Origin of the sequence: Modicisalibacter sp. MOD 31.J, assembly GCF_020147985.1 — a bacterium.
Lineage (GTDB): Bacteria > Pseudomonadota > Gammaproteobacteria > Pseudomonadales > Halomonadaceae > Modicisalibacter > Modicisalibacter coralii.
Window position 1 is genome coordinate 226,374 of sequence record NZ_JAGXFF010000001.1, and the last position, 56,846, is coordinate 283,219.

Annotated in this window: 51 protein-coding genes, 1 tRNA gene and 2 pseudogenes (2 of these 54 cut by a window edge); 28 read left to right on the forward strand and 26 right to left on the reverse strand. The window is 61.8% G+C overall.

From position 1 onward, the window contains the following. The 8 genes from KGR00_RS01025 to KGR00_RS01060 all read right to left on the reverse strand — a co-directional run. Positions 1-317: the 5' end (the start) of a cellulose binding domain-containing protein gene (locus KGR00_RS01025; RefSeq protein WP_224418040.1), read on the reverse strand. It extends 2,755 nt beyond the left edge of the window; 317 of the gene's 3,072 nt are visible here — the first part of the coding sequence; the start codon lies at positions 315-317; its stop codon lies beyond the left edge, outside the window. Between the two features lie 491 nt (positions 318-808). Beyond that, on the reverse strand, positions 809-2,809 hold the full coding sequence (fhuB, locus tag KGR00_RS01030) for a Fe(3+)-hydroxamate ABC transporter permease FhuB (RefSeq protein ID WP_224424100.1): 2,001 nt from the start codon (positions 2,807-2,809) through the stop codon (positions 809-811). Further along, positions 2,806-3,642: an iron-siderophore ABC transporter substrate-binding protein gene (locus tag KGR00_RS01035; RefSeq protein ID WP_224418037.1), complete on the reverse strand. Its 837-nt coding sequence runs from the start codon at positions 3,640-3,642 to the stop codon at positions 2,806-2,808. The genes fhuB and KGR00_RS01035 overlap by 4 nt, the downstream gene beginning before the upstream one ends. Before the next feature lie 113 nt (positions 3,643-3,755). After that, positions 3,756-4,523 (reverse strand): ATP-binding cassette domain-containing protein, encoded by a 768-nt coding sequence (locus KGR00_RS01040; RefSeq protein WP_129140283.1) that lies wholly within the window; start codon positions 4,521-4,523, stop codon positions 3,756-3,758. Positions 4,524-4,658: 135 nt separating this feature from the next. After that, on the reverse strand, positions 4,659-6,767 hold the full coding sequence (locus KGR00_RS01045; RefSeq protein ID WP_224418036.1) for a TonB-dependent siderophore receptor: 2,109 nt from the start codon (positions 6,765-6,767) through the stop codon (positions 4,659-4,661). A 184-nt stretch (positions 6,768-6,951) separates the two neighbouring features. Then, on the reverse strand, positions 6,952-7,938 hold the full coding sequence (locus KGR00_RS01050) for a helix-turn-helix transcriptional regulator (RefSeq protein WP_224418035.1): 987 nt from the start codon (positions 7,936-7,938) through the stop codon (positions 6,952-6,954). 154 nt (positions 7,939-8,092) lie between these two features. Beyond that, positions 8,093-8,824: a 4'-phosphopantetheinyl transferase superfamily protein gene (locus KGR00_RS01055; RefSeq protein ID WP_224418034.1), complete on the reverse strand. Its 732-nt coding sequence runs from the start codon at positions 8,822-8,824 to the stop codon at positions 8,093-8,095. Between the two features lie 9 nt (positions 8,825-8,833). Continuing rightward, positions 8,834-9,457, reverse strand: coding sequence for a hypothetical protein (locus tag KGR00_RS01060; protein WP_224418033.1), 624 nt, complete (start codon positions 9,455-9,457; stop codon positions 8,834-8,836). Positions 9,458-9,550: 93 nt separating this feature from the next. On the opposite strand from KGR00_RS01060, the gene KGR00_RS01065 reads away from it, so the two are divergent. The 10 genes and pseudogenes from KGR00_RS01065 (at position 9,551) to KGR00_RS01110 (ending at position 18,582) form a co-directional block, all read left to right on the forward strand. Next, positions 9,551-9,626: transfer RNA gene (locus KGR00_RS01065), tRNA-Ile, on the forward strand. 384 nt (positions 9,627-10,010) lie between these two features. Continuing rightward, positions 10,011-10,208: a hypothetical protein gene (locus KGR00_RS01070; RefSeq protein WP_224424101.1), complete on the forward strand. Its 198-nt coding sequence runs from the start codon at positions 10,011-10,013 to the stop codon at positions 10,206-10,208. Between the two features lie 125 nt (positions 10,209-10,333). Next, entirely contained in the window at positions 10,334-10,588 is a 255-nt protein-coding gene (locus KGR00_RS01075; protein WP_224424102.1) for a hypothetical protein, read from the forward strand. Positions 10,589-10,691: 103 nt separating this feature from the next. Further along, positions 10,692-11,468 (forward strand): type IV toxin-antitoxin system AbiEi family antitoxin domain-containing protein, encoded by a 777-nt coding sequence (locus KGR00_RS01080; RefSeq protein ID WP_224418030.1) that lies wholly within the window; start codon positions 10,692-10,694, stop codon positions 11,466-11,468. After that, a pseudogene (locus KGR00_RS01085) lies at positions 11,458-12,377 on the forward strand (nucleotidyl transferase AbiEii/AbiGii toxin family protein). The gene KGR00_RS01080 and the pseudogene KGR00_RS01085 overlap by 11 nt, the downstream one beginning before the upstream one ends. A 147-nt stretch (positions 12,378-12,524) precedes the next feature. Further along, entirely contained in the window at positions 12,525-12,776 is a 252-nt protein-coding gene (locus KGR00_RS01090) for a hypothetical protein (RefSeq protein WP_224418029.1), read from the forward strand. Between the two features lie 57 nt (positions 12,777-12,833). Continuing rightward, positions 12,834-13,994, forward strand: a pseudogene (locus tag KGR00_RS01095) (IS3 family transposase). A 294-nt stretch (positions 13,995-14,288) separates the two neighbouring features. Continuing rightward, the gene (locus KGR00_RS01100) at positions 14,289-15,407 is read left to right on the forward strand and encodes an AAA family ATPase (RefSeq protein ID WP_224418028.1); all 1,119 of its coding nucleotides are present in this window, start codon (positions 14,289-14,291) and stop codon (positions 15,405-15,407) included. Continuing rightward, positions 15,400-17,610: a S8 family peptidase gene (locus tag KGR00_RS01105; protein WP_224418027.1), complete on the forward strand. Its 2,211-nt coding sequence runs from the start codon at positions 15,400-15,402 to the stop codon at positions 17,608-17,610. The genes KGR00_RS01100 and KGR00_RS01105 overlap by 8 nt, the downstream gene beginning before the upstream one ends. Positions 17,611-17,670: 60 nt before the next feature. Continuing rightward, positions 17,671-18,582 (forward strand): DUF2971 domain-containing protein, encoded by a 912-nt coding sequence (locus KGR00_RS01110; RefSeq protein WP_224418026.1) that lies wholly within the window; start codon positions 17,671-17,673, stop codon positions 18,580-18,582. Between the two features lie 379 nt (positions 18,583-18,961). On the opposite strand, the gene KGR00_RS01115 is transcribed toward KGR00_RS01110, so the two are convergent. The 10 genes from KGR00_RS01115 to KGR00_RS01160 form a co-directional block, all read right to left on the reverse strand. Continuing rightward, a complete protein-coding gene (locus tag KGR00_RS01115) occupies positions 18,962-20,812 on the reverse strand; it encodes a nuclease-related domain-containing DEAD/DEAH box helicase (RefSeq protein WP_224418025.1) in 1,851 nt (616 codons plus the stop codon). A gap of 554 nt (positions 20,813-21,366) precedes the next feature. After that, entirely contained in the window at positions 21,367-22,791 is a 1,425-nt protein-coding gene (locus tag KGR00_RS01120) for a gamma-aminobutyraldehyde dehydrogenase (protein WP_224418024.1), read from the reverse strand. A gap of 9 nt (positions 22,792-22,800) precedes the next feature. Beyond that, on the reverse strand, positions 22,801-23,307 hold the full coding sequence (locus KGR00_RS01125) for a hypothetical protein (RefSeq protein ID WP_224418023.1): 507 nt from the start codon (positions 23,305-23,307) through the stop codon (positions 22,801-22,803). Beyond that, positions 23,304-24,719 carry an APC family permease gene (locus KGR00_RS01130; protein ID WP_224418022.1) on the reverse strand — a complete coding sequence of 472 codons (1,416 nt, stop codon included), beginning with the start codon at positions 24,717-24,719 and terminating at the stop codon, positions 23,304-23,306. The genes KGR00_RS01125 and KGR00_RS01130 overlap by 4 nt, the downstream gene beginning before the upstream one ends. 202 nt (positions 24,720-24,921) lie before the next feature. Then, positions 24,922-26,073: an iron-containing alcohol dehydrogenase gene (locus KGR00_RS01135; protein ID WP_224418021.1), complete on the reverse strand. Its 1,152-nt coding sequence runs from the start codon at positions 26,071-26,073 to the stop codon at positions 24,922-24,924. A 62-nt stretch (positions 26,074-26,135) separates the two neighbouring features. Continuing rightward, positions 26,136-27,596, reverse strand: a complete 1,461-nt coding sequence (locus KGR00_RS01140; protein ID WP_224418020.1) for a gamma-aminobutyraldehyde dehydrogenase — start codon at positions 27,594-27,596, stop codon at positions 26,136-26,138. A gap of 204 nt (positions 27,597-27,800) precedes the next feature. Continuing rightward, on the reverse strand, positions 27,801-28,703 hold the full coding sequence (locus KGR00_RS01145; RefSeq protein ID WP_224418019.1) for a LysR family transcriptional regulator: 903 nt from the start codon (positions 28,701-28,703) through the stop codon (positions 27,801-27,803). A 231-nt stretch (positions 28,704-28,934) separates the two neighbouring features. Continuing rightward, positions 28,935-30,206, reverse strand: coding sequence for a TRAP transporter large permease (locus KGR00_RS01150; protein ID WP_224418018.1), 1,272 nt, complete (start codon positions 30,204-30,206; stop codon positions 28,935-28,937). Continuing rightward, positions 30,207-30,779 carry a TRAP transporter small permease subunit gene (locus KGR00_RS01155; RefSeq protein ID WP_224418017.1) on the reverse strand — a complete coding sequence of 191 codons (573 nt, stop codon included), beginning with the start codon at positions 30,777-30,779 and terminating at the stop codon, positions 30,207-30,209. Between the two features lie 62 nt (positions 30,780-30,841). Continuing rightward, a complete protein-coding gene (locus KGR00_RS01160) occupies positions 30,842-31,843 on the reverse strand; it encodes a DctP family TRAP transporter solute-binding subunit (protein WP_224418016.1) in 1,002 nt (333 codons plus the stop codon). A 384-nt stretch (positions 31,844-32,227) separates the two neighbouring features. Here KGR00_RS01160 and KGR00_RS01165 point away from each other — a divergent pair, with 384 nt between their 5' ends. From KGR00_RS01165 to KGR00_RS01220, 12 genes are all read left to right on the forward strand, one after another. Next, on the forward strand, positions 32,228-32,692 hold the full coding sequence (locus tag KGR00_RS01165) for a carboxymuconolactone decarboxylase family protein (RefSeq protein ID WP_224418015.1): 465 nt from the start codon (positions 32,228-32,230) through the stop codon (positions 32,690-32,692). Between the two features lie 14 nt (positions 32,693-32,706). Then, positions 32,707-33,516, forward strand: a complete 810-nt coding sequence (locus tag KGR00_RS01170) for a fumarylacetoacetate hydrolase family protein (protein ID WP_224418014.1) — start codon at positions 32,707-32,709, stop codon at positions 33,514-33,516. Continuing rightward, positions 33,513-34,280 (forward strand): fumarylacetoacetate hydrolase family protein, encoded by a 768-nt coding sequence (locus KGR00_RS01175; RefSeq protein ID WP_224418013.1) that lies wholly within the window; start codon positions 33,513-33,515, stop codon positions 34,278-34,280. Before KGR00_RS01170 ends, KGR00_RS01175 begins: the two co-directional genes overlap by 4 nt. A 2-nt stretch (positions 34,281-34,282) precedes the next feature. After that, a complete protein-coding gene (locus tag KGR00_RS01180; RefSeq protein ID WP_224418012.1) occupies positions 34,283-34,483 on the forward strand; it encodes a 2-hydroxymuconate tautomerase in 201 nt (66 codons plus the stop codon). A 10-nt stretch (positions 34,484-34,493) separates the two neighbouring features. Next, the gene (locus KGR00_RS01185) at positions 34,494-35,435 is read left to right on the forward strand and encodes an acetaldehyde dehydrogenase (acetylating) (RefSeq protein WP_224418011.1); all 942 of its coding nucleotides are present in this window, start codon (positions 34,494-34,496) and stop codon (positions 35,433-35,435) included. A gap of 12 nt (positions 35,436-35,447) precedes the next feature. Next, complete coding sequence (gene dmpG, locus KGR00_RS01190; RefSeq protein ID WP_224418010.1) at positions 35,448-36,455, forward strand: 4-hydroxy-2-oxovalerate aldolase; 1,008 nt, start codon at positions 35,448-35,450, stop codon at positions 36,453-36,455. Positions 36,456-36,520: 65 nt separating this feature from the next. Then, positions 36,521-37,477, forward strand: coding sequence for a VOC family protein (locus tag KGR00_RS01195; RefSeq protein WP_224418009.1), 957 nt, complete (start codon positions 36,521-36,523; stop codon positions 37,475-37,477). 122 nt (positions 37,478-37,599) lie between these two features. Further along, a complete protein-coding gene (locus KGR00_RS01200; RefSeq protein WP_224418008.1) occupies positions 37,600-38,334 on the forward strand; it encodes a GntR family transcriptional regulator in 735 nt (244 codons plus the stop codon). A gap of 81 nt (positions 38,335-38,415) precedes the next feature. Beyond that, positions 38,416-40,194 carry a sugar phosphate isomerase/epimerase and 4-hydroxyphenylpyruvate domain-containing protein gene (locus KGR00_RS01205; protein WP_224418007.1) on the forward strand — a complete coding sequence of 593 codons (1,779 nt, stop codon included), beginning with the start codon at positions 38,416-38,418 and terminating at the stop codon, positions 40,192-40,194. Between the two features lie 25 nt (positions 40,195-40,219). Continuing rightward, entirely contained in the window at positions 40,220-40,669 is a 450-nt protein-coding gene (aroQ, locus tag KGR00_RS01210) for a type II 3-dehydroquinate dehydratase (RefSeq protein ID WP_224418006.1), read from the forward strand. Continuing rightward, entirely contained in the window at positions 40,666-41,547 is an 882-nt protein-coding gene (locus KGR00_RS01215; protein ID WP_224418005.1) for a shikimate dehydrogenase, read from the forward strand. Before aroQ ends, KGR00_RS01215 begins: the two co-directional genes overlap by 4 nt. Positions 41,548-41,621: 74 nt before the next feature. After that, entirely contained in the window at positions 41,622-41,855 is a 234-nt protein-coding gene (locus tag KGR00_RS01220; RefSeq protein WP_224424103.1) for a hypothetical protein, read from the forward strand. A gap of 84 nt (positions 41,856-41,939) precedes the next feature. Here the strand turns inward: KGR00_RS01220 and KGR00_RS01225 are convergent, their stop codons facing one another. From KGR00_RS01225 to KGR00_RS01245, 5 genes are read right to left on the reverse strand one after another with little or no spacing between them, the layout of a single operon-like run. Next, entirely contained in the window at positions 41,940-43,163 is a 1,224-nt protein-coding gene (locus KGR00_RS01225) for an extracellular solute-binding protein (RefSeq protein ID WP_224418003.1), read from the reverse strand. Then, positions 43,156-44,199, reverse strand: a complete 1,044-nt coding sequence (locus KGR00_RS01230) for a GTP-binding protein (protein ID WP_224418002.1) — start codon at positions 44,197-44,199, stop codon at positions 43,156-43,158. Before KGR00_RS01230 ends, KGR00_RS01225 begins: the two co-directional genes overlap by 8 nt. A 22-nt stretch (positions 44,200-44,221) precedes the next feature. Continuing rightward, a complete protein-coding gene (locus KGR00_RS01235) occupies positions 44,222-44,524 on the reverse strand; it encodes a hypothetical protein (protein ID WP_224418001.1) in 303 nt (100 codons plus the stop codon). Between the two features lie 32 nt (positions 44,525-44,556). Then, positions 44,557-45,912, reverse strand: coding sequence for an amidase family protein (locus tag KGR00_RS01240; protein ID WP_224418000.1), 1,356 nt, complete (start codon positions 45,910-45,912; stop codon positions 44,557-44,559). Positions 45,913-45,961: 49 nt separating this feature from the next. Beyond that, a complete protein-coding gene (locus tag KGR00_RS01245) occupies positions 45,962-47,482 on the reverse strand; it encodes an NCS1 family transporter (protein WP_224417999.1) in 1,521 nt (506 codons plus the stop codon). A gap of 360 nt (positions 47,483-47,842) precedes the next feature. Between KGR00_RS01245 and KGR00_RS01250 the strand changes: the two genes are divergently transcribed. The 6 genes from KGR00_RS01250 (at position 47,843) to KGR00_RS01275 (ending at position 53,990) form a co-directional block, all read left to right on the forward strand. Next, a complete protein-coding gene (locus tag KGR00_RS01250; protein ID WP_224417998.1) occupies positions 47,843-48,862 on the forward strand; it encodes a GntR family transcriptional regulator in 1,020 nt (339 codons plus the stop codon). A gap of 416 nt (positions 48,863-49,278) precedes the next feature. After that, positions 49,279-50,160, forward strand: a complete 882-nt coding sequence (locus KGR00_RS01255) for a polysaccharide deacetylase (RefSeq protein ID WP_224417997.1) — start codon at positions 49,279-49,281, stop codon at positions 50,158-50,160. A 57-nt stretch (positions 50,161-50,217) separates the two neighbouring features. Continuing rightward, positions 50,218-51,579, forward strand: coding sequence for an MFS transporter (locus KGR00_RS01260; protein WP_224417996.1), 1,362 nt, complete (start codon positions 50,218-50,220; stop codon positions 51,577-51,579). Beyond that, positions 51,576-52,364 carry an SDR family oxidoreductase gene (locus KGR00_RS01265; RefSeq protein WP_224417995.1) on the forward strand — a complete coding sequence of 263 codons (789 nt, stop codon included), beginning with the start codon at positions 51,576-51,578 and terminating at the stop codon, positions 52,362-52,364. The genes KGR00_RS01260 and KGR00_RS01265 overlap by 4 nt, the downstream gene beginning before the upstream one ends. 63 nt (positions 52,365-52,427) lie before the next feature. Continuing rightward, positions 52,428-53,168 carry an SDR family NAD(P)-dependent oxidoreductase gene (locus KGR00_RS01270; RefSeq protein WP_224417994.1) on the forward strand — a complete coding sequence of 247 codons (741 nt, stop codon included), beginning with the start codon at positions 52,428-52,430 and terminating at the stop codon, positions 53,166-53,168. 18 nt (positions 53,169-53,186) lie between these two features. Beyond that, the gene (locus KGR00_RS01275) at positions 53,187-53,990 is read left to right on the forward strand and encodes a hypothetical protein (RefSeq protein WP_224417993.1); all 804 of its coding nucleotides are present in this window, start codon (positions 53,187-53,189) and stop codon (positions 53,988-53,990) included. Between the two features lie 238 nt (positions 53,991-54,228). On the opposite strand, the gene leuD is transcribed toward KGR00_RS01275, so the two are convergent. The 3 genes in view from leuD to KGR00_RS01290 are tightly spaced (each overlapping or abutting the next) and all read right to left on the reverse strand, a layout consistent with a single transcriptional unit that may run on beyond the window. Next, a complete protein-coding gene (gene leuD, locus KGR00_RS01280; protein ID WP_224417992.1) occupies positions 54,229-54,864 on the reverse strand; it encodes a 3-isopropylmalate dehydratase small subunit in 636 nt (211 codons plus the stop codon). Then, a complete protein-coding gene (gene leuC, locus KGR00_RS01285) occupies positions 54,861-56,276 on the reverse strand; it encodes a 3-isopropylmalate dehydratase large subunit (RefSeq protein ID WP_224417991.1) in 1,416 nt (471 codons plus the stop codon). Before leuC ends, leuD begins: the two co-directional genes overlap by 4 nt. After that, positions 56,273-56,846, reverse strand: the 3' portion of a protein-coding gene (locus KGR00_RS01290; RefSeq protein WP_224417990.1) for an alpha/beta hydrolase. 338 nt of this gene lie beyond the right edge of the window; only the last 574 of its 912 coding nucleotides appear in the window; its start codon lies off the right edge, out of view; the stop codon is at positions 56,273-56,275. The genes leuC and KGR00_RS01290 overlap by 4 nt, the downstream gene beginning before the upstream one ends.

Below are 56,846 nucleotides of genomic sequence, written 5' to 3' on the forward strand. Positions count from 1 at the left end.
TCGTCGGTGGTGGTCAGCGCATGACCGTTGAGGGTGAAACCGTCGGGTCGTTGCGGAGCATCGCTGGCGACCTTGAACTTGAAGCGAACCGTATCCCCCGGCGCGATGGTGCTGTCGCTGCCGGTTTCACCGATCAGGTAGCGATCGGCATCGTGCGAGGCGATCGAGGCGCTCCAGATATCGGTGATGGTGCCGGGCAGATCGAAGCCCAGGCGGTAATCCTCGATGGGGCTGTCGCCGTTGTTGGTGACGAAGATTTCCATGACGGCGCCAGTGCTCCACTGACTGTGGGTCTTTACGTCGATCGATGCATTCATGATGACCACCTGAAGAAGACATGACTCACCTGGCATCGCTCGCACCGAAAGGGGCGGGCAATGTCCTCGCTTGGGTTATCGAGAGGCGCTACCGCAAGAGGCCGGAGACGGCGAAGAGAGAGCGGCAGAGGGGCAGTCAGTCGCCCAGTGGAACTTCCATGGAATGCATACCTCGCAACCGAAAAAGACTATCGGCGTTCATTAGAGAAGCTTTAATGAAGAAAATTATCCCTATTTGTCAACTTGTAGGGATTTGTCAGTCACGGGTAACCGGCAGGGGCGTTAGAACGCCTTTCACAACCGGTAGACGAAGTAGGCTTCTCCGGTGGCAGGGCGTCGCGAGGGCGCTGTAAACCCCTCCCTGGGCGCTACCTTTGCCATCCATGGCAAAGGACCCTCGCTTTGCCCTGCCCCCGGCGCCCATCATCAGAGGATTTGGAAATGCGTTCTTAGTCGCGTGGGAGGAGAGGCGGCAGCGAGATGGTGGGAGCCTAGAGCTTTCGCAGCCCCCACAGGAAATACGCCCCACCCACCAGCGAGGCGACCAGCCCGGCGGGAATCTCCTGGGGGAACAGCCACTGGCGCCCCAGCCAGTCGGCGACGACCATCAGCAGGGCACCGACCAGCGCCGCGCCGAGCAGGTGGTCGCGGGCCCGCGAGAAGCCCAGCAGACGCGCCAGGTGGGGGGCCAGCAGGCCGACGAACGACAACGGGCCGACCACCAGGGTGGCGCAGGCGGTGAGCAGGGCGACCAGCCCCAGCAGCGCCAGCCGGGCGCGGCCGACCGGCAGGCCCAGTGCCTGGGCGGTGGAGGCCCCCAGCGGCAGCAGGTCCAGCCAGCGGGCGAAGGGCGCCGTCGCGGCGGCGAGAAGCAGCGCCAGGACGACCACGGCGAGCGCCGAACCCGGGCCGACGTAGTAGGTCGAGCCCGACATCCAGGCGATCACCTGCTGACCGCGCGGGTCGCCGCCGGCCAGGACGAAGCTGCGCACGGCCTCGAACAGGGCGGTGACGGCGACGCCGGTGAGCAGCAGCGGCTCGGGCCGAAAGCCGTGGCGGCGGTTGAGCGCCAGCAGTATCAGCAGGGTGACCAGTGCCGCCAGGGTGCCCACCGCGAGCAGGCCGAGCGGGCCCATCGGCGGCAGCAGGTAGATCGCCAGGATCAGTCCGATCGCGGTACCGCCGCTGATGCCCAGGACCTCGGGGCTGGCCATGGGGTTGCCGGTCAGCCGCTGGATCAGCGTGCCGGCCAGCGCCAGCAGCACCCCGGCGCCCGCGGCGGCGAGGACCCGGGGCGCGCGCCAGGCCAGGGCCGGCGCCTCGCCGGGCAGGCTGAATTGCCAGCCGTCGGCACCCTGGCCGAGGCACAGCGCGACGACGCCGGCGAGCAGCAGCGCCACGCCGAGCAGCCCCGCCCGGCGAACGGGCGCGGGATGACGCCGCACGGGGGCGCCGGTCGAGACCGCCGGGCGCTGCCCGCTCAGGCGCAGGCGCGGCAGCAGCCACAGCAACAGCGGGGCGCCCAGCGCGGCGGTGGTCGCGCCGGTGGGGATCAGGGTCGGCAGCGCGCCGGAGACACGTTGCAGCAGCAGGTCGGTGGCGGTGAGCAGCAAGGCGCCGAGCAGCGTCGCCCACAGCAGCCGCGCGCCGAGGCGGCGTGCCCCGAGCAGGCGCACGATGGCCGGCGCGGCCAGGCCGATGAAGCCGACCACGCCGAGCACGCTGACCACACAGCCGGTGACGAACACCGCCAGGCCCAGCCCGGCCAGGCGCAACTGCTTGAGCGAGACACCCAGGCTCCTGGCGTTGGCATCGTCGAGTTCGAGCAGGCTCAGCGGGCGCAGCAGGGCGGCGGCCAGGGCGGCGGCGATCGCCAGTCGCGGCAGCAGATAGACCACGCCGTTCCAGTCGGTCTGCGCCAGCGAACCGGCGCCCCAGATCATCAGCCCCTTGAGGGCCTCCTGGTGGAACAGCAGCAGCACCATGGCCAGCGCGCCGCAGTAGAGATTGACCACCAGCCCGGCGAGCACCACCACCATTGGCGCCAGGCCGCGTCGCCAGGCCAGCGCGAACACCAGCCCCATGGCCAGCCCGCCGCCGGCGAGCGCCACCCATTCGCGGCCGCCGACGAGCAACCCCGGGGCCAGCAGCGTGGCGGCGAGCAGGGCCAGGTTGGCGCCGCTGGCCACGCCCAGGGTGGTGGGCGCGGCCAGCGGGTTGCGCAGCACCTGCTGCATCAATACCCCGGCCAGTGCCAGCCCGCCGCCGCCGAGCAGCGCCATGGCGAGCCGCGGCCACCAGCTGAAATGGGCGACCCACTGGGCCTCCCGGCCGGCTTGCGGGGCGACGAGCCCCTGCCAGGCGGCGTCCAGGCCGATCCCGTCGTGCAGCGTCAGACCGGCCAGCGCCAGGGTCAGCAGGGCGAGCAGCAGGCAGGCGCGCGCGGGCGTCAGCCGGGGGTGGAGAGGCGAGCGGGCGGCGATCACTTTCATGAGTCGCGGCTCCGTGATGCCTCGAGCGCCGGGACGAGCTGTTCGGCGAAACGCTCGGCCGAGGGCAGGCCGCCGAAGCTCCACACCGGCGGCAGGTGCAACACCCGACCCTCCCGGACCGCGGCGAGATGCTGCCAGAGGCCGTTATCGGCCAGCGCCTGCTCGACCCCCACCGGCAGCGGATCGACGACGACCAGTTGGGCGTCGATGCCGGCGAGCGCCTCCAGCCCGACCAGCGAGAACCCCCAGGCGTTGGTGGTGCCCTGCCAGGCGTTGTCGAGGCCGAGGCGCTCGGCGACCGCCTGATAGAGCGAATGCTCGCCGAACACCCGCACGTGGCGGGCGTCCATGAACTGCACCATGAGCAGCGGCCGTTCCCCCTCGGGCAGCCGCTCGCGCAGATCGGCGATGCGTGCCTCGGTGGTCGCGATCAGCCGTTCGGCGGCCTCGGGTCTGCCGCCGAGCCGGGCCAGCTTGCGGGTGGCCGCCAGCAGGTCGGGCCATAGCGCGTCGCTGCCGGCGTAGAGGCTCACCGTGGTGACCGGGGCGATGTGCGAGAGGCGTGGCTCGAGGCTGGCGAACATCGGCGAGATCAGGATGCGGTCGGGGTCGAGATCGGCGAGCAGCTCCAGGTTGGGCTGAACGCGCAGGCCCAGATCGACCACCGTGTCGGGCAGTGACGGCTCGGCGACCCAATCGCGGTAGGCCGCCGTCTGGGCGACCCCCTGTGGCGGCATGCCGAGTGCCGTCAGCGTTTCGGCGATGGTCCAGTCGAGGGTCACCAGGCGCGGCGCGGCGGCCGCCGGCCCCGCCAGCAGGAGCGTCAGGACCATGAGCCCGACGAACCACCGGCAGTGATCCCATGAATGTCGTGGTCGGGGCGGCGAGGAGCGGTAAGCGAGACGGCCGACGGGCAGTCCGGGCCCACGGGTAAGCGCGTTGACCATCAATTCAGCACGGCGATCGGATGATCCCCGCCGGGGTGCGTCATCACGTGCATGGGGATGCCGTAGATCGCTTCCAGGGTGGTGTCGCGCATCAGGGTGTCGGGCGCGCCTTCGGCAAGCAGCCGCCCGCTGTGCAGTGCCACCAGATGGTCGCAGTAGCGTGCCGCCATGTTGACGTCGTGGAGCACCACGATCACCCCCAGGTTCAGCTCGTGACAGAGCCGGCGGATCAGTGCCAGCACCTCCACCTGGTGGGCGATGTCGAGCGCCGCCAGCGGCTCGTCGAGCAACAGGAAGCGGCTTTCCTGGGCGAGCAGCATGGCCAGCCACACGCGCTGGCGCTCGCCGCCGGAGAGGGTGTCCACCAGACGGTCGGCGAAGGCCTGGGTATGGGTGAGTTCGATGGCGCGCTCGACCTGTTGGCGGTCGGCGTCGCTGGTGCGGCCGAGCAGGCCCTGCCAGGGATAACGCCCGAAGCCCACCAGTTCACGGCCGGTCAGCGCCTCGGCGCCGGGCAACTGCTGTGGCAGGTAGGCGACCTGGCGGGCGAATTCGCGATTGCCCCAGGCGTCCAGCGGCCGACCGTCGAACTGGATATCGCCATCGCTCGGCGCCTGCTGGCGCGCCAGCAGCTTGAGCAGCGTCGACTTGCCGGATCCGTTGTGGCCGATCAGGCCATAGACACGACCTTCCTGAAAGGTGAGGTCGGTCGGCTCGAGCAGGCGTTTGCCGTTGACCGAGAAACTGGCGGCGTTGACGTCGAACATGGCGGTATTCCCCGCGGGGCTGGCAGGTCGAGACGCAATCCTAATAGAAATACGAATGCGTATCAAAAAGTGCCGAATCCGAACGTCCGGCCCGCGGGGTGGGCCGGACGGCATCGGTTGGGGCTCAAGCCATTCCTAGAAGCGATAGCTCAAGGTGGCGCGCACATTGCGTTCGGCACCGAAGTAGCAGTATTCCAGCGAGTTGCACGAGGCGATGTATTCCTCGTCGAGCAGGTTGCCGACGTTGAGACGCGCCTTGACGCCCTGGAGACCGACCCGGCTCAGGTCGTAACCCAGCGTGGCGTCGACCAGGGTGTAGTCGGGGACCTGCTCGGTATTGGCGCGATCGGCCTGGATGTCGGCGTAGTAGCGCACCCCGAGCCCGGCATCCAGGCCGTCGAGCGCACCCTGGTCGAAGCGGTAGTTGCCCCACACGCTGGCCTGGTGGCGCGGCGCGTAGATCGCCTGGTTGCCTTGCTCGCCCGGCACGTCGCTCCTGGCGTAGCTGATGTCGGTGTAGCTGTAGCCCGCCTGCAGGCGGAAGTTGTCGGTGACGTGGGTGCGGGCCTGGAGCTCGACGCCCCGGGACTCGATCTCGCCGACGGAGCGATACGGATCGGTGGGCTGCTCCTTGGTCGCGACGTTTTCCTGGTCGATGCGGAACAGGGCGATGCTGTAGCGGTCCCGGGTGCCGGGGGGCTGGTACTTCATCCCGGTCTCCCACTGCTCGCCCTCCATGGGCTCCAGCAAATCGCCGTCGGCGTCGACGAAGCTGGTCGGCGTGAAGGCGGTGTTGTAGCTCAGGTAGGGCGCGACGCCGTTGTCGAACAGGTAGAGCATCCCGGCACGACCGCTGAACTGGGTATCGTCCAGGGTACTGTCGTTGCCGGTGAGGTGATCGGTGTTCTCGATGTCGACCCAGTCATAGCGACCGCCCAGGGTGAGGCGCCACCGATCGATCGCCATCTGGTCCTGCAGGTAGACCCCGGTCTGGGTCAGCGCGTGGCGTTCGTCGTTGGTGACACCGATCTCCCCGATCGGCTCGGCGCCGTGGTGGGGGTCGAACGGGTCGATGGCCGGAAAGGAACCTGAGGTCCATACCACGTCGTTCTTGCGGTGCTGGTAATCCAGGCCGGCCAGCACGGTATGCTCGATGCCGCCGCCGCGGAAATCGGCTTCCAGCTGGTTGTCCACCGTCCAGGCCTGCAGTGATTCGCGACCGCCGGAGTAGTAGCGTCTCAGCTCGTTCGACTCGCCGATCCAGCCGTACTGGTAGACCTGATTCAGTTCCACGTCGGCATTCAGGTAACGCAGTTTCTGACGCGCGGTCAGGCTGTCATTGAAGCGATGCTCGAGGTCGTAGCCGACCATGCGCTGGTAGCGCTCGAAGGTGTCGTAGTCGTCCTCGCCGTCGAAGAAGGTGTTGTCGATCTTGCGACCGTTGTGGGAGACCGCCGAGCCCTCGTAGGGCACGCCGGAGTGATAGCCGCCCTCCGGGTCCTTCTGCAGGTAGGCCATCAGGGTCAGGCTGGTGTCGTCGGTGGCGTCCCAGGTGATCGAGGGCGCGATAGCGTAGCGCTTTTCCTCGATGGGGCCGAACTGGGTGTCGGCCCGGCTGGCCTGGCCGACCAGCCGGTAGGCCACCCGGCGTTCGTCGTCGAGCGGGCCCGAGACATCGAAGCCGGCGCTGCGCTGGGCGTTGTCGCCGATCGAGAAGCGCAGCTCGCGGTGGTCCTCGAACAGCGGCTTCTTGCTGGTCAGCGCGACCAGGCCGCCGGGCGAGGAGCGGCCATAGAGCACCGAGGCCGGTCCCTTGACGATCTCGACGTTCTCCAGGAAGTAGGGATCGATCACCATCGAGCTGTAGCCGTTGGCGTCGCCCATCACCTTCAGGCCATCGAGGTAGGTGTTGCTCAGGCTGCCGTCCGAGAAGCCGCGCATCACCAGGTAGTCGTAGCGGTTGGAGGCACCGACCTGGTTGGTGTAGACCCCGGGGGTGTACTGCGTCGCCTCGCGCAGCGTGCGCACGCCGCGTTCGTCCATTTCCTCGCGACCGACGTTGGACACCGATTGCGGCGTCTCGAGTGCCGGGGTCTCGGTCTTGGTCGCCGCCTGGCCGGTGACGGTGACGGTATCGAGCGTCGCGGCATCGCCGTCGGGGGATTGCGCGGCGGCGGTGAGCGGCAGCAGCGATGCACCGAGCAGCCAGGCGGTGGTCGGTCGGCGGAAGCGATGGCCCTGCATGAAGACTCCTTGTGTCGGATGCCGGTTATTCTGTTATTGAGAATTATTCACTGTTGAGATCCGCTTCGCCTATGCCGGGCGCCGAACCGGCTATGCCGGATGCCGGTATCGGCTGGACACGGGAGCTTTCGGGGATGCCGGGTGTCGCGGGGCAACATCATGGGGCTTCAGGGTGGCGGGAGTTTCAGCCGATCTCGCTGGGCGAGACCCCATAGCGCTGGCGGAAGGCGGTGGCGAAGTTGGTGGCATGACGATAACCGACCTGAAGGGCGACCTGCTGGACGCTCAGACCCGCGCGCAGCTGGCGGTGGGCCAGTGCCAGGCGGCATTCGCGCAGGTAAGCGAAGACCGAGCGGCCATAGGCCAGGCGAAACTTCTCGCGCAGGGTGCTGGGGCTCATGCAGGCCAGTTCGGCCAGCGAGGCCAGGGAGTGCGGCTGGCCCGGCTGGGCCTCGAGCCGTTGGCGCACGCGATCGAGCAGGCGCCGATCGCGCCAGGGCAGGAGCGCCGGCGATTCAGTGGCTCGCGGCCACTGGGAGACGCCGCAGGCGAGCAGTTGCAGGGCGAGGCCTTCCGACAGCAGGGTCCCGGCGTCGCCCGGCGGCGGGGCGTCGAGCCAGTCGCCCAGCGATCGATGCAGCCCGGCGGGAATCGACAGCCGCCACATGCCGGTCGCCGGCGCCTCGAACGGTGCCCGGGCCAGCGCCGCCAGGCGCGGGTCGCCGGCGAGCGCGTCCGCCGTGAGCGTCAGGTTGACGGCGCGCACCCGGGGTTGGGCGACGTGCCGGGCACGCAGCGCCTGATCACGGCCGTAGGCCAGTACCAGCCCGTCGCCGGCACTGATCGCTTGGCGGTGTTCATCCAGGGCCAGCTCGGCCCGACCTTCCAGCATCACGATGATCGACAGGTGCGCCGGCGCGTCCCGCCGGGCATGGGTCTCGTAGGTGCGATGCACGACCAGATCGGAGCCGACCAGTTGGCAGCCGCGTCCGGGGCGATGCTCGTCGACCCGGCCTTCGGCGATCGTCAGTTCGTCACCGCACCGATCGTCCGGAGCCACGGGAAAGCGGTGCGTCAGGTGATAACGCCGCTCGTAGGCGGTGAAATCGGCAATCGTCAGCCGCCGGGGTGTGGGCGTCGCGGCGTGAGTGGCGGTCGCGGGGGATGACATGGGTTCGACGATCTCCTGTCGCCATGGCCGTGCCGCGCCATCAGCGGGCGCGCACGTCTCGGGACACGGGAATGGTCTGAGAATGATAATCGTTTGTTGGAGGAGCGCCAATAGCGCCACCGCTCGTGCCATGCTCGCCGGCAGGGGCGCGGCGTCAGGCGGGGATGGTGATCAGGCTGAGCAGGTGATCGCCGAGCCGGCCGACCTGCCCGGTCAGGTACGTTCCCGCCGGCCAGTCCGGCGAGAGCGAGGCGAGCAATTCCAGCGTCGCCGTGGTCATCGCCTCGTCACGCGCGACGAGCCGGGCATCCTGGAAGTAGAAGCGCACGCCCACCAGCGGAAACAGCGCCTTGAACAGGCTTTCCTTGAGCGAGAAGACCTGGGTGACGAAGATGCCACGATCCGCCGGGTCCATGGCGGTCAATCGTTCCCTTTCCCCGGGGGTGAGGATCTGCGCGGCCAGCCGCTCGGCCCGCTCGGGATTCATGGGCAGCTCGGCGTCCAGGCCGAGGCCGCGCCAGGCAGAGCGCCTGGCGACGATGCTGGCGGCCAGGTCGCCGCTGTGGGTGATCGAACCGACCACGCCCGCCGGCCACGCGGGCGCCCGGCTGGGCGTGCTGCCGGGGACCGTGGCACGTCCGGTCAGCCGGTGCAGCGCGGCGTGGGCGCACAGCCGCCCGGCGAGGTATTCCAGCTGGCGCTTGGGAGCCGCGCCACGCACGCTGTCGGGTGGCTCGACCGGCCCGCCGGCCCAGGGCTCGGGCATGAAGCGCTCGCGCTGAAAGCGCAGCCCCATCCAGTGGGCCCCCGCGAGCGGCTGTGGCCATGGCCAGTCGGGTAGCCAGGGCCCGCAGCAGCCGGGCAGGGGCGTGTTGGTGTCGGCCATGCGACGTCGTCAGCGATCGATCAGGGTGGCGTCGAGGCGGATCGGCACCTCGTCGCCGATCTGCTCGTAACCCAGCAACATCAGGACCGAACGCGCATTCTGGTCGCTCATCAGCGCCTGGCCGTCGAGCACCACCCGCTGCGCGTTCTCGACGTGGATGGTGTCCGTCGACTCACGGGTGAAGCGCATCTCCAGCGGCTCCTGACGGTTCCCCTTGTCGCTCTGCACGCGCAGCATCAGGGTCTCGGTCAGCGATTCCCCCACGCCCAGCGCATCGAGCCGCGACGGCGGAAACTGCGTGACCACCGTGGCCAGCGGGGTGTCCGCCAGGCCCGAGAGCCAGGTGGGCAACTGACCCAGCTTGTCCATCACGTCGGTCTGGTTGAGACGCAGCGGCAGGCGCAGGGTGCCCTCGCCGCTCAGGTCGCCCTGCAGACGGCGAACCCGGTGGGTATGCGGCACCGGACCGCTGGGGGTGATCTCGACGATGGTGGCGGTGACCTGGGACTGATCCGGTGCCAGTTGCCAGGCCGCCTGGGCGGGCAGCGCGGCCAGCAGCAGGCCGGCCAATCCGGCCGCCGCCAGGCAGCGGCGTGAAAGCGCAGAACGCGCGTGAGCGAAGCGGACATCCATGCCGATTCCTCCCTGGAAGGGTACGCAGCGAGAATACCAGCCGGCTGCTGGTCTCAGCCATTGGCATTCGCTATCATACCGCCCGCGTTGCACGGGCCTATAGCTCAGCGGTTAGAGCAGGGGACTCATAATCCCTTGGTCGCAGGTTCGAATCCTGCTGGGCCCACCACTCGTCTCCTGATTAATCATCTTGCTTACTGCCTTGATAGGCCCTATAGCATAGGCTTGGTGAGCAGCGAATACGGTTAGTTTGACCAATCTTTTCAGTGTGCCCTTTGGAGTGATGCGACGGTGCCCCCATTGGTAGAAATGTCGCGTCTACGTGTTGCCGAACGAGTTTCACACGGTGGCCATGATATACCGCTGAAAGATATTCAACGTCGATTCCCACGCAGTTTGAATAATCTTTTAACGCTGTATGCTCCCCTGGTCAGCCGTACACGGTGCTTTATGAACGGCGGGGGCACACTGGAACCTGTGTTCGAACAGTGCGGTGCAGATCGGCATATTCTTGATGACAGGTTGTTTGATGTTCTCGTCCAGGAGGCAATCCATGAATCCGCTCACACCTGATACCCAGGAAATGCTGGATAGTCTGCGCGCCACCGTGGCTGAGACTCTTGATCGCAAGCGTCGACTTGGCCACTACGTTGTTATTTGGCAGGACGATAAGCCTTTACTGGTTGGCGAGGATGCCCCTGATCAAGCTGATGACCAGGCACACGACGAGCAACTGCCTATGTCGCGCTAGACATGCGATACGGCTAGGAATTCATCGGTCTGCGCTTTCTGGAATCCCTGGGGCATCAGCCCCGGAAGGGTGAAGGCGTATCCAACCTCGGCTATGACCTCATCGAAGGGGACTGCCTGACCCAGGTGAAGGCGATCACTCACGAGAATCAGCGTGGTCGCAGCGTGCGCCTGACACCTGGCTGGACTCAGCTCCTGCTGATCGAGCTGGGTGAGCACTACCGGCCCGAGCGTATCGGCTGCATCACCCTCGAGCAGCATCGCCAGGCCATGGCGGCGGGCTTCGCCCGCACCGAGACGCCACCAGCGGGCTCTGGAAATGGCAAACTGGTCGGCTCGCTTAGGGCTCTAGCAACGCTGATGACGCGCGCCGAGGTTTAATTTTTTCGATAAAAGCGGCAATAGATGGCGATTTCATGATTGAAGATAAACCGCTGTGGTTTATTCTTCACACTGAAGACGGAATTTAAGGCCGCTTTTTGACGTGAAAATAAACCAGCTGCTGCACAAGATCCCGTATGGCGCCGTGGTGACGACCACCTGGCTGGCATCACACGGCGTCACCTCAGATCAGGCGCGTAAGCTGGCCGGCAGTGGCTGGCTGCAACGCGTGGGGCACGGCGCCTACTGCCAAGCGGGGGAGCCTCTTACCTGGGAGAGCGCTGTCTTCGCCCTGCAGACGAGCGACGACACGGAGATGCCACCGCTTTGGCCGGGTGGTCAGACGGCCCTGGCACTGCATGGCTTTGCCCACTATCTGCCCATGGGGGAGAGCACAACGCACCTGTATGGCAAGGAAGCCGTTCGGCTGCCCCGATGGTTGAGTGATGCCGATTGGGTAGGGCGGATGGTGCTTCACTCTGAAAAGGGTCTGCCAGTGCAGCTTCCCGGTAGCTTCACTGACTACGCGCCGGATAGCAGGGCCTTCAGCTTGCTGATATCGACCCCAGAGCGAGCGGTCCTGGAGTGGATCGCTGTGACGCCGAATGCGCTGCTATTCGGCAGCGAGCTGGTGGATACCTTCAGCGGGCTCAATACGCTGCGCCCGCGCCGGCTGCAGGCATTGCTGGAGGGGTGCCGTTCGGTGAGAACCAAGCGGGCCTTTCTGGTGCTGGCTCGCCACGCCGGGCATGCCTGGTACGGTCGTCTGGAACCACGTCGACTGGACCTCGGCAAAGGAAAGCGGCAGCTCTGCCAGGGCGGCAAGCTGGACAGGGAATTTCACGTGACGGTGCCGGAGGCGTTCTTGCATGCCGATTGAAGCTCGCTACCACGAACAGGTCAGTCTGCTGGTCTCACTGCTGCCTTTTCTCAATGACGAGCCGTGCTTTGCTCTCAAGGGGGGCACGGCCATCAACCTCTTCGTTCAGGCATTACCTCGCCTATCGGTCGATATCGACCTGGCCTACTTGCCGCTGGGCCCCGTGACGAGGCACTGCGACGCTGTCGCGAGGCGCTGCAGCGACTGGCAGGGACTTTTAGCGCCCGACTGCCAGGCGTGCGAGCCGAGCTTCAGGATAATCGCCGAGATGAGCTGAGGATCCTGGTGCGCCGAGGGCGTAGCCAGGTGAAGGTGGAGGTATCGCCGGTGCTGCGTGGCACTCTGCACCCGCCGCAGGAGCGCGATGTCGTGGAAGCCGTGGAGGACGAGTACGGCTTTGCTGCGGTGCAGGTGGTGTCACTGCCGGACCTGTATGGCGGCAAGATCTGCGCCGCGCTGGATCGCCAGCACCCCCGGGACCTTTTCGATGTGAAGCTGCTTCTGAACCAGGGCGGCCTCGATCGAAGCGTATTCGAAGGCTTCCTGGTCTATCTGCTGGGGCATCCCAGGCCCTTGAGCGAAGTGATCAACCCTCGGCTGAAACCGTTGGACGACGTCTACCGACAGGAATTTGTCGGGATGGCCAGGATTGATCTTCCTTTGCAGGAGCTGGAGAGCGTCCGTGATGAGCTGCTGTCGCGGCTGGGGCAGCTGATGACGGATGAAGATGTTCGCTTTCTGCTGGCCTTCAAGCAGGTGGCGCCTGACTGGGCGCTGCTTCCGCTGCCGGACGTCGATCGGCTGCCTGCCGTGCGCTGGAAGCTCGCCAACATTAATAAGATGCATTCGGACAAGCACCGTCAATCACTGGAGCTATTGGAGCAGGCCTTGGGCAGGCTTCGCCAATGATGCGGCGTACACTAGCGGTTTAATGGCCTAAGTAGACTTCTCCTCATATCCTTTAAACGCTAGGCTGTTACGCATAATTACGCTACGCGCAGGGGATGATATGGCAACAGCAGGGAAGCTCTGTTCCAGTGGAACATCACCAAGGCCATGTCTGCCGGCGGCTGGGAGTACGTCAGCGAGCTGGAGTTGACCCATTACCGCCTGACCAAGCGTGAGGAGAAGCGCCTGCGCCTGGAGGAGGCCGAGGGCGACTACGGCCTTACCCCTGTCAGTGAGGTGGGATCCGGCAAGCCCCACGACCCCGAGAAGCAGCGCCTGGCCGAGATCATCGACCGGCTAAACGATCTCTACGGCGCCGAGGTCAGCGACGACGACAATCTGCACTTCGCCCGCGACTGATCTTGCCCAGCAGCAGTGGACACCCCGTTAAGGCAGTACACTGAGACGAGGTGACCCATGGCAAGGCAAGCAGCTTCGATGAAGAAGACCCGTACCCGCTACTCCCAGGACTACAAGGCCGAGGCGCGAGGCGCTGGCACTCGCCGACCGTGTTGGCATTAGTGCCGCCGCCCGAGAGCTTGGCCTTCAGTCCAGCCAGCTCTACCAGTGGCGAGCCAAGGCCCAACAGCAGCAAAGCGCTTCAGCACGTGAGCAAGCGCTGGCCGACGAGAATGCCCGGCTCAAGCGGCAACTGGCCGAGAAGTCGGAAGAGCTTGAAATCACAAAAAAGGCGGCCGCGTACTTCGCCAAACACCTCAAGTGAAGTACGCCTTCATCTACCAGCATCGTCAGGCATTCAGCATCCAGCGGATGTGCGGCGTTCTCGGGGTGGCTCGCAGTGGCTACTACGCTTGGCGACAGTGTGGCGGTGAACCGTCCCCGAGACGCCGCCAGCAGGCGGTTCTCGACCAGCGAGTGGCCGAGGCCTTCAAGCGCCGGAAGGGGCGCTCAGGCGCCCCCAGATTGGTGCCGGACCTGGCCCAAGATGGCTTGGCGGTGAATCGCAAGACCATCGCTGCCAGCCTGCGACGCCAGGGTCTTCGCGCCAAGGCGGCGCGCAAGTTCAAGGCAACGACGAACTCACGACACTCGCTGCCGGTGGCACCCAACCTTCTGGAGCAAGACTTCACCGCCACGGCGCCGAACGAGAAACGGGTTGGCGACATCACCTATCTGGCGACCGGTGAAGGATGGCTCTACCTGGCGGTGCTGATCGATCTGTTCTCACGCAAGGTGATCGGCTGGGCGATGAGCGAGCGAATGACTGCCGACCTGGCCGGGGACGCGCTCCAGATGGCGTTGTGGCGCCGTAAGATGTCCAAGAAGGTCGTCCGTGGCCAGTACTGTTCGACCCTGTACCAGTCGCTGCGGACCCGGCGCGACCTCCAGTCAGTGCATAAAATGAGTGCCAGGGGCAACTGCTACGACAATGCCTGTGCCGAGAGCTTCTTCCATAGCCTCAAGGTTGAGGCGATCCATGGCGAGCGATTCGAGACCCGGGACGCCATGCGGCGGCAAGTGTTCGAGTATATCGAGATGGACTACAACCGGCAGCGCCGGCACAGTGCGATTGGGATGATCAGCCCGGAGGCCTTCGAGGCCCGAATGATCGCTTAGATCGGTGTCCACGATTGCTGGGTAAGATCACAGGCGCGGAAGACGCTCAAGCAGACAGGGACGGATACCGACTAGCCGGAAAGGCAGCGGCGAGGTGGTACCAGGGCGGCAGGCTCCAAGGATAGGAGGTCAGCCTTGAGAAAAAATATCAATTAACTCATTATTTTCAATTGGTTAAGCCACTATTTCAGCCTTTTTTAGAGGTTGACAATGGTGGCTTTTTTATTGACGCATCAATGTTTTTCGATGACAATTCGCCTCAACCGTTTGACATTTTGTTGATTAAGGCAGCTTATGAACGCATTAAAAGATAGCTTGCTTAGCTTGATAGAAGCATCACTTGATGCTAATTATTCTGAAGTAAGAAGAGCTGCGAACAAAATTGCGCAAGAAATGAATACTGAGGATGCTGATACAGCAAAACAAATTAAGTCTTTAGTGCGTAGGAAGGGTGTTCCACTTCGCAGTTCAGGCTACATGGAAAAGCTTCCAACTGATCCGAAATCAAAAATGGATCTAGTTGAGGAGACTTCTTGGTCTGTAACTCCTCTTTTTTTAAATGAGGGCGAAAAAAATATCTTTGAAACGTTTTCGGGTGATGTGGCGAATGCAGATAAGTTGATTAGGCATGGCTTAGCGGGGCGATTCAATCTAATGCTTTCTGGCCCTCCAGGGACAGGGAAGTCCTTGATTGCTGGACATGTGGCTGCAAAGCTAAACAAGCCTATTTATACAGTTAGGCTGGATGCAATGGTTTCATCTTTACTAGGTGATACAGCAAAAAACATTCGCAACGTTTTCGAGTTTTCTGCAAATAAAGGTGGTGTGTTATTTCTTGATGAAGTTGATGCTTTGGCCAAGTTAAGAGATGACAAGCATGAAGTGGGAGAATTAAAGAGAGTAGTAAATACCTTGATACAAGGTTTGGATTCTTTAGATGATAAATCCATTGTCATTGCTGCGACTAATCATGCAGGGCTATTAGATCCGGCAATCTGGAGAAGGTTTCCGTACTCGATACAGTTTTCTCACCCCGATATTGATCTTCGTCACGTTATGTGGGGGTTTTTCTTATATTCTGATAATGGGGATTCTCAGATCCTTAAGGGCCTTGCAACAATATCTGAAGGGCTGACAGGAGCAGATATTGAAAACATTTCCCATGCGGCAAGAAGGAGGAGTGTTCTAGAAGATAAAGAAATAAACTTGCCTCGGGTGGTTGAGGCTGTGATTGGAAGTTCTTCGAGCCAAATCATGATTCCTATGAAGGGTGAGCTGGAATCTCAAAAAAAGAAAGCTCTTTCGATAGAGCTATATTCAAAGTACAAGATATCGCAGGCTGATATAGGGAAATTGCTATCTGTAAGTAGACAAGCAGTTTCAAATTATCTGAAGGGAGCTTCAAATGGCTGAAAGAAATGGACGCAATGTCATTAATCCCGTTTTGAGGTTTTTAAAAGATGCAACCCCGAAAAGTGTCACAGGGGGAGGGAAGAGCGAGGATAGCATCGTTGGGGTTAGGCTGGAGAAACAGCGGAAATCGCTTTCTAATGCTATAGAGTCTATTGAAATTAAAGAGGCGGTATCACGGGCAGGGAAGTCTCATCTCGTAGTAAGGATGTTTGAGGATTCAAATGCCCCGTCATATACTCCTGCCGACCTTTTTAATGAGAAGGTTGGATGCAAGATTGTTGCGCCCTCTTATGACGGATATATGGTTGAGGCAGAGGTTTCGTCTCTTAATGAAATCGCCAACAAGATTCGAACCAGTACAAGTATAAAAGATAAAGTAGATATATCGCGAGTGGAAAGCGTTAAGTGTTTCTCTAGTGAAGATGTTCTTAGAGGGCGCGACGCTGATAGCTTGTGGCCAGGGGATGAGGCTGAAGAACCTCACTTTAATATTTGGTTGATGCCCTTCAATAGCTCTGAGGCAAGGAACCTTGTGGCGAATGAGATTCGGGAGTTATATGGCTCTGAAGATATCTCGTTTGGCGATGAAAAATATGATATTGATTTTGTTAAAGGGTATGATTCAAGTGGGGGTATTGAAAATACTCTTTCAGAATATGTTGACAACGGTAGAGCGTCAGTTTCCGTCAAAGTAAAAAGTAAAGAAGCGTTTGGTAAAATTGTTAGTTCTGGGGCTGTTTACCGTGTAGAGAGAGCTTCTCCCTTAAAAACTAATAAGGTTGCGCCTGGTGCAGGGGAAGAACCTGTACCAAGTGATATTGATGCGGAGGGTCTGCCAACTGTAGTTATTGTTGACGGAGGGCATTCGGCTAAGAGCTATAAAATTCTTGAGACTTTAAAAATTCCTCCTCTTGTGCCTGATCATGAAGCTGACCAAAAGCATGGCAATCAGATTGCTTCAGTCGTTGTCCATGGGCATGCATGGAATAATAATCTGAAATTACCAGAGCTAGATTGTAAATTTGTTGCTGCCCAAGCAATTACAAAAGTAGGTGTGCCATCGCAACCAACGCTTGAGCAATTTGTTGGGTATTTGGATGCAGTAGCCAAGCATAGTAGTGAGCATTCATCTGTATGGAATCTGTCGTTTAACGAAGAAGGGCCAACCCCCTACGCAGATGATGTTAGTCTTTTGGGCCACAAGATTAGCAATATTGCACGAAAGTATAATATTCTTCCGATTATTTCTATTGGAAACGTGTCGCCTTCTAATGCTGATGGCAAGCTATGCCCACCTGCTGATTGTGAGGCAGCTTTAACAGTTAGTGGGAGGCAGGCAAAAGACGGAGTTCCAGATGAACCTTGTAATGTGAGTCTTAGAGGGCCTGGTCCTTCCGGAATGCAAAAGCCTGAATTATCATGGTTTTCTGAATTAAGAGTCATTGGAGGTGTGACTGAGACTGGAACTAGCTATAGTGCGCCTTTAGTCTCCTCACTTGCTGCCCATACGTTTCAAAAGCTAAAAAATGCTACTCCAGACTTGGTGAAGGCACTGTTAATCAATCGGTCTGAGATTGAGCGTCATGACACATCACTAGGCTATGGCACTCCCTGGAACCAAGAGCATCTACCATGGATTTGTTCACATGATACTGTGACACTTGCGTGGACTTCTAAGTTAAAAGCTGGATTTGCACATTACTGGCGCGATATTCCAATTCCAGAAGACATGCTGGATGAGAATAATAAGTTGTCAGGTGAGGCAATATTTACAGCCATCCTCAATCCAAAGAAGTCAGAAGAGTTAGGGAGGCATTATTTTTCTACTCGTCTAGAGGTTGCACTGCAAGCTGAAACTGCATCAGGGCGAATTGACAATCTTATAAAAAAAGAACCGGCTAAGCATCTAAGTAATAAAGAAAAAGAGGATTTAAAATGGAATCCGGTGAGGCACCAAAGAAGTCGACTTTCAACGAGAATAAAACCCGATACTGCTAGAGTCTATGCAAGAATCTACGCGAGAGACTTATATCAATATGATATGGGGTCTCACCATGATCTTGATGAACAGGAAGTGGCCTTCGTGCTGACATTCAAGAAAGAGGGGGCCGGTGACGCCCTATTTAACTCTATGGTTAAAGACTTGGGGAATGATGTCGAGTACAGTGTTGAAGTTGATCAAAATATTGAAATCGATTCTTAAGATGGCCTGGGCAGGCATAGCCTGCCCTTTTCTATTTTGTGATTGCCTGAAGTGTTCCCCATGAAGCTTTATCAGTTTTGTAGATTCAATGAGTGGTTGCCACAGAATTTTTTCCAGAAGAGGATATTCTTGAACGAGCCTTCAAGATTTAATGATCCGACAGAGAACAACTTTTCTATAAAGGGGCTCGAAAGGAGTCGCGTGGAAAAAAATGGAAATAGGTATAAGAAAGAGCTTGTCGCATCTCTATTAAATCAGCAGATTGTAGAGGACGGTGGGAAGAAAAAGCAATATTCTGCTGCTGATATGCTTAGTTATGTCAGTGCACTTGTGAAGCAAGAAAATATTTTGGATGTGGTGGATAATTCAACTATAGAGGATTTTTGCTTTAAGCTTATTCGAGGTGTGCAAAAAGAATACAGGGTTGCAAGCTTTACACAAAATAAGACTAATCCACTTATGTGGGGGCATTACGCCGATGGTATGCGTGGCGTATGTGCTGAATATGAGCTTCCAAGTGAAGACGTGGAAAGAGTAAGGTATGGCGGGGCACACAGGGTAGACATTGAGAAGATATTGAAAGGGCAGGCTGAAAGTGAGGTAGAAAGAACCTTTCTAAGGAAGAGCTTAGATTGGAAGTATGAGAGGGAGTATAGGATGATATCAAAAAACTCTTTCTACGACTTGCAAGAAGATCAGCTTCGAGCAGTATATTTTGGCTACAAGTGTGATCCTGATAAAGCAGTCTTTGTCAGAGATATTGTTAAAAACTCTTTTGGTGATCACGTGGAATTTTTTGTGGCCAGAAACTCTGTTTATGATCACACTGTTACTTGGGAAAGGGCTGGGAATAGTTGTGTGGCAGAGTTGCTAGAGAAAATGTCGAAAGAGGTGGATGACTACAATATTTTTGTAGGAGATAAAAAGGTAGGAGAGATGATAAGTCTGTTCGATGACTTGGATGATGAATAAATTTTTTTGAATTTGTTAACTTGCCACGACGAAGGCAGTGTCAATAAAGCGTCATTCGAAATAGCTAAAAGAAGCGGGTATAGCCCGGCTTGGCGCTTTCAGCTTTATGACTGTGTGGGTGAAGGCATGCGTTGGCATGCTTTCCTTTGTCGTCAAAATCCACCGGTTTGGTGTCCATAAGGTGTCCAGGGGCCAGGCTACCAATGGCCAGCTATGCCATTCTCACTCTCCGTAGTGGCTTGATTTGGTATCTGTTAGAAGATATTGGCACGCATTAGAGACAGCTCATAATCCCTTGGTCGTAGGTTCAAATCCTGCTGGGCCCACCACGATTGCATTAACTGCGGCGGACTTCGTTCTCGCAGCAGTTTTGAGCGAGTCAGGCCGCGGTCATTTCTCCAAGTCTGGTGGCATACCAGTTATTGCCACTGCTCGTCACCAGCAGCCGTCGGCGAGCTCGTGTCATGCCGACATATAGCAAGCGAGTTTCTCGTGCTCGATCCTCCTCGTCGTCAGCCAATGTTCCGAGCCCGCAGAGAATCACAGTGTCGAATTCCAGGCCCTTACTGCTTTGTCGGCTGAGTAGCACCACCTGGTTGGCCTGCGGATCATAGGCTCGCTTGTCAGCGGTGTTTTGCAGGCAGCGGCTCGGGATCCCGGCGCTCTGCAGCGCGGTATGGAAATGTCGCCCGTGGGCATTGCTCGTATAGACGATGGCGATGCCGTTGAGATCGCACCCTTGCTGTTGCCAGGTCGTGACGCAACGCACGACGTAGCGGGCTTCCTCATCGGCATTGCGGAAGCGGCGAAAGGCTGGCTCGGGGCCGCTCACGCCCGCTACCTCAGGAGCGATGAGCGGGACATGATCCTCATCTTCTTCATGCGCCTGCAGGAAGTCCCTGGCGAAGTCGTAGGCGAAAGTGAGGATCTCTCGCGTGTTGCGATAGTTAAGCTTGAGAATCGTGGTGCGCCCCCTTGCCTGGACGCCGGCGGAGGAGAGCGGAAACTTCAGCGAGGACTTCTGGTAGATGGACTGGGCATCGTCATAGAGCAGCAGTAGCGAATTGGTGTCCGGGTCGATCATCTGCACCACCAGCTTGAGCCAGGCCTGTTCGAAATCATGGCCTTCGTCGATCATCAGCGCGCCATATTGCGCTCGGGGGATCTGCGACCGGTCGACGGCCTGGATGACGCTTTCCACCTGACGCTCCCAGGTGGGCTGCTTACCCGGTAGCAGGTTGACCTGGTAGGTTTTCAGCTGCAGTCCGCACCATTCATGGAAATGGTGCACCCTGACCTTGTCCTCGATGCCTTTCTCGACGATGAAGCGGCGCAGCCGCGCCGCCAGGGTGATGTTGAAGCACAGAACCAGAATCGGCTTTCTGATCGCTTGGGCGAGATGCAGGCAGCGATAGCCGAGGATCAGGGTCTTGCCGGACCCGGCGACACCATGAATCACCCGATGGCCATCGCCCATGCTCCTTGCTAGCTGCTCCTGCTGGAGATCCATGACGCGGACGATATCGGGTACCAGGTCGCTCGCCGGCTCGTTTTTTGCCTCATCGTCGTCAGCAAACAGATCCTGTGTGGGAGAGTCGATGCGCACTTCCGGGAAAAGATGCCAGCGAATTCGCTCGATCTGCGGGACGCTGAGCTGTTCGCCGAAGCGGTAGTCGAACATATCCCAGAGCTGCTGCTGGAATACCTCCGGGTCTATGGTGGTGGCCATCTCGTCCTTGCAGATCAGGCGGTGGGCGGGAAGCAGGCGTTCCTGCTCTTCTTCGGGGATGGCCTGGTTCCACTGACGGCGAGTGATGTTGGGAAAGACCACGCCGTGCCCGTAGGGGAAGCACAGCTTTCCCCGGTAGCGCTCATCCGTCTGGGTCAATTGGGGATCGCGTTTCAGCTGGTCGATGGCCGCGAAGGCACTCTGGCGAGCCTGGGCCAGCGGGTTGCTGACCGTCTTGCGTCCTTCCTGAGTGTCGATCACCGCGCTATCCGGCGTCATCGAGCGAAGGGTATCGATCTTCCAGTCCTTGACCTCGAGAAACAGCAAGCCGCGTCCGGGATGCAGGATGATGAAGTCTGGGTAGCGGCGGCTACGACCCAGCGGAATGTCATACCAGACGAGGTAGTCGTCTTCCAGCAGGCTTTCCAGGCGGCGGCCGAGGCGGCGTTCTCCCCGGGTCATCCGGGATATGGTGCTCAACGCGGGGATGATCGTGGCCATGCTATCGGGATTCCTTTCACGAGCCCATCGGACAAAGCCGGAATGCTTGCACGTTCCTAATTTTAATGTGGTTCGTGGTTGATCTCCAGTGCGTCCCTGAACGGCGCCGCTGGCGTGGGGCGCATTTTGTCTGCGGCGAGGGGGCGATTTTCCACATGTGACTGGCGGGCCTGATTGAGCCGCACCGGGACTTCTGACATGCGTCAGGCTCTGGGTGTAATGCTGTTCATTCTCGTGGGGAGGAGCGCGTCATTCGTGCCAAGGTGGTGCCCGGGGCGCAGAAAATCTTGCGATGCTGGAACAAATCGCGCCGGCAATCTCCCCGAATAGGTTCGGCGATGAAGGGATTCTCGCCTGAGGAGTTGGGAGACACTTTCGATAACAGCGTTGTCGCGGCGATTGCCGCGATGACTCATGCGACCCACTGTTGCGGTCAGGATTGCTGAACCGGTATCTGCAAGGTGCCGTATGCCATGTCGAGCCATGGGCAGTAAAACCGACGTCAGGCGGCCACAAAGGGCCGCCTGAAGATCCCCAGGGGAGGTCGGTATATTTCAGTGCTTGATCATGACATGTCTGACGCAGGTGTAGTCTTCCAGGCCGTACATCGACATGTCCTTGCCGTAGCCGGAGAGCTTTTGACCGCCGTGGGGCATTTCGCTGACCAGCATGAAGTGAGTATTCACCCAGGTGCAGCCATACTGCAGGCGGCTCGACAGACGGTGGGCACGGCCGATATTCCCCGTCCAGACGGAAGAGGCCAGACCGTAGTCGGAGTCGTTGGCCCAGGCCAGCACTTGGTCTTCCTCCTCGAAGGCTGTAATGGACACCACCGGCCCGAACACTTCCCGTTGCACGATTTCGTCGTCCTGGCGTGCACCGGCGATGATGGTAGGCGCAAAGAAGTTGCCAGGCCGGTCGAGGGCTTGGCCGCCGCTGATTATCGTGATGTGAGGCAGCGCGGCGGCACGTTCGACAAAGCCGTTGACGCGCTGAAGATGGTCGGCGGTGATCAAAGGTCCCATTTCAACCCCAGGCTCGTCCTGGCTGCCGACTGTGATCTGGCCCACGGCATCCTTCAAGCGGGCGACGAAGTCATCATGTACGCCGCGCTGCACATACAGTCGGCAGGCCGCCGTGCAGTCCTGACCGGCGTTGTAGAAGGCGAAGTTGCGGATACCTTCGACAGCGGCATCGAGGTCGGCGTCATCGAAGATGATGACCGGCGCCTTGCCACCAAGCTCCATGTGCATGCGTTTCACGCTTGCGGCAGTGGATGACACGATGGCGCTGCCGGTGGCGATCGAGCCGGTCAGTGACACCATGCGAATCTTCGGATGGTGGGTAAGCGGCTCGCCGACCACGCTGCCCCGGCCATGGACCACATTGACCACGCCGGGTGGAAAGATCTCGGCCATGGCGCCCGCCAGCGCCAGGCTGGTCAGCGGGGTGTGTTCGGAGGGCTTGAGCACGACGGTGTTGCCTGCCGCCAGGGCGGGAGCGAGCTTCCACGAGGCCATCATCAACGGATAGTTCCAGGGCGCGATGGAGGCCACGACGCCAAGTGGATCACGGCGGATCATGGAGGTGTGTCCCTCCATGTATTCGCCAGCGGCAGAACCACTCATGCATCTCACGGCGCCAGCGAAGAAACGAAAGACGTCGGAGGCGCCCGGGATTTCTTCTTCCAGGGCCTGACGATAAGGCTTACCGCAATTATCGGACTCCAGGCGGGCCAACGTCTCCTGATTGGCGTCGATCCAGTCCGCTAGAGCCAGCAATCTGGCAGCGCGACTTGCCGGGGTCGTCATCGACCAGCTGACGAAGGCCGCATCGGCGGCTTGAACGGCTTCTTCCACCTGCTCGGGAGAGGCCTCGTTGAGCGTAAACAGGACCTTGTGGCTGGCAGGATCGAGTACGTCCAGCCCAGTTCCCTTTCCCTGGCACAGGGTGCCGTTGATCAGTAACGAGTAATCCATGGAGTATCCTTAGACGTGGTTGATATCGAGGTAACGACCAAGCAGGCGGCGAAGCCCATCGATCTCTTTGCCGTTGAGTTTGACGAAATAATGCATGGGCGGGACGAGGGTCCAGATGAAGCAGCCAGGCAGGGTGACAAGATCGACCGTAGCGGTGGCGTCCGAGGTCTTACGCCGATAGCTTGCCGTTTCGATATCGATAAGCGATGACAGCCCCGAGAGCTGTGCATGCCCGGCAAGCCAGTCGCTTACCGCGGGATTGCCCGTCCAGTGCCTGCCCTTTTTCCAGTGCGCCTCACCCGCAGGCGCGTCGTGGCCGCTTAGCGCCAGGGTGATGTGCAGCTTGTAGATCCGCGAAAAGAAGCGGCGTTTTTCGATATAGCGCACGGTCATCACCCCGCCATCGAAGCTGCCCGAGCGCTCCAGGGGCGCGATCACTTCGCTGCAGCCAAGCTGGTTTGCCATCAGCTCGAAGGCGATGTTCGCGCGCTTGTCGACGTTGCTGAAAAGCCTCACCGGACCGAGACCCGAGGTGCTGGAGCTTCTGCGCCGGTGCCGGTGTCTGTGCCGGTGTGCTGGGCGTAGAGAGACTCGAGGGGTGTGGGCGAGAAGAGCGGGATCTTCTTGTATTTCAGCCATGCAATGGCGTAGACGACGATGACCGCCATGAAGCCACCCGCGATGGCGTAGATCTGAGTCTTCATGGCGCCATCGGGATGGATGGTGACGATCATGTAGATGCAGGCCGCAATACCCACGATCTGCGGGATCGGGAAGAAGGGCGTGGAAAAGGGACGGTGGATGTCGGGGTAGCGCTTACGAAGGATCATCACATTGATCTGGGCGATGACATAAGAAAGCAGCCAGGTAACGCACGACGCCAGGATCATGGTGGCGATGAGATCCATGCTGATGCTGAGCATGAAGGGGATGCATAGCAGCAGGAAGACGCTGAAGATGCCCGCCCAGGGAGTGCGAAAACGCGGGTGGACATAAGTGAAGACTTTCGGCAACAAGCCCTCACGCGCCAGGCCGTATAACATGCGAGGTACGGCAGCCATGTGTGAGTTAATGGAGCTCGCGCTGGCCAGTACCGTGATCATGACCATGAGCACCTTGCCCGTCTGGCCAAACAGAGCGCCGGCACCGTCAACTTGTGGGGCGGTCGAGGACTCGAGAGCATCGAGCGGCACATAACGCGCGATAGCCTGGCCAAACAGCATGTCGGCCACGAAGATGGTCAGTAGACCGAACAGCATCGCCTTGGGAATGGTTTTTTCCGGCTCCTTGACTTCTTCGGCCATCGGGGCGACATATTCGATACCCACAAACAGCCAGATACCCAGTGCGAGGGACTGAAGAACGACATCCCAGCCCTTGGGATTGAAGGCAACCTCGAGTGGAGCTGTCTGGGTCCCCCACTCCATGAGGCCCAGTAACCCCATGACCGAGGTGCCAATGATCATGGAACCCGTGGTAAATACCTGGACGGAACCAAAGACCCCGACCCCGACCAGATTTACCACCAGAAATAGCACCAGAAGAACGATGGCCACCAGCGTGGCGCTGACCCCGGGAGCCAGGCTATGTGCCGCCAGGCCGGCGGTAATGGATTCCATCGCGCCGGCGGCCGAGACCAGTACGATGTAACCACCAAGAACGCTGACGATCGCCATGAACGGCCCCATGGCCACCATGGTGTAGTCACCGATCATTCCCGCGCCCGGCATGAAGGACGAAAGCTCGGAATAGGAAAACGATACCAGGATGCTGACGACCATCGCGATAAAGGCGCTGATGATGAAAGCTGGCCCGACCAAGCCCATACTGTAGCCAAGAGTCACCATCGTGGTGCCGGCTACCACTAGCCCTGTACAGGTTGAGAAGGCTCTCCAGAAGCCTAGCGTTCTTACGAGTTCGTTACTCATTTTTGTCTTTCCATTGTGGCTTGAATTGTAAGGTATGGAGCTTTTTACGGATTTGTCGTGATTTTTTAGTAATTGCTTTCAGGGTTTTTTTGCAATACGGGGTTATGGAAAACCTCTACAGTGCATGAGTTTAGTATTAAGAAAATCATGGCTTCAGGCGGGCGTTGTTCTATCGCCTTGGTTTACGGATCCCATCGACTATTCAGTGGTTGTAGGCCTGGCGAATGATCTCCAGGTAGCTGTCGACAGTCATTTCCTTGGCATTGCTGGCATTGGAAATATTCTGTTGCGATTTTTCGGCAATGGACTGGAAGTCGACTTCCTTGACACCAGGAACCTCCGAAAACTTGGGTATGCCAAGCCGTTGGCTCATGCTGAAAAGCAGGTCGACGGCTGCATTGGCGGCGTCTTCATGAGAGAGCCCGGGATCAATGCCCAGGGCAAAGGCGACCTGAGCATGCCGCTCCAGGTCCGCGTCACAGTTATGCCGGAAGACAAAAGGAAGAAAGATGGAGTTGGCCACGCCATGAGGGGTGTCGTACATGCCGCCGATAGCTTCGGAAATGCAGTGCACGCTGGCGATGTCGGCGTTGCCGAAAGCCATGCCGGCGATCAAGCTGGCAACCATCATCTGCTCTCGAGCGCTTTGGTTGTTGCGCTCCTCTACGGCGGGAATAAGGTTCGCGCTGATCAGGCGGATGGCGTGCAGTGCCAAGCCGTCGCTGATCGGGTTGGCCATTTTTCCCGTATAGGCTTCGATGGCATGAGTCAGCGCGTCCATTCCGGTTGCGGCGGCGATGGCAGGCGGCAACTGGGCGGTGACTTCGGTATCGAGCAGTGCCAGTTCAGGCGCTAGCCGGACATCCAGTAGGCTCATCTTGTACTGTCTAGCCGGGTCGGTGATTACCGAGAAAAACGTGACTTCGCTTCCGGTGCCTGCCGTCGTTGGGATGGCTACCAGTGGTAAAGGGTCGTTGGAGAGCGTGTTTTCCCCTTCGTAGTCCTCGATGATCCCATCATGTGTCATCAAGACTGCAATAGCCTTGGCAGCATCAATGGCACTGCCACCGCCCACCGCCACGATGCCCTCGATGGCCGATCCCTTGTGCTCACGTGCCACACGATTGCAATCGTCGCTTCGCGGGTTGGGCTTCACGTCGGTCGTTATCTGGAAGCCGATTCCGGCATCTTCAAGACTTGAGTAGATGGGAGCGAGAAGCCCCGCGGCCTCTATACCCGGATCAGTAACGATCAGGACGCGTCCGATTTCGAGCTCTTGGAGGTAGCCCCCTACCTTCGAACGCAGTCCCGGCTCCATCACGATTCTGGTAGGTAGTACAAAGGGAAAGTTCATGAGATCTCCTGATCTATTGTTATGCGCTGGGCTTGTGGGGTCGCGTGAATGTCATGCTTGGGTCAATCAATGCTGGCGTGTCTGGCCATGATGTGCCTTACCACGCTGTAGTCCTGCAGCGAGTCACTCGATAGTTCCTTCCCGTAGCCTGACCGTTTCAGCCCACCGTGAGGCATCTCGCTGGCCAGCATGAAATGGCTATTGATCCAGGTGCAGCCATATTCGAGTCGGCTGGCAAGGTGCATGGCCTTGTCCATGTTGGTTGTCCACACAGAAGAGGCGAGTCCATACTCGGTATCGTTGGCCCAATCGAGGGCCTGGGGGATCTCGTCGAATCGAGTGACCGTCACGACCGGGCCGAAGACTTCCCGTTGGACGATTTCATCCGCCTGAAGACAGCCTGCCAGCAATGTCGGCTGGTAGAAGAATCCACTCCCGGAAGGCGTGGCGGCTCCGGTAACTCTCTCCACGTGGGGCTCGGTCAGCGCACGTTCGACAAAGCTGGCGACACGGTCGCGCTGGCGAAGGCTGATCAATGGGCCGATATCGTTGTCGTCATCACGGCGCTGGGCGAACCTCAAGCGTGAAACGGCGCTGCCGAGTTTTTCCACCAGGCGATCATGAATCCCTGACTGGGCATAAATGCGGCAAGCGGCGGTGCAGTCCTGCCCGGCGTTGTAGTAGCCGTGCCGGGTGATGCCCTCAACCACCAGTTCCAGATCGGCATCGTCGCAGACGATGACAGGGGCCTTGCCGCCGAGCTCGAGATGGGTACGCTTGAGGGAGTTGACCGCCTCCTTCAGGACTTTCTGTCCGGTGACGATATCGCCTGTCAGCGAGATCATGCGGACATCTGGATGCCGCGCCAGCAGGCTGCCGACGTTTTCTCCACCACCGCAGACGATGTTGAGACATCCGTCGGGGATCACCCCTTGCAGGAGGGTGGCAAGTTCGAGTACCGATAGTGGGGTATGTTCGGAGGGCTTGAAGACCAGGGTGTTTCCCGCCGCGAGCGCCGGGGCGATCTTCCACGCGGCCATCATCAACGGGTAGTTCCAGGGGGCGATCGATGCAACGACGCCGAGCGGGGAGCGGCGGACCATGCTGGTGTAGCCCGGGACGTACTCCGCGCTCAGTTGCCCGTATTGACAGCGTACCGCCCCGGCAAAGAAGCGAAAGACGTCCACCGATGCATTCAGGTCATCGTTCAATGCCTGATACAGCGGCTTGCCACAGTTCAATGATTCTATGCGAGCCAGAGCGGACGCCTTGTCCTTGATCAAGTCGGCGATATCGAGCAGCACTGTCGAGCGTTGTTGCGGGGTGGTGCGCGACCAATTGGTGTAGGCGCGTCGGGCGGCCGCGATCGCCAGTTCGACCTGTTCCAGGCTGGCTTCCTTTACCTGGGCAATCACCTGCCCCGAGCTGGGATCATGAATGTCTTCAGCTCGGCCCTCGCCTTCGACGAGAGTGCCATCAATCAGAAGCCGGTTGGCTAAGGCGGTGCATGGGGTTGAGGACATGGGGTTCTCGCTTGGTAGCTGGTCGCCGGGTCCTGCCTACGCGCCCTTGGACGCAGTACGCAGAGACTAGGCGGGTGGTTAAGTATCGACAATTTCTTATTTTCGAGGGTTGGTATCGATTTTTCTGAGGGGTGGTGGCGTGATGCCGACCGGGCGGGGCAGCGACCGCTCCGAGCCGGTTGGGATACCGGTATGTCTGCAGTATCAGCGGCGCGTGTCACCGTGCCCGCCGCGCACGACTGAGAGAAAGGCATCCACCAGAGCAGGGCGCTGGGAACCCCGACGCCAGGCCAGACCGACATCCAGGGTGTCGTTCAAGTCATGCAGCGAGCGGGCCTCGATGATGTCTCCTTCGAGTGACCAGGGGCGGTACGTCATGTCCGGCTGAACCGAGAGCCCCAGGCCAGCGGCCACCAGGCTACGCACGGCCTCGGTGGAGCTGGTGCGCATGGTGATGTTCGGCGGGGTATCCAGGCGCTGCCAGAAGGCGCGGGCACTATGCTCCATCTCATCCACGTTCAACTGAATCAAAGCCTCCCTGGCGACATCGGCCAGAGAGATGCTGTCATGCTCGAGGAGGGCATGACGGGCGGGCAGCCAGAGACGGTAGGGGGAGTGCACCAGCACTTCGGTCTGCAGCGCCTGGCGATTGGACAGGTTGGAGAGGATCAGGACGCCGACGTCGATTTCACCGTTGACCAGCAGATGCTCGACATAGTGCCGCTCGTCTTCGACCACGTTGATCTCGACCCGTGGGTAAGCGAGCTGAAAGCGCGTCAGCAAGTCGGCGAGAAAGTAGCCGGCGACCAGGCTGGTGACGCCGATGACCAGTTGGCCGGATTCTTGATGCGTCGCTTCCTGGAGATTTCGCTTGGCGTTCTCGACGGTGCTCTGGATCAGGTGCGACTGGCGCAGGAACTGGTGGCCCTGGTGGGTCAGCGTCATGCCTTTTGCGCTGCGGGTGAACAGCGACACTTCAAGCTCATCTTCGAGTTGCTGGATGGCCAGCGTCAGCGTCGACTGGGAAACGAACACGGCCTGGGCGGCCGCCGAGATGGACCCCAGCTCAGCGACGGCGATGAAGTAGCGTATTTGCTTCAGTGTCATGGTAAGGTATTCGAAAAAACGATAGCTGGACCAGCGTATCGTGTTTTTCGATTAGAGGGTTAGCTATCGGATCCCGCGTGATTAGCCCTCGCTTGGTAAATCATCCCGGCAGCTTGGCGATCGGAACGGTGTGAATCCGAAAGCGATTCAGATAGCCCCGCCAGCCTGAATCATCGACCTCCCCTCAGCAGGCTGGGATTGTCGTGGGTGAGCTGGCGGGGTCAGTGCCCCCTAGTAGCCAAGCAGCCTCGGCAAGCCGGTCACGGTCACCGGGAAGAAGGTGATGATCAGCAGTACCAGTACCTCGACCAGAAACAGGGGCAACACCCGCATCGAGAGTCGTGCCAGGCCGACCTTGGCGATGGAGTCGGCGACGAACAGACATAGCCCCATGGGGGGCGTGATCAGTCCGATCATCAGGTTGAAGATCACGATGATGCCGAAATGCGTCGGGTCGACACCGAGACTCGTGGCGATGGGGTGCAGGATCGGCACCAGCACGAGCATCGCCGCGATGCCTTCCAGAAACAGCCCGACGATCAGGAACAGCACGATCACCGCCAGCAGGAAGGTCCACTGGACGTTGATGTAGGAAAGCGTCAGCTCGGTGAGCATGTTGGGGATGCGGTTATAGGTCAACAGCCAGTTGGCCGCGCCTACCGCCGCGATGATGAGCATGATCACCGCGCTGTCGACCATGGTCCGGGAGAAGATGCCGGGCAGGTCCCGCCAGTGGATCTTGCGGAAGACCACCATACCCACGAACAGCGCGTAGGCAACGGCGAAGGCGGCCGCCTCGGTCGGAGTCACGATCCCCAGCAGGATCGACCCCACCACGAAGACCGGCATCAGCAGTGGAATGATACCGTCGATCAGGATGGTGAGCTTTTCCTCCTTGGGCATTTCCACCGCCCGCTTCTCATACTTGCTGGCGAAGATCATCACGTAACCGGAGAGAAAGATCGCCAGCAGGATGCCCGGGACGATACCTGCGATGAACAGGGCCGGCACCGAAACGCCACTGACGATCAGGGCATAGATGATGACCGGGATGCTGGGCGGGATGATCGGGCCGATGACCGACGATGCCGCGGTGAGGGCCGCTGCGAAGTCGCGAGGATAGCCCTCTTTCTCCATCTCCGGGATGAAGACGCGGCCCAGGGCGGACGTATCGGCGACGGCGGATCCGGAGAGCCCGGCGAAGATCACCGATGCCCAGATATTGACGTGTGCCAGCCCGCCGCGGACGCGCCCGACCAGCACCTTGGAGAAGGCAATGATGCGTGATGTGATGCCGCTCTCGTTCATCAGCTCGCCGGCGAGAATGAACAGCGGGATCGCGAGCAGCGCGAAGGAACTGATGCCCGAGAACATCTGGGTCGCGACACTCTGTATGCTGTAGGGAAAGCCTGCCGTCGCCATGAAGTACATCAGCGAGCCAATGATGGCGAAGGCGATGGGAAGGCCGATGGCCAGCCCGCCGATCAGGATGACGTAGACCATTCAGGAGACCTCCTGGGGCGAAACGTGTGCGTTACCGCTATGGATTGGTTCCTGGAGACGCTCGACGAACTTGATCGCGGCAGCGACTGTCAGCATTCCGCCCCCCAGGGAGATCGCGAACTGGTAGGGGGCCATGGTGCCGAACAGCTTGACGACGTCTAACCCCGTCGCTTCGTACAGTGACCCCACGAGATCGTTCATTCCTGAAATTCGCATGCCGCCCCGGCTGGCCATGAACAGATAGCCGGACCATGCCAGTAGACAGCCGATGGCGATGACGGCCAGATCGACGATCAGGAACAGGGCGCGTTTGGGCCGCTCGGGAATGAAGTCGACGATCACCCCCAGGCGGACATGGCGATCTTGCAGATAGGCCATGGCCGTACCGAACATGACGCCATAGATACCGAGGAAGACCGGGATCTGGTCCCCCCAGGCCAACGAGCTACCGAACACGTAGCGAATGAAGGCATTGCAAAAAACGATCAGGAATATCAGCACCATGGAGAACCCTGCGCCAAAGGCAAAGATCCTCGTAGCCCAGTGCTTTATCCCATCGAAGATGGCGGCCATGGCTTTCCACCTCTAAGCGAAACGAGAGCGCCGTGCCGACATCTCGGCACGGCCGTGAGGGCTCAGTTACTGGCGTTGCCGACAGCTTCCTGGAGTCGCTGAATCCAGTCGGCCTCGTCTCCCAGGTCCTTCTTCAGCCATTCGACGACCGGCGGCTGTGCCGCCTGGCGGAATTCGTCGAGTTCCTCGGGTGTCGGGGTATAGACATTCATACCCGCTTCCTGGACGGCCTTGAGGCCCTTAGCCGAGGTGAATTCCTGCATGGAACGGCCCATGTTGCCGGCGATGACCCCCGCCTGCTTGATCACTGCCTGCTGATCCTTGGTCAGGGATTGGAAGAATTGATCGTTGATTAGAATGAAGTCCGTGGCATAGATATGCCGGTCCAGGGTCATGTAGTCCTGGAGCTCATAGAGGTTGTTGTTGTAAATGGTGCTGACGGGGTTTTCCTGCCCGTCAACGACCCCGGTGGAGAGGGCGGTAGGTGTCTCGGACCAGGCAATGGGGGTCGGTTCGCCGCCAAGCCCCTCGACCATCTTGACGTACAGTGGAATATCCTGGACCCGGAACTTCAGCCCTTTCATGTCGGCCGGCGTCTTGATGGCGTGCTTGTCGTTGGTGAAGTTGCGAAAGCCCGTCTCTCCATAGCCGATCGTGCGCAATCCCGTTTGCTCGAGGCAGTGCTGGGCCAGCTGTTCGCCGAACTCGCCATCGAGGACTCGCCAGGCGGTGACTGCGGAGTCGAACATGTAGGGAATGTCGAGCACCCCCGCGGCCGGGCAGATCTTGGACATCGCGCCCGAGACCATGACCACCTGGGTCGTGCCATCCATCGCCTGCTGGACCAGTTCGTCCTCGTCCCCCAGGGAGGCCGCCGGGTAGAGCTTGACGTCGAAGTCCGTCCTGCCCTCGACGACCTGCTTGAACATTTCCGCCGCCGCCCCTTTCTTGGAACTCTGCCAGTCGGCGGGATCGACGTGAGCAAAGCGAATGGTCTGAGCCTGAGCCAGGGCGCTCACGCCAAGGACGAGTGCCGTTCCGAATAGGGCGTGCTTCAAGAGCATGGGTGTCCTTGTCATTGTCGTTTCCTCGTTATCGTTATGGGGGCTTGCCGGATGTGCCGCCTCGTCCCGGAAGCACCGCTGCATTGAGTGACCGACCGTTCTCGCCATATTGCATGCAAAAACTGCCGTGTCGGCAAATTAGAATCTATGGCCGCAAAAAGATGCGGTCAATACGCTTTAGACCATTGTTTAACAACCAATGGGTCATTTTCTATAAATAATTGATTTTAAATTTGAAAATCAGAAATATCCGTCAACCGCATCATGAGATAGATTTTAGTCGCAGGCTATTGACGTTTTGGTAGCGTGATGGCTAATTTGCACTCAATGTTATTTTTGCATGCAAAATTGGCAGCTGCGAAGTAGCCCACAGGAGCGATCACGATGTCATCACCCCGACTCGATCTGGAGTCCGTCGGTCAGGCCATGGGCCTGACAGGCGCCGCCCAGCAGGACGCCATCAATACCCACAAGCAACCCTATCTCGACCTGCTCGGTTTCGTGCCGCCGCGTATCGAAGCTCGCTTCGGCACGACCGGTGTCATGGACCCCACGATGGTGGAGCTGCAGGAGAAGATCCGCAGTTACGCGCTGGAGACGCCGCATCTCGAACCCAAGATGGTGCAGATCATTCTCTTCGGTATGTTGCTGATGGCCGGCAACGATGCTGCTCAGACCCACTGCATTGCCGCTCGCCGCTGCGGTGCCAGTTGGGAGGAGCTTCAGGCCACCATCAATCTGTGCTTCCTGTTCCGCGGCCTGCCTGCCGCCAATCGCGGCGCCCACATGCTGGCCAGCGTCGCCGCCCGTGAGACCGAACGGGCCAACCATTCTTCTGACGAACAATGAGCCGGGAGCGCATCATGACGCCGGAAACCCTGCAGCAGGCTGCCCAGCAACTGCGTGATGCCGCCGCCAGCGGCCACTTCATTCCCCCGCTGGGTGAGCGGTTCGAGGGCCTGGACATCGAATCGGCCTATGCCGTCCAGCAGTGCAATACCGACGTTCGGCTCGCAGCGGGACGCCGCATCGTCGGTCGCAAGATTGGACTCACGTCCCGGGTGGTCCAGGCGCAACTCGGCGTCGACCAACCCGACTACGGCAGCCTGTTCGACGACATGGGCTATGGCAACGCGGAGCCGATCCCCTGGAACCGCCTGCATCAGCCCAAGGTGGAGGCCGAGGTCGCCTTCGTGCTCAGCCATGATCTGACCATGGCCAATCCCACCCAGGTGGATGTGATCCGCGCCATCGACCATGCCGTGGCCGCCATCGAGGTGGTCGGCAGCCGCATCGCCGACTGGAAGATCGGCATCGCCGATACCATCGCCGACAACGCGTCGTCCGGCGCCTATGTGCTGGGCAGCGCCCCGCGTCGCCTCGTCGATCTGGATCTCGATCTGTGCGGCATGGTCATGGAGCGGCGCGGCGAGCCGGTTTCGGTCGGCGTGGGACGGGCTTGTCTGGGCAATCCGCTCAATGCCGTGGTGTGGCTGGCCCGCAGGATGGTGGAGCTCGGCCAGCCGTTGAGGGCCGGCGACCTGGTGCTTTCCGGGGCCCTGGGCCCCATGGTGTCGGTGCAACCCGGTGACGTGATCGAGGCGCGCATCAACGGCCTGGGCAGTGTCCAGGCTGTCTTCGAACAGACGGCGAACAATGAGGTGGCGGCATGAGCGATATCCAGCAGCACGCCCTTCGGCTCGACGAGGCGGCCCGCACCGCTACCGCCGTGGAGCAGCTCGACCCCGAATCGCGAATGTCACTGGAAGCGGCCTATGCCATCCAGGCGGCCTCCATTCAGCAGCGCTTGCAGCGTGGCGAGACACGGGTGGGCATGAAGATGGGCTTCACCAGTCGCGCCAAGATGGTCCAGATGGGCATCGACGACGTGATCTGGGGGCGCTTGACCAGTGCCATGCGCATCGAGGAGAACACGTCCCTGTCTCTCGCCGACTACGTCCACCCCCGGGTGGAGCCCGAGCTGGCCTTTCTGCTGGGTCGCGACCTGCCGGAGCGGATCACCGCCGCCGAGGCGCGGGGCGCCATCGACGCCATCGCCCCGGCGCTGGAGATCATCGATTCGCGCTACCGCGACTTCAAGTTCTCGCTGCCCGACGTGATTGCCGACAACGCCTCATCCACTGGCTTCGTGGTCGGCGACTGGGGAGACCCCAGGGGGGATTTCACCAACCTGGGACTGGTCATGAGCTTTGACGGCCAGCCCCGTCATGTGGGCTCCACTGCCGCCATTCTGGGCAATCCCATCCGTTCGCTGGTCGCCGCGGCGCGCCTGGCCGCCCAGGCCGGCGAGCCCCTGCGTGCCGGCGACATCGTGCTTGCAGGCGGCGCCACCGCCGCCGAGTGGCTCGAGCCCGGCCAGTACGTGCGCCTGGAAATGCAGCAACTGGGCAGTCTCGGTTTCCATGTGGAGGAGTGACCATGCCGATCGCCACCATCAACATCATCGAAGGTCGCAGCCAAGAGAAGAAGCAGCAGCTGATCGAGAGCGTGTCCCGCGCCATCAGCGAAAGTCTGGACGCCCCCCTGGAGAGCGTGCGGGTGCTGGTCCAGGAGTACCCTGCCACCCACTGGGGTGTGAGTGGGGAAACCATGCAGCAACGCCGCGCGCGGCAGCAGTGAGGGCATCATCATGGGTCAGAAAATCAAGGTCGCCATCATCGGTTCCGGCAACATCGGCACCGACCTGATGATCAAGATCCTCCGCCACGGGCAATTCCTGGAGATGGGGGCCATGGTCGGCATCGATCCCGCCTCCGATGGCCTGGCGCGGGCCGCCAAGCTCGGCGTGCCGACGACCGCCGAAGGCATCGATGGCCTGCTGGCGCTGGATGGCATCGACGACATCAGGATCGCCTTCGACGCCACCTCCGCCGGTGCCCATCAGCGCCACAGCGAGCTGCTCGAAGCCCGCGGCATCAGGGTGGTGGACCTGACGCCGGCCGCCATCGGCCCCTATGTGGTGCCGCCCATCAATCTGGACGAGCATCTCGACGCCCCCAACATCAACATGGTCACCTGCGGGGGGCAGGCCACGATTCCCATGGTCGCCGCCGTCTCTCGGGTCGCCAGGGTGCACTACGCGGAGATCGTCGCTTCCATTTCCAGCAAGTCCGCCGGACCGGGCACCCGCGCCAACATCGACGAGTTCACCGAGACCACCTCGAAGGCCATCGAGGTGTGCGGCGGGGCCGAGCGAGGCAAGGCCATCATCATCCTCAATCCCGCCGAGCCGCCCCTGTTGATGCGTGACAGTGTCTTCGTGCTCTCCGAGCCGGCCGATCGCGAGGCCATCGAGCGTTCCATCGAGGCAATGGTCGATACCGTCCAGCGCTACGTCCCCGGCTACCACCTCAAGCAACGGGTGCAATTCGAGGAGATTCCGGCCGAAGCGCCGCAGAATGTCCCCGGTATCGGCAGGGTCAGCGGTCTCAAGACATCGATCTATCTCGAGGTCGAGGGTGCCGCCCATTACCTGCCCGCCTTCGCCGGCAACCTGGACATCATGACCTCCGCCGCCAAGGCGTGTGCCGAGCGTCTGGCCGAGACGCGTCTGCTGGCCGCCACCGCCTGAGGGAGAAAGACCATGAGCAAGACACTATATATCTCCGATGTCACCTTGCGTGACGGCAGCCATGCAGTACGTCATCAGTACAGTCTGGATGATGCCAGGCGCATTGCCCGGGCCCTGGACGCCGCCCGCGTGGATTCCATCGAGGTCGCACACGGCGACGGCCTGCAGGGATCCAGCTTCAACTACGGCTTCGGGGCCCATACCGACCTCGAGTGGATCGAAGCGGTGGCCGAGGTGGTCGAGCATGCCATGATCACCACGCTGTTGCTGCCGGGGATAGGCACTGTCCACGATCTGGACGCCGCCTATGCCGCAGGCGCTCGCGGCGCTCGTATCGCCACGCACTGCACCGAGGCAGATGTCTCCCGTCAGCATATCGAGCATGCCCGCAAGCTCGGCATGGATACCGTGGGTTTTTTGATGATGAGCCATATGCAGACGCCCCGGGGCCTCGCCGAACAGGCCAGGCTGATGGAGAGCTACGGCGCCGAGACCCTCTATGTGGTGGACTCGGGTGGTGCTCTGACCATGAACGATGTGCGTGAGCGCTTCCGGGCGCTGAAGGATGTGCTCGACCCGGCGACGCGAACCGGCATTCACGCCCATCACAATCTCAGCCTCGGGGTCGCCAACTCCATCGTCGCCGTGGAGGAAGGCTGCGACCGGGTCGATGCCAGTCTCGCCGGCATGGGGGCCGGCGCCGGCAATGCCCCGCTGGAAGTGTTCGTCGCCGCCGCCGATCGTCTGGGCTGGGAACATGGCTGCGATCTCTACACCCTGATGGATGCCGCCGACGATATCGTGCGCCCCCTTCAGGACCGCCCGGTGCGGGTCGACCGCGAGACCCTGGCGCTGGGCTATGCGGGTGTCTATTCCAGCTTCCTGCGCCACGCCGAATCCGCCGCGCAGCGTTATGGACTGAAGACCGTCGACATCCTGGTGGAACTGGGGCGGCGTCAGATGGTTGGCGGCCAGGAAGACATGATCGTCGATGTGGCGCTGGACATGACCCGTCGATGACGCCGCGGCCGAGGCGTCTTTTCCCAGCAATCGCAGTCATTGACCCACTCTAAGGGAGTCCGGAAATGTCCTACCAGGAACCCATTCACGACGTCGCCAAGCTAGGCCACGCCGAGCTTCTCACCCCCAGGTTCGACGAGAGTCTGCATTTCTTCACCGAGGTCTATGGTCTCGACGTGGTGGCAACGGAAGGCGACAGCGCCTACCTGCGCGCCTGGGGTGACCATGACCTCACATCGCTGAAGCTCACTGCCTCCCGTCAGGCGGGGCTCGGTCACGTCGGCTGGCGGGCCATGAGCCCGCAGGCCCTGGAGCGTCGCGTTGCCGCTCTCGAGGCCTCCGGTATCCAGGGGCGCTGGATAGACGGCGATGTGGGGCACGGCAAGGCCTACCGCTTCACCGGCATCGGTGGCCACGAGATGGAGCTCTACTTCGAATCCGAGAAGTATCAAGCGCCGGCGGAAAAGCGGGCCTACCTGCCCAACCAGCCGCAGAAATACCATGGCCGCGGCGCGGCCGTGGAACGTATCGACCATATCAACCTGCTGACCCGGGACGTGGTGGCGATGCGCACCTTCGCCGCCGATACCATGGGGTTCAAGCTTCGCGAGCATTTGATCCCCGGCGGCCAGGGCGAAGAGGTCGGCGCCTGGATGAGCCTGATGAACAAGGCCCACGATCTGGCGATCACCAAGGAGCCGGCGGCGGGCGCCAGCGGCCGCCTGCATCACCTGGCCTATTACGCCAGCACGCGTGAGGAGGTGCTGCGCGCCGCCGAGATCTTCATGGAGAACGATGTCTTCATCGAGTTCGGGCCGGCCAAGCACTCGCGTACCCAGGGGTTCTTCCTCTATGTCTACGAGCCGGGCGGCAACCGCATCGAGGTATTCGCCGGCGGGTTCCATATCTTCGAACCGGACTGGGAGCCCGTGACCTGGGGCACCGAGACCAAGGGGCGTTCCACCGCCTGGGGGCTGGAGTGTCCGGCAAGCTTTCACGAGCATGCCACGCCGCTGCTCTAAGGAGCATAAAGGGTGCCGAATGCGGGGAGCCACTGAAGGTCAGGGGCAGTCGCAGTATACTGAAGACCGCTCTCTCGCTATTGGAAAGGCGTCATGACGCCGGCAAATCGGAGGTTCTGATCATGAACAGGATGGTGGAAAGTCTTGCCCCCGAGAGCCCGGAAGGGGGCCTCACCCTGGCCACCTCTCTGGTTCAGCGCCTGCGTCGGGCCATTCTCAGCGGTGAACTTCCTCCCGGGGCCAAGCTGCGTCTGGAGGCCCTGCGCGATCAGTTGAACCTGACCATCAGCCGCAGTCCTCTGCGCGAGGCGCTGTCGCGACTGGGTGCCGAAGGGCTGGTGCTGATCGAGGACAAGCGTGGCTATCGTGTCATGCCGGTATCGGAGAAGAACCTCGAGGAGATCGCCAAGTTGCGCATTCACTTCGAGGGGTTGGCGCTGCGCGAGGCGATTGCCAAGGGCGACCGGCGCTGGGAGGCCAGCATCATCGCCGCCCAATACGAGCTGGACGGCATCAAGCGTACCGACAACATGAACCTGGAGCAGCAGGAAGTCTGGGAAGAAGCCCATCGCCAGTTTCACCTCAAGCTGATCGAAGCCTGCGACATGCCCTTGCTGCTCAACTATTGCCGTACGCTCCACGACCTCAATGACCGGTATCGCCGCCTCTACCTGAAGAAAAACCCCTTCGACAGGGATACCCGGAGCGAACACGCGGCCATCGTGGAGGCGACCCTGGAGCGCAACGCCGATCTGGCGTGTGCCCTGCTGGCCCAGCATACCCAGCGCACCACGGACAACATTCGCACCATGCTGGCCCGCCAGCGAGACGAAGAGTTCAACGTCCAGCCGGACTGAGCGCCGGCCCAGCCGGCGCTACTCTCTGCAACCAACCGATACGATGCGGACGGGCTCCGGCCCGCCTGCAGGGAGCCCCTCATGCGTCATTCCATCGCGACGCTGTCGCTGTCCGGCACCTTGCCGGAGAAACTCCAGGCCATCGCCGCCGCCGGCTTCGATGGTTTCGAGCTGTTCGAGAACGACCTCCTGGCCTACCCGGGGTACCCCGGCGAGATCCGCCGAATGGCCGAGGACCTGGGGTTGACCATCGAGATCTTCCAGCCATTCCGTGACTTCGAGGGCGTCGGGCCCGAACAGCTGGCGCGTAACCTGGCGCGAGCCGAGGCCAAGTTCGATCTGATGGAACAGCTCGGTGTGGAGCTGATGCTGGTCTGCTCCAATGCCCAGCCCGGTGTCTCGGGCGATCCGGCCGTGGTGGGCGAGCAGCTTCATCGTCTGGCCGAACGCGCGGCGGCACGGGGCTTTCGGGTGGGCTTCGAGGCCCTCTCGTGGGGCAGTGCCATCGACCGCTTCGCGCAGGCCTGGGCCGCCGTCGAGGCCGCGGACCACCCGAACCTCGGGCTGATCCTCGACAGCTACCATAGCCTGGCCCTTGACGACGACATTGCTCCCATCGCCAAGCTACGCGGCGAGAAAATCTTCTTCCTGCAGCTCTCCGATGCGCCACGGGAGAGTGCTCGTCCGCCCTGGTACAGCCGTACGCTGCGCTCCTTCCCGGGCCTGGGGGAATACGACATGACCGGCTTCGTCGCGGCAGCACTCGAGGCCGGCTACCGTGGCCCGCTGTCGCTGGAAATGTTCAACGACGAGTTCCGTGCCGCGCCGTCCGGCCCCACGGCGCTGGCCGCCCGTCAGTCGCTGCTGTGGCTGGAGGAACGCCTGCAGGCCGACGCCCGGGTGCCGACCCAGGCCGATCGCCCGCTGTTTGGGCCCCCCGGGGCAGCGGATCTCGGCGGTTTCACCAGCCTCGAGCTGGCCGTGCCGCCCGCTCATCGCCAGGCCGTGGAGACATTGCTCGGCGCCCTGGGGCTGGTCGAGGCGGGCCGACACCCGCAAGCGCCGATCGTCCGCTTCACTGGCGAGGCATTCAGCGTCTACCTGCGTGAAACGCAAGACGGCGGGGTCGTCACGCTGGGCAGCCTGGGTCTCGATGGCGTCGCTGCCCAGGCCCTGCCGATGCGCCTGAAGGCCTATGGCCAAACCACTCGCGGCGATGATGCCCTGGGAGGGCGTCTGTTGACCACGCCGGCGGGCCTGACGCTGCGCCTCGACCCCGAGGGCGACATCGAGGCACGCTTCGAAGCCGTTCCTCTCCCCAAGAGCTCGTCGCGTGGCCGGCTGCGTGGCGTCGCCTTCGCCTTGCCCCGCAGCCTGGTGGAGAGCGAGGCCGGCTTCTGGCGCCACCTGATGGGGCTGCCCGCAGCGAGCACCGGCGTGCGCCACGAGCCGCGGGGCGTGGTCAGGCGGCGCCGTTGGCAGAGTGTCGAGGGTGGCGTGGCGATCGACCTGGAGACCACCTCGCATGCCGGTACCTCGACCGGACGCAGCCTGGTCCCTTCACCGGACCTGGCCCAGCACGGCACCTGCCGGGAGCTGCGGCTGGAGGTCGGCGATGTGGTGGCCACCGCCCAGCGGCTGAGTGCCGCTGGCCTGGCCGTGGAGCCGACGCCGTTCAACGACTACGACGATCTGATCGCGCGCCAGGCCGTGTCTCAACGCGATCGCATCCTGCTCGAGACCTATGCCCTGCGATACGAGCAGCGTGAGGGGCAAGACTACGTCTTCCTGCGGCTAGCCGTTCCCGGCAACCCCCATCTCATGCTCGAGGTCGGCGAATACCGTGCCTTCGGCACCTGATACCTTTTCCATTCGGGAGATACCCATGACAGCCACGCTACTCGTTCTCAACGGGCCCAACATCAACATGCTCGGCACCCGTCAGCCGGAACTCTATGGTCATGAGACCCTGGCCGATGTGGCGGCCCTCTGCCAGCGTCGGGGCGAGACCTGCGGCCTGACCATCGATTTCCGCCAGACCAACCATGAAGGCGAGCTGATCGACTGGTTGCACCAGGCCCGCGGCAAGGTGGACGGCGTCGTGCTCAATCCGGGGGCCTGGACCCACACCTCGGTGGCGATCCGCGATGCCATCCTGGCCTCAGAGCTGCCGGTCATTGAAGTGCATATCTCCAATGTGCATAAGCGCGAAGCCTTCCGTCACCACTCCTATGTCTCCGATGTGGCCGTCGGGGTGATCTGTGGACTGGGTACCCATGGCTATGCGTTGGCCATCGAGCATTTCTCCCAGCGGCTGGAGGCAACCACCCGATGAGCGCCGTCAATGACCATTCCGTGCTGGTCGGGCTGATCGGTGCCGGCATCCAGCGCTCCAAGACGCCGGACCTGCACATGGAGGAGGGTCGCCGCCAGGGGCTCGCCTATGTCTACAAGCTGATCGATCTGGACAGCCTGGGACTCGATGCCGAGGCTCTGCCGGAACTGTTGCGTGCCGTGCGCCTGGGCGCCTTCGACGGCCTCAACGTCACCTTTCCCTGCAAGCAGGCGATCCTTCCCTGCCTCGACGACCTCTCCGATGAAGCGCGTGCCATCGGCGCGATCAATACCGTGGTGCTCCGTGATGGCAAGCTGATTGGCCACAACACCGACTGCACCGGCTTCGGTGAGGCCTTCCGACGCAACCTGGGACAGGCGCCGCGTCGACGGGTCGTCCAGATGGGAGCCGGGGGCGCCGGTGCCGCCGTGGCCAACGCCCTGCTGGAGCAGGGCGTCGAGACCCTGGTGATCTTCGACACCGATGCCGGCAAGGTGCGCGAGCTGATCGCGTCCCTGGAAGGCCGCTTCGGTACGGGGCGGGCACGCGTCGGTACCGACCTGACGGCCGAGATGGCCGCCGCCGATGGCCTGGTCAACGCCACCCCGGTGGGCATGGACAAGCTGCCCGGTATGCCGGTCCCCGAGCCACTGCTGCGTGCCGACCTCTGGGTCGCCGACATCATCTACTTTCCCATGGAGACCGAACTGCTGCGCAAGGCCAGAGCGCTGGGCTGTACCACCATGGACGGCACCAACATGGCGGTGTTCCAGGCGGTCAAGGCCTTCGAGCTGATCAGCGGACGGCCCGCCGATGCCGATCGCATGATGTCGCACTTCCAGCGGCTTGCCGCGGCAGCCCCTGACCCCGCGGCCTGATGGTGTCGCGGGGCGCGCAGCCAGGACGAGATCGACGTGGGTGCAAACGTGGTCTTGCCGCCATGGCGGCGGCGATGTTCGAGGAGGATTTCTCGGGACGCATCCTGCCGTTCGATAGCGGGGCTGCGATTCATTACGCGGAGAAGGTCGCTGCGAGCGAGAGTGCAGGAGGGCAGATCGATATTGCCGATGCCCAGATTGTGGCTACCTGCATCCAGCATGAAGCGGTGCTGGCGCCCCGCAACATCAAGGGTTTCGGGGCGTTGAGCGTCGAGACGATCACTTGGGAAATGGGCGGATATCGGTAAACTGACGTTACAGGGGCTCGCTGCTGGGCGCGCCATCAAGAAGTTGCTTTTCCACAGCCCCTTTCCCGCGCTCCTTTACCTCCGTCATGCCGACATGAAGTCGTTCCAGCGCCGGACCAGGTAGTTGTGCTCGTCCATGACCGTATTCCATACGGCGATCCGGCTCATGCGCGTCAGGTAGTCACCGCCATCGCGGATTTCGCCCCGGTGGATCAGCCCGCTGGCACCGGATGGGTCGGCCAGGTTCTCGGCGGCGGGCTTGCCGGCGTACCAGTAGTCCCATTCGGCGGGCGACAGGTGGGGGCGGGTCAGCTCCGGGGTGGATATGTAGTAGCCCTGGCGGGCCATGACGGCGCCGGGCCATCCGGAGATCCACCAATTGAGGTAGTCATAGGCGGCATCGAGCGTGCGGCCCTTGGCATGGCGCGAGATCGACATGCCGCCGTACCAGGCGCGGTAGCCTTCCATGGGCGAAGCCATGCGCACCTTGATATGGCGTTTCTTGAGGTCGGTCATGGCCGGCGACCATAGACTCTCGATACCGACTCGGCCGCGCACCATGTCGGAGGAGGCCTGGTCCTGGTTGCTCCAGAACGCCCGGAAGTGCTGCTGGCGCTTGAGTGCGATCAGGCAGTCGATGAGGTTGTCGATCTCAGCCACGCTGAGATTGCCCAGATCCTTGAAGTCGACCAGGCCCGCCGCCTTGGCGGCCAGCGCCGCGTCGATCGCGCCGATGGCGCTGTCGTTCTGCAGGCTGACCATGCCCCGCCAGCGCTTGTCCAGCAGCCAGGCCCAGCTCTCCTGATCGCGACTCAATCCGTCCGGCAGCATGTCCAGGCGGTAGCCGAAGCTGTCGACGTTATGACTGACCGGCAGCATGGTGATGTGGCCGCTGGGGCGAGAGCCGCAACTGCCATCGGGCTGGATATAGAGACGATCGACCGGATTGCTGCCGGCGCCCAGCGGCGCGTGTGGCGTCAGGCGCCCGGTCTTCGGCAGGGCGTTGATCTTGTCCCAATTGTCGATGCGCGCGATATCGATGGGCTGGATGGCGTTGGCCGGCCACACGAAATCCACGTTGTGAAACCACTGGTCGTAGATGTCGAAGCTGTCCGGGGCCAGCACGCCGGCCCGTTGCGCGGCGACACCGTCGAGCACGTCGAACGTCAGGCGAATGCCCAGGTCGGCGCGCGCTTGCCGGCGAATGCTTTCCAGCAGCGTGACCGAAGTACCCAGCACGCGCAGGTTGACCGGGCCGCGTTGAACGTAGGGGCCGCCCGAAGCGGGTGAAGGTACGGCGTTAGGCATGGGAAATCCTGGGGCAAGGGTGGTCGCTAACGGCGCTCATGAAGGCTTGCAACGAGTCTGCCACGCGGCTGGCCGGGATACCACGCGTGATGAAGACGAGCTCCGAGCGGCGGTCGTCGTCGGGCCAGGCCTCGACATGCTCGGGGGGATGAATGGTGTGTTGTACGCCGTGGAGGATGACCGGCCGAGGATCGTCCCTGACGTGCAGCACCCCCTTGACCCGCATGATGTCGTTGCCGTGGCGGTTGAGGAGCATCGATAGCCACAGGCCGAAACAGGTCCAGTCCAGCTCGCCGTCGAAGGCCAGGCGGAAGGCGCTGACATCGCCCAGGTGGCTTCGTGTCTCGGGGCTGGCCGATTCGCGCCAGGGGCCGAGCCAAGTCCTGACCCGGGCGCGGGTGAAACGCTCGAGATGGGGGCCACTGGCGAACAGCGCGTCGCTGGGCTGGTCCAGGGCCTCGCGGCCCAGTCGTTGCGCGGCGGGATTGGTGGTATCCAGCAGGTCGTGGAGGTGGTCGATGCGGGACGTATCGACCAGATCGGTCTTGCTGATGACCAGCTTGTCGGCCACCGCGACCTGCGCTTCCCACACGGGGTGGTGCCGGCGGCTGTCGATGGCGTTGACGGCATCGACCAGCGTGAGGTTGGTCCCCGGACGAAGGTGGTGGCGCAGTACAGGGTCGGCGGTAATGGTGGAGGCGATCGGGCCGGGATCCGCCAGGCCGGTGGTTTCCAGCACGATGCGCCGGAACGCGGGAATCTCGCCGTTCTGCCGCCGTGACAGCAAGCGCCGCAGGGCGTCCGACAGCTCGCCGCGAATAGTGCAGCAGACGCAACCGCTGGCAAGCAGCACCGCATCCTCGGCGATCTCGCCGAGCAGCCGGTCGTCGAGGCCCACGTCGCCGAACTCGTTGATCAGCACGGCGCTGTCGCCGAAGGCCTCGCTGGCCAGCACCGACTTCAGCAGCGTGGTCTTGCCGCTGCCCAGAAAGCCCGAAATCACATGCACCGGTAGCAACGCAGTCGTGTCGGTCATCGAGAGTCTCCTCGCCGCGGCGTCAGCCCAGGGACGCCAGGAATGCCGCATCCAGGGGATCGAGCTCGCGCCCGCTCAGTTGCTCGGCCTGGCGCCAGACGCCGCCCAGGTCCTCGACCATCTCCCGCTTGCCGGTGGCGGTCGCCAGCACGAAGCTCGACGCCTGGAAGTCCTCGACCGCCAGACGACTCGGGCCGAGCACGCGATTGATCAACCTGGCCCGGTAGGCGCGGGCCCGACGGCGCTCGTGATGGGCCCGTTCCGGGTCTTCGATATGCGTGCTCCAGTGATCGTCACCGCCGAGGGCACCACAAAGTCCGCACATGGGATCTCCTTGAACGTGGAAACGTGATCGGGTTAGGGGGTGTCGCTCAGACACGCATCGACTGCCAGGGCCGCCCGCAAGAGCGCCTCGTCCTCGCCGCAGGGTGCGCTGAGCTGGATGCTGGTGTATTGGCCCTGGTCGTCGCGCCCGCTCGGCAGCGCGATCGCCGGGGAGTCCAGCAGGCTGGCCACCATGCTGAGGCGCAGCGTGGCCAGGTTGACCTCGGCAAACCGCTCGGGGTCCGCCTCCAGTGGCGACAGCAGGGGGGCGACGTGGGCCACGGTCGGGGTGAGTAGCGTCGCGCCCGCCAGGTCCTGGCGCAGGCGCGTCTGGAGTTCCCGGCGCTGACGATACAGCGTCACGACCCTATCCGGGGTCATGTGTCGCGCGGCCAGCAGTCGCTGCCGCACGCGGGGGTCCATGCGCTCGGCTTCGTCGCGCTCGAGTAGATCCCGGTACTCGGTATAGGCTTCCGCGGCGCCCAGCCAGCCGTGACGCTGGATGAGATCCAGGGTGTCGCCGACGCTGCCAATGGGCCGCCTGATCACCTGGAAGCCGGCCCGGGCGAGTCGCTCGGCGCTACTTTCCAGGTGTTGTCGCACGCCTGGCTCGAGGCGTTCGTCGTCGAGGCAGGTCGTGTCGAGCACGATCACCGTCTGCCCGGGGTCCGCCGGCTCTCGCGTCTCGACGGCTTGGCCGCGCAGCAGGTCGTCGATGGCCAGGCAGTCCGGCAGCGACGTCGCGATCGCCCCAATGGTGTCGAGGCTCGCGGCGAGTGGCGTGACACCCCGGCGATCGTGACGTGCCCGGGAGGGGCGGTAGGACACCAGGCCATTGAAGGCAGCGGGAACGCGCAGCGAGCCTGCGGTATCGGTACCGATGGCGGCCGGGACGATACCCTGGGCCACGGCGACCGCCGAGCCCGAACTCGAGCCGCCGGGCACCCGGGGGGGCGATCCCGCCGGCGTATGGTGAGGGGTGCCGTAATGCGGGTTCAGGCCCAGACCGGAGTACGCCAGCTCGGTCAGGTTGGTCTTGCCGAGACACACCAGGCCGCCTCCCGTGGCATGGCGGACCGCTGTGGCGTCGTGAGTGGCGGGCGCCTTGGCGAGCACCCGGCTGCCGGCGGTGGTCAGGGTGCCGGTGATGTCGAACAGGTCCTTCCAGGCCAGCGGGACCCCGTCGAGAGGGCTCAGCGGGATGCCGAGCCGCCGGCGGTGGGCGGCAGCCTCGGCCTCCGCCAGGGCGCGGTCCGGTGTCAACGAGATGAACACCGCGTGGCTGTCCCTGGCCTTCTCCAGACAGTGCTGCGTCAACGTCACCGGGTCGATGTCGCCGGCCTGGAGGGCCTGGCCGATGGCCAGCGCGGTGCAGGGAAGAGGATCCATGGGTTGTCTCCCGGTTGGGCGGGCGTCACCCGGTAACGCCCGCCGATGCTCAGCGATCCTCGCGCTTCAGCGCCGAGGCAGGAATGTCGTCGGTACCCAGGCGCTCGAAACGCCCCTGCTCGGTATAGACCCAGTTGCGCCCCACGGACGTCGCCAGAAAGCGGTCATCGAAATCGGAGACCAGTTCCTGCTGGGGGTAGCGGCGCAGGATCCAGCCCTTCATCAGTACCAGATACACCACGAGCGCGGTGACGAAACCGACGGCATAGGCGTATTCCAGAAACACCAGCGCCATGATGCCGCCCGCCACCCAGGCGATGATGCCGGCCGGGTTGAAGCCGTTGGCGAAGCGGAACTGGCCCTCGGTGTCGAAGAGCGCGGGCACGTTGAGGCGCCGGCGCCGCAGGAGGTAATAGTCCGCCACCATGATGCCGCCGACGGCCGAGAGGATGGCACCGTAGTAACTCAGAAAGGTGAACAGATGATCGAGGATCAGCCAGGGCATGGCGGCGGTACCGATCACCCCGGCGATGACCAGGGCGACCGGGTAGCTGATCCGCGGCGCCCCGGCGTTGACGAAGGTGAGCGCGGCGGGGATCAGGTTGGCGGCGTTATTGGTGGACCACTGGGCGAGGATCACCATCAGCAGCAATGCGATCAGGGTCAGGCCGCCGCCCTGGCCCTGAATGACCGTGACCGGATTCCAGTCGCCCGCGGCGATGAAGGAGACCCCGCCGATCAGGGCGATCCAGGCTTGCGTGGCGGGCAGCGCCAGGAACTGAGCGACGAACACGTTGCGGTTGCGGGTGAAGAAATTGCGCTCACCGCCGGGGGTGCGTAGAAAGCGCGTCAGGTTGGGGATGTCCACCGCCAGCGCCGACCAGAACGCCATGTTGGCGAAGAACAGTCCCAGGGCGGCGATATCCTGATCGCCGACGAAGGTCCAGATATTGATGCCCTGGGTCTTGGCCAGCACGTCGAGGGTGAAATACATCCACACCGAGATGGCCACGATGCAGGGCGCCGCGATGGAGGCCAGCAGCTCCACGGCGCGGATGCCGAGCGCGGTGTTGGCGATCTGCACGACGGCGAACAGGGTGTACCACAGAGGCCAGTTATCGAACCCCCAGAGATATTCGACGATCCCGTTGAGGGCCAGCGCGCCGAGGTAGGTCTGCACGCCGAACCAGATAGCGGCGACGATGCCGCGCGACACCGCAGGCAGGTGGGTGCCCTTGATCCCGAAGGGCGCGCGCAGGTAGACGGCGAAGGAGAGGCCATGTTCGGTGCCGATATCCGCCGTGAGACTCATGACGACGCCGAGCACCAGGTTGGCGAAGAAGATGATGGCGACGACGTGAAGTAGCGGCAGGCCGGCGACGCCGCCGGCACCGAGCTGGAAGGTGGCGATGATCACGGCCATGCCGATCCACAGCCAGATGAAGCCGAAGAAGCCGATGGTGCGCTGGTTGAGCCAGACCGGCAGGATGGCGGCTTCGAGCAGGTGTTGCCGGGCGCCGCCGCCTTCGGCGGTGCTGCGACTGTCGGGGTTGCGTTGTTGATGGGCCACTGCAGCGTTCCTCGAGATGTTGTGTGTTTGTTGTAGGCCGGCACCCGTCGACGGCAAGCCGTCGCGGGTGTCGTGCAGTAATTGCAGTATGAATACAAAGATCATTTTATGCCAAGGGGTGGCGAGGAGGTTTTGCTTCAGGACATCTCGTAGCGCCTTCAAAAGACTGTTTATTGGCGGTTTTCTGGTTGGCCATGAATTCACGATGTGAGAAAAATGACGATCGGTTCCATGGGTCGTTTTTCTTGACCTCGAAAGGCCTGGGGGGAAGTGTCAAAATAGGCCGGCGCCCGTGATGGGGCGTTTCGCGCCGAACGTGCCGAGCGCGAGGAACGAGTCGATGACGTCAGGGAGGAGTGGGTGCTGGCCACTGCAGACAGTTCGAGCAAGCGGCAGGAGGGGCGTGCGCCGCGGTATGTCATGATCCAGGAGACGTTGCGCGAGGCCATCCAGGCGCGGCGCCTGCCGTCCAATCAGATTCTGCTCGAGGGCCCCATCGCCCGGCTTTTCGGCACCAGCCGCGGCCCCGTGCGCAAGGCGCTGGAGCTGTTGCACCAGCAGGGGCTGATCAGCCGTTTCGAGGGGCGGGGCTTTCTGGCGACGTCGGACCCGGAGTCGGTGGAGCCGGTACGTGACCCGTTGACGCCCGACATGCTGGGCCTGGGGAGTGGCGAGCAGCCCGCCGTGGATACCCGGTCGGCCGCCGATCGCATTTACCCCCAGGTCGAGGAGGCCGTGGCGACCTGCCTGGCCTTCGGTCATTTTCGCATCATCGAGACCGTGTTGAGCGAACATCACGGGGTCAGTCGTACCGTGGCCAGGGAGGTGCTGGGTCGGTTGCGCAATCAGCGGCTGATCGAAAAGGATCGCCATTCGCACTGGCTGGCCGGCCCGCTGACGGCCCAGGCGGTGGCCGAGGACTATGAGATTCGCGTGTTGCTGGAACCGGCGGCGCTCAAGGTCTCCGGGCCCCTGCTGGATCGCGCCGAGCTGGAGGCGATGCGGGAGGAGGTTCAGCGCCTGATCGACCATCCGGAGCGCCAGAGCGCCGCCGCCATCACTCGGCTGGAGCAGGACCTGCATCAGCGCTGCCTGCGTCTCTATCCCAATCGCAAGGCTCGCGAAATGATCGGCCAGAGCCAGTTGCCTGTCATCGTCAATCGCATTTTCTTCCAGACGCTGGGCGTGCCGCCGGACGAGCCACTGCTGATGGAGCACAAGCTGGTCCTCGATCACCTGCTGTTCGGCGCCTTCGACGCGGCGGCGTCCAGTCTGCAGTCGCACCTCCAGGCGGCGGCCGAGCGTTCCCGTCGCCGGCTGAAGGTGCTGTCGGTCTTCCCCGAGCCCAGCCTGCCCCCCTACCTGCTCAAGATCACCTGAGCTTCTCCCTGCTTTTCCGTTTCTCTCCTGTGCGTCCCTGAGCGGCGGGGCGTCAGGTCGTTGCGGCTTGTTTCGGCGTAAAACGACTTTTGTATTCAAGTGATTGAAAATGACGTTTCGAGAATTGGGTTGGCGCTGTCTCTTCCTTGCCGGGATCGCGAGCTGAGTCGATCTATTCAGAATAATCGTTCAATAATTCCGATTTTACAGGGATTAATCCTAGTTTTATTTGGAATATCAGGTTTAAAACCTGAATTTATGGCCTTTCCCAAGAAAGAGACGATCAAGGGGGTGTGGAAGGCTTGTCTTGACAAAAATGACCTTTGTATCCAGTCTTCAGTAAATCGGCGGCCGTGGCGGCTGTCGTCGTCCGTACCAGCACACCCTTCCCAAGACTCAACAACGAGGTGTTCGAAATGGCCAAGAAAGAGATCCTCTGCGCGTTTGGCGTCGACGTCGATGCCGTTGCCGGTTGGCTCGGTTCCTATGGTGGCGAGGACTCACCCGACGATATCTCCCGCGGCCTGTTCGCCGGTGAAGTCGGTGCGCCGCGTCTGCTCAAGCTGTTCGAGCGCTACGGTCTCAAGACGACCTGGTTCATCCCCGGTCACAGCATCGAGACCTTCCCCGAGCAGATGAAGGCCGTCGTCGATGCCGGGCACGAGGTCGGTGTCCATGGCTATAGCCACGAAAATCCCATTGCCATGACCCGTGAACAGGAACGCGACGTGCTCGATTACAACATCGAGCTGGTCACCAACCTGTCCGGCAAGCGACCCACCGGTTACGTGGCCCCCTGGTGGGAATTCAGCCCGGTGACCAACGAGCTCCTGCTCGAGCGTGGCATCAAGTACGACCACAGCCTGATGCACGACGATTTCCACCCCTACTACGTACGCGTCGGTGATTCCTGGACCAAGATCGATTACGCCAAGCCCGCCAAGGAGTGGATGAAGCCGCTGGTCCGGGGGCAGGAAACCGACTTGATCGAGATTCCCGCCAACTGGTATCTCGACGATCTGCCACCAATGATGTTCATCAAGAAATCCCCCAACAGCCATGGCTTCGTCAGCCCCCGGCATCTTGGCGAGATGTGGCAGGACCAGTTCGACTGGGTCTACCGCGAGAACGACTACGCGGTCTTCACCATGACCATCCATCCCGACGTGTCGGGGCGCCCCCAGGTGCTCATGATGCTCGAGCGTCTCATCGAGCACATGCAGAGCCACGAGGGCGTGCGTTTCTGCACGTTCGACGAGATCGCCGACGATTTCGCCAAGCGCAACCCGAGGAAGTAACCCCGTAATCGCTTCCGCATCACCACACAACGACAATCGAAAATGAGGGTGACGTCGATGACCGAGCCAACCTCGAGCGTTTCTTCCCCAGGGCATCGCGGCAGTGCCGACGAGCCCTGGAATAGAGTCATCACCAAGAAACAGATCGGCTATGCCTCGCTGGTCTGCTTCATTGCCTGGGTGGCGTCGGTCTACGACTACACCCTGTTCGGCACCTTGCTACCCGTCATCGCCGACGATTTCGGCTGGAGTCCGGCCAAGGCCACGGCGGTCAACACCTGGGCGACCATCGGGGTGTTTTTCGTGTCTCTGGTGGTCGGCACCATGCTCGACCACTTCGGGCGCAAGAAGACGTTGATCCTGCTGGTCATCGGCGGGGCGGTCAGTTCCGGTCTGTCGGGGGTCGCCATCGGGGCGGCCTCGTTGGTCATCATCCGGGCCTTTTCCGGCTTCGCGGTTTCCGAAGAGGTGGTCAATGCCGTCTATCTCAACGAGATCTACAAGAAGGCCAAGGGGCGTGGCTTCATGTACAGCCTGGTCCAGAGCGGCTGGCCGGTCGGCGCCTTGTGCGCGGCGGGGATGACCTCGTTGCTGCTGCCCGTGGTGGGTTGGCGCGGCAGTTTCTTCGTCGCTGCCTGCGCGTCGATCATCGTCATCGTGATGGCGCTCAAGCTGCCGGAGTCGCCGGTATTCGCGGCAATGAAGGAAGTCGAGCGTCGGCGCAAGTCCGGCGATGCCGAGGGGGCGGCGCAACTGGCCGCCGAGCACGACGTGGTAGTCAATACCGGCAATAATCTGGGCCTGAAAGGCGTGCTGGCGCCGGAGTTGCGTCGCCATACCATCTCCTTGTCGCTGGTCTGGCTGTTCAGCTGGATGGCGATCCAGGTCTTCGCCGTGCTGGGCACGACGGTCCTGGTCGAGGCCAAGGGTGTGAGTTTCGAGAGCTCGCTGTATGTGTTGATCCTGGCCAACGCGGTGGGCTTCGTGGGTTACCTTACCCACGGATGGGTGGGCGACCGCATCGGGCGTCGCAACACGGTACTCATGGGCTTCCTGCTCGGCGGCGTGGCCAGTCTGTTGATGCTGCTCGGCCCGGCCAGCGATGGTTTCGTCTATCTGATGTATGCCATCACGCTGTTCTTCCTGCTGGGCCCCTTCGCCGCCATCCTCTTCTATATGGGCGAGTCCTTCCCGGCTCATGTTCGTGGCACCGGAGCCAACGTGGCGCACGTGATGGCGCCGGTAGGGGCCATCGTGGGCTCGGGGCTGGTATCCCTGCTGCTGACGATGGGGGTCACCATGACCTGGGCGGCCATCCTGGCCGGCTCCCTGCCGTTGCTCCTGAGTGGCCTGCTGATGTTCGGCACTCGTCACGTGGACCATCGCCAGCATGACGCCATCGAGGAGGCCGTGGCATGAATGCACTGACACGAGATGACGGTCTGGCGGGCAAGGTCGCGATCATTTCCGGCGCGGCCAGCGGGATCGGCCAGGCCCTGGCGGTCAGCTACGCTCGGGCCGGCGTCAACGTGGTCGCAGGCTACTATCCGGGCGATCCCCACGATGTGGCGGAAACCGTCGCGGCGGTGAGGGATGCGGGCGGGGAGTGCCTGCCCGTGGCGGTGGATGTGCGTGACGGCGAACAGTGCGAGGCCTTCGCGCGGTCGGCCATCGACCACTTCGGCCGCCTGGATATCGCCGTGGCCGGTGCCGGCATCCTGCGTCAGGCATCGCTCGAGGACCTCTCGGACGCGGCGTGGGACGACATGCTGTCGGTGGACCTGACCGGAGTGATGCGCGTCTTTCGCGGGGCATCTCGGGTGATGACCGGACCCGGCGCGATGGTCGCCATCTCCTCGATCGCGGGCGGCGTCTATGGCTGGGACGATCACGCCCACTACGCGGCGGCCAAGAGTGGCCTGCTGGGGCTGGTTAGGTCGCTGGCGGTCGAACTCGCGCCCCGCGGGATACGCGTCAATACCTTGATACCCGGCCTGATCGAGACCCCGCAATCGCTCGATCCGGTGAACTCGCTGGGGCCCGACGGCCTGGCCGCCGCCGGCGACATGATCCCGGCGGGTCGGGTGGGGCGCGCCGAGGAAGTCGCGCGCACGGTGCGCTTTCTGACCAGCGACGACGCGTCGTATGTGACTGGGCAGCAATTGATCGTCGATGGCGGGCTGACCGTGCGCTGGCCGAGCTGATCGCCTGATGAGGGAGGCGAGGCCGGTGTCTCGCCTCCCGCTCTCAAGAGACGGGATATTCTCATGACAAACAAACTCCAGGGCCAGGTCGCCCTCGTGGTGGGGGGCGCCAGTGGCATCGGCCGCGCCATCGTCGAGTGCTTCCAGGCCGAAGGCGCCACGGTCGCCGTGGCCGATTTCAATCTCGAGGCCTGTCGCCAATGGGCGCCCAGGCTGGATCCGGGTATCACCCTGCATGCGGTGGATGTGGCCGACGAGGCCTCGGTGCCGGCCATGGTCGATGATGTCCTGAAGGCCCATGGGGTCATCGACGTGTTGGTCAATTGCGCCGGGATCCTGGACGAGACTCCCTTGCTGGAGATGGCCACCGAAACCTTCGATCGCATGATCGGCATCAACTTGCGGGGCGTCTTCCTGGTCAGTCGCCAGGTCGCGCCGCACATGGTCGAACGCAAGCGCGGCCGGATCATCAACATTGCCTCGCAGCTGGCGCTGAAGGGCGGTGTCGGGCTGGCCCACTACTGTTCGGCGAAAGCGGGGGTGCTGGGGCTGACCAAGGCCATGGCCCACGAACTGGCGCCCTTCGGGGTGCTGACCAATGCCATTGCCCCTGGCCCGATCCTGACGCCGATGCTGCAGGGCCTGAGCGCGCAATGGATCGCCGACAAGGAGGCCAAACTGCCCCTGGGCCGTTTCGGCAAGGCCGAGGAGGTCGCGCCCACGGCACTGATGCTGGCCGCCTCGCCGGATGGAGATCTCTATGTCGGCCAGACCCTCGGGCCCAACAGCGGCGACGTGATGTAGCCGGTCGGGAGAGCAGCGATGCTCGGTGTGTTGTTCATCAAGTGGTTGTCCACGGCGTTGGTGGTGGTCGGCGTTTCCCTGGCCGTGGCGCGGCTGGGGCCCAGGCTGGGCGGCGTTCTGGCCGGGACTCCCATCGTGCTGGGGCCGGGATACTTCTTCATGTTGCGTGAGCAGCCGGCGTCTTTCGTCGCCGAGGCGGCCCTGGGATCGCTGCACGCCATGCTGGCGACCCTGACCTTCTGCCTGGGCTACGTGCTGTTGGCCGGCGGGTTTGGGGCGTCGGTGAGCGTCGCCCTGGCAGCGCTCATCTGGCTACCGGTGGCCGCTGCGGCTGCCTCCTTGCCGGGAGGTGTGGCGCTGGGATTGGCCGTGTTTCTGTTGGCTCTGTTATTGGCACGGTGGCTGATGCGTACCCTGGGGCTTTCGCGCGATACGGTGTCGCAAGCGCCACGCTGGGGCGACTTGCTGATGCGTGGCTCGCTCGCCGGGATCATCGTTTGCCTGGCCACCGTGGTACTCGATTCCATCGCGCCCGCCGTCTCCGGTGTTGCCCTGAGCTTTCCCATCGGCATGTTGACCATCGCCCTGACACTGCACCAGCGTCACGGGCCCGGGATGGCTCGCGCCACCCTGGCCGATACCCAGCTCGGGATGCTCAGTCTGGTGGCCTTCAGTACGGTGATGGCGGCCAGTGCCGAGTCACTGCCCCCTGCACTTGCCTTTGTTCTCGCTCTGGGCGCTTCGCTTCTCGTCAGTGCTCTGCTGTGGTTTCTTCCAAGGGGGGCGGTCTCGACGACCAAGTTGGCCAAGCGCAACATGTGACCCGTCAGGTACGGTGTTGCCATGACTCACTGCGATCGCCTCCTTGCGGAAGACCGAGCTGGCATCATGATGATGCGTGTTCTTACCGGTGGTCAGGGACACCGCAGGACCACACATCTAACATGTTCTTCTCGGTTAGGTCGAGATGGCGTCCATCTCTCGAAGAAAATAAAAGATAACATATCCTCAGCAGTAAAGCGGATGGTCGCATAATATTGAAGAAGGTTTGCTATAAATTTCAGAGGCGCTGATGTGTGATTGCCGCTACGTCACGCAACCAAGGCTGTCGAGCCCAATGTTGGTCAGCGAACTTTGAAATATCACTTTGATAGGTCAGCGAAAGGCCGATACTGTCCAGGCCTTCAATAAACATTTTTAGGTGGCGTGGCATCAGTTCAAAATTAGCCTGAATGCTATAGCTCTTAAGGCTTTGCTCCTTGATGTCGATCTCGACAGTATTCCTGGTGGGGGCATCTGCATCGTCCATCAACTGAGCGATCTGCTCTGGCGGCAAGGTCACCAGCAACAACCGGTTGTTCATTGCATTGGAGTAGAAAATTTCGGCATAACTCGGTGCGATCACGGCTCGAATGCCGAACTGCTGGAGACCCCAGACGGCGTGCTCGCGGCTTGATCCGCAGCCAAAGTTGGAGCCACCGACCAGGATCGATGCATCTGCATAAGAATGCTGGTTAAGCACGAAATCGGGTCGTGCCTGTTCTTGAGCATCGAAACGAAGATCATAAAGCAAGCCCTCCTTCAGGCCTGACTTGTCGATGCCACGTAGGAACTGCTTGGGCATGATCTGGTCCGTGTCGAGATTCTCGATGCGAAGCGCCGCCGCGCGCCCCTTGATGCGCGTGTGCTCAGTCATTGCAGGATCTCCAGTCGACGTACGTCGGTAATGTATCCAGCTACAGCGGCTGCAGCTGCCATTGCCGGGCTCATTAGATGGGTGATGGCGCCTCGGCCCTGGCGCCCCTCGAAGTTGCGATTCGTCGTCGACGCGCATCGTGTTCCGTCGGTAAGGACATCGTCATTCATTGCCAGGCACATCGAGCAACCGGAATTGCGCCACTCGAAGCCTGCCTGCATAAATATCCGATCGAGACCCTCGGCTTCCGCTTGGGCTTTCACGGCCCCGGAACCGGGTACCACCATCGCCCGGACACCCGGGGCGACGTGGCGTTTGTACACAATGCTGGCCGCGGCACGCAGGTCCTCGATCCGTCCGTTGGTGCAGGAGCCGATAAAAACGTGCTGCACAGGCGTGCCTTCCAAGGCAGATCCTGCCTGCAGCCTGGTGTAGTGGAGCGCCCGTTCGGCACTTCTTCGCGCTGGCCACTCAGAAAATTCATCTAGCCTCGGGATGCGCTCGTCGATGGCGACCGCCTGATCGGGGCTGGTACCCCAGGTGACCTGGGGGGAGACGTCGCTGGCATCGAGTCGATACTCGGCATCGAATGTACATCCTGGGTCGGAATGCAGGTCCTTCCATGCTGCCAGCGCTGCGTCGTGATGTTCAGAAGTGATGTCCGGCGCGCGAGCTATCACGTAGTCTATCGCCTTCTGATCGGGAGCCACGAGTGCGCCGCGGGCCCCGGCTTCGAGCGTCATGTTGCACAGCGTGAAGCGTGCCTCGATCGATAACGCATCGATGGCGCTACCGCAGTATTCGACCACGTAGCCACGAGCACCCTGGGCTCCGATGTGAGCGACTACTGCAAGTACTAGATCCTTGGCCGTGGTACCCAGGGGGAGGGTACCGCCGATGCGTATGCGCATGTCCTTGGCGAGCCGGTAGACCAGCGTCTGCGTCGCCAGTACGTGCTCCACTTCAGTGGTTCCGATGCCGAAGCCCAAGGCTCCGAGCGCACCATATGTCGTAGTGTGACTGTCTCCGCAGATTACCACCATGCCGGGACGAATCATTCCATGCTCTGGAGCCACCACATGTTCGATGCCTTGCAAGGCATCGTTAGTGTCGAACAGTGGTATATGGAAATAATCGCAGTTTTTCTTCAGGTTCGATGCCTGAAGTGCTGATGCGGTGTCGTCGATTACCCGAATCCTGGTCGGGTGCGTAGGAATGATGTGGCTCACGACGGCGATATTCTGACCCGGCATCGATACGGGGCGACCTTGCTCGTAAAGCCCCGCGAATGCTTGCGGGCTGGTGTATTCGTTCATGAGGTGCAGGTCGCAAAAAAGCAGAAAATTATGCTCGTCTAGTGTTGCTACCGTATGCGAATCGACAATTTTTCGATAGAGCGTCTTCGGTTTCATGAGTCTGCCTCAAGAAGAAACGGTAAAACCCTGGCGAGCAGTGCATCCGGTGCTTCCTCGGCGATGTAGTGCCCGCAGGGGAGAGCCCCACCTTCAAGCTTGTCGGCCAGTTTCTTCCACTCTTCGAGTGGTCTGAAGCATTTCTGGATCACGCCGTGTTCGCCCCACATCACGAGCACAGGCGCCGTGATCCGTCGGCCGGCATCGATATCATCCCGCTCATGTTCCATATCAATGCCTGCCGCGGCTCGATAATCCTCGCAGATGCCATGAGCAGTGCCATCAAGCGCGATGCAGCGCCGGTATTCATCGAGTGCTCGCGGATCGAACGGCTCAAGCCCAGCACTACGCCGGCCCATCACGTCAACGATGTATGCTGCGGGGTCGACTTCGATCAGACGCTCGGGTAGTGAGGCGGGTTGGATTAGTAAAAACCAGTGCCAGTAGGTGCGAGCGAACGTCTCGCTGGTCTGTTGATACATGGAAAGTGTCGGCGCGATATCGAGTAGGATCAGTCGTGACACGGCTTGGGGGTGATCGATGGCGAGCCGGTGTGCCACCCGAGCCCCG

Bases quoted from the DNA above. Each gene is read 5' to 3' on its own strand.
- fhuB (WP_224424100.1), bottom strand. From the start codon at position 2,809: ATGAAAGTGATCGCCGCCCGCTCGCCTCTCCACCCCCGGCTGACGCCC.
- KGR00_RS01035 (WP_224418037.1), bottom strand. From the start codon at position 3,642: ATGGTCCTGACGCTCCTGCTGGCGGGGCCGGCGGCCGCCGCGCCGCGC.
- KGR00_RS01040 (WP_129140283.1), bottom strand. From the start codon at position 4,523: ATGTTCGACGTCAACGCCGCCAGTTTCTCGGTCAACGGCAAACGCCTG.
- KGR00_RS01045 (WP_224418036.1), bottom strand. From the start codon at position 6,767: ATGCAGGGCCATCGCTTCCGCCGACCGACCACCGCCTGGCTGCTCGGT.
- KGR00_RS01050 (WP_224418035.1), bottom strand. From the start codon at position 7,938: ATGTCATCCCCCGCGACCGCCACTCACGCCGCGACGCCCACACCCCGG.
- KGR00_RS01055 (WP_224418034.1), bottom strand. From the start codon at position 8,824: ATGGCCGACACCAACACGCCCCTGCCCGGCTGCTGCGGGCCCTGGCTA.
- KGR00_RS01060 (WP_224418033.1), bottom strand. From the start codon at position 9,457: ATGGATGTCCGCTTCGCTCACGCGCGTTCTGCGCTTTCACGCCGCTGC.
- KGR00_RS01070 (WP_224424101.1), top strand. From the start codon at position 10,011: ATGAATCCGCTCACACCTGATACCCAGGAAATGCTGGATAGTCTGCGC.
- KGR00_RS01090 (WP_224418029.1), top strand. From the start codon at position 12,525: ATGTCTGCCGGCGGCTGGGAGTACGTCAGCGAGCTGGAGTTGACCCAT.
- KGR00_RS01100 (WP_224418028.1), top strand. From the start codon at position 14,289: ATGAACGCATTAAAAGATAGCTTGCTTAGCTTGATAGAAGCATCACTT.
- KGR00_RS01105 (WP_224418027.1), top strand. From the start codon at position 15,400: ATGGCTGAAAGAAATGGACGCAATGTCATTAATCCCGTTTTGAGGTTT.
- KGR00_RS01110 (WP_224418026.1), top strand. From the start codon at position 17,671: ATGAAGCTTTATCAGTTTTGTAGATTCAATGAGTGGTTGCCACAGAAT.
- KGR00_RS01115 (WP_224418025.1), bottom strand. From the start codon at position 20,812: ATGGCCACGATCATCCCCGCGTTGAGCACCATATCCCGGATGACCCGG.
- KGR00_RS01120 (WP_224418024.1), bottom strand. From the start codon at position 22,791: ATGGATTACTCGTTACTGATCAACGGCACCCTGTGCCAGGGAAAGGGA.
- KGR00_RS01130 (WP_224418022.1), bottom strand. From the start codon at position 24,719: ATGAGTAACGAACTCGTAAGAACGCTAGGCTTCTGGAGAGCCTTCTCA.
- KGR00_RS01135 (WP_224418021.1), bottom strand. From the start codon at position 26,073: ATGAACTTTCCCTTTGTACTACCTACCAGAATCGTGATGGAGCCGGGA.
- KGR00_RS01140 (WP_224418020.1), bottom strand. From the start codon at position 27,596: ATGTCCTCAACCCCATGCACCGCCTTAGCCAACCGGCTTCTGATTGAT.
- KGR00_RS01145 (WP_224418019.1), bottom strand. From the start codon at position 28,703: ATGACACTGAAGCAAATACGCTACTTCATCGCCGTCGCTGAGCTGGGG.
- KGR00_RS01150 (WP_224418018.1), bottom strand. From the start codon at position 30,206: ATGGTCTACGTCATCCTGATCGGCGGGCTGGCCATCGGCCTTCCCATC.
- KGR00_RS01155 (WP_224418017.1), bottom strand. From the start codon at position 30,779: ATGGCCGCCATCTTCGATGGGATAAAGCACTGGGCTACGAGGATCTTT.
- KGR00_RS01160 (WP_224418016.1), bottom strand. From the start codon at position 31,843: ATGCTCTTGAAGCACGCCCTATTCGGAACGGCACTCGTCCTTGGCGTG.
- KGR00_RS01165 (WP_224418015.1), top strand. From the start codon at position 32,228: ATGTCATCACCCCGACTCGATCTGGAGTCCGTCGGTCAGGCCATGGGC.
- KGR00_RS01170 (WP_224418014.1), top strand. From the start codon at position 32,707: ATGACGCCGGAAACCCTGCAGCAGGCTGCCCAGCAACTGCGTGATGCC.
- KGR00_RS01175 (WP_224418013.1), top strand. From the start codon at position 33,513: ATGAGCGATATCCAGCAGCACGCCCTTCGGCTCGACGAGGCGGCCCGC.
- KGR00_RS01180 (WP_224418012.1), top strand. From the start codon at position 34,283: ATGCCGATCGCCACCATCAACATCATCGAAGGTCGCAGCCAAGAGAAG.
- KGR00_RS01185 (WP_224418011.1), top strand. From the start codon at position 34,494: ATGGGTCAGAAAATCAAGGTCGCCATCATCGGTTCCGGCAACATCGGC.
- dmpG (WP_224418010.1), top strand. From the start codon at position 35,448: ATGAGCAAGACACTATATATCTCCGATGTCACCTTGCGTGACGGCAGC.
- KGR00_RS01195 (WP_224418009.1), top strand. From the start codon at position 36,521: ATGTCCTACCAGGAACCCATTCACGACGTCGCCAAGCTAGGCCACGCC.
- KGR00_RS01200 (WP_224418008.1), top strand. From the start codon at position 37,600: ATGAACAGGATGGTGGAAAGTCTTGCCCCCGAGAGCCCGGAAGGGGGC.
- KGR00_RS01205 (WP_224418007.1), top strand. From the start codon at position 38,416: ATGCGTCATTCCATCGCGACGCTGTCGCTGTCCGGCACCTTGCCGGAG.
- aroQ (WP_224418006.1), top strand. From the start codon at position 40,220: ATGACAGCCACGCTACTCGTTCTCAACGGGCCCAACATCAACATGCTC.
- KGR00_RS01215 (WP_224418005.1), top strand. From the start codon at position 40,666: ATGAGCGCCGTCAATGACCATTCCGTGCTGGTCGGGCTGATCGGTGCC.
- KGR00_RS01220 (WP_224424103.1), top strand. From the start codon at position 41,622: ATGTTCGAGGAGGATTTCTCGGGACGCATCCTGCCGTTCGATAGCGGG.
- KGR00_RS01225 (WP_224418003.1), bottom strand. From the start codon at position 43,163: ATGCCTAACGCCGTACCTTCACCCGCTTCGGGCGGCCCCTACGTTCAA.
- KGR00_RS01230 (WP_224418002.1), bottom strand. From the start codon at position 44,199: ATGACCGACACGACTGCGTTGCTACCGGTGCATGTGATTTCGGGCTTT.
- KGR00_RS01235 (WP_224418001.1), bottom strand. From the start codon at position 44,524: ATGTGCGGACTTTGTGGTGCCCTCGGCGGTGACGATCACTGGAGCACG.
- KGR00_RS01240 (WP_224418000.1), bottom strand. From the start codon at position 45,912: ATGGATCCTCTTCCCTGCACCGCGCTGGCCATCGGCCAGGCCCTCCAG.
- KGR00_RS01255 (WP_224417997.1), top strand. From the start codon at position 49,279: ATGGCCAAGAAAGAGATCCTCTGCGCGTTTGGCGTCGACGTCGATGCC.
- KGR00_RS01260 (WP_224417996.1), top strand. From the start codon at position 50,218: ATGACCGAGCCAACCTCGAGCGTTTCTTCCCCAGGGCATCGCGGCAGT.
- KGR00_RS01265 (WP_224417995.1), top strand. From the start codon at position 51,576: ATGAATGCACTGACACGAGATGACGGTCTGGCGGGCAAGGTCGCGATC.
- KGR00_RS01270 (WP_224417994.1), top strand. From the start codon at position 52,428: ATGACAAACAAACTCCAGGGCCAGGTCGCCCTCGTGGTGGGGGGCGCC.
- KGR00_RS01275 (WP_224417993.1), top strand. From the start codon at position 53,187: ATGCTCGGTGTGTTGTTCATCAAGTGGTTGTCCACGGCGTTGGTGGTG.
- leuD (WP_224417992.1), bottom strand. From the start codon at position 54,864: ATGACTGAGCACACGCGCATCAAGGGGCGCGCGGCGGCGCTTCGCATC.
- leuC (WP_224417991.1), bottom strand. From the start codon at position 56,276: ATGAAACCGAAGACGCTCTATCGAAAAATTGTCGATTCGCATACGGTA.